The sequence below is a fragment of the Kribbella antibiotica genome, assembly GCF_004349055.1.
Taxonomy (GTDB): domain Bacteria; phylum Actinomycetota; class Actinomycetes; order Propionibacteriales; family Kribbellaceae; genus Kribbella; species Kribbella antibiotica.
Window position 1 is genome coordinate 1 of the sequence record NZ_SMKX01000042.1, and the last position, 56,207, is coordinate 56,207.

General features: G+C 66.6%; 52 protein-coding genes. 15 read left to right on the top strand and 37 right to left on the bottom strand.

Annotated features, from left to right (window positions below):
- Positions 1–144: 144 nt before the first annotated feature.
- The gene (locus E1263_RS16795; RefSeq protein ID WP_238161289.1) at positions 145–522 is read right to left on the bottom strand and encodes a hypothetical protein; all 378 of its coding nucleotides are present in this window, start codon (positions 520–522) and stop codon (positions 145–147) included.
- 157 nt (positions 523–679) lie between these two features.
- On the opposite strand from E1263_RS16795, the gene E1263_RS16800 reads away from it, so the two are divergent.
- The 3 genes from E1263_RS16800 (at position 680) to E1263_RS16810 (ending at position 3,508) form a co-directional block, all read left to right on the top strand.
- Positions 680–1,729, top strand: coding sequence for a carbohydrate kinase family protein (locus E1263_RS16800; RefSeq protein WP_238161290.1), 1,050 nt, complete (start codon positions 680–682; stop codon positions 1,727–1,729).
- Positions 1,730–1,796: 67 nt separating this feature from the next.
- On the top strand, positions 1,797–3,068 hold the full coding sequence (locus E1263_RS16805; protein WP_132168346.1) for an ABC transporter substrate-binding protein: 1,272 nt from the start codon (positions 1,797–1,799) through the stop codon (positions 3,066–3,068).
- Positions 3,068–3,508, top strand: coding sequence for a cytidine/deoxycytidylate deaminase family protein (locus E1263_RS16810; protein ID WP_202868916.1), 441 nt, complete (start codon positions 3,068–3,070; stop codon positions 3,506–3,508). The genes E1263_RS16805 and E1263_RS16810 overlap by 1 nt, the downstream gene beginning before the upstream one ends.
- A gap of 15 nt (positions 3,509–3,523) precedes the next feature.
- Here E1263_RS16810 and E1263_RS16815 read toward each other — a convergent pair whose 3' ends face one another.
- The 10 genes from E1263_RS16815 to E1263_RS16860 all read right to left on the bottom strand — a co-directional run bounded on the left by E1263_RS16815 (position 3,524) and on the right by E1263_RS16860 (position 19,351).
- Entirely contained in the window at positions 3,524–3,856 is a 333-nt protein-coding gene (locus E1263_RS16815) for a YciI family protein (protein WP_132168348.1), read from the bottom strand.
- Positions 3,853–4,851, bottom strand: coding sequence for a TIGR03842 family LLM class F420-dependent oxidoreductase (locus E1263_RS16820; protein WP_132168350.1), 999 nt, complete (start codon positions 4,849–4,851; stop codon positions 3,853–3,855). Before E1263_RS16820 ends, E1263_RS16815 begins: the two co-directional genes overlap by 4 nt.
- 12 nt (positions 4,852–4,863) lie before the next feature.
- A complete protein-coding gene (hydA, locus tag E1263_RS16825) occupies positions 4,864–6,270 on the bottom strand; it encodes a dihydropyrimidinase (protein ID WP_132168352.1) in 1,407 nt (468 codons plus the stop codon).
- A 14-nt stretch (positions 6,271–6,284) separates the two neighbouring features.
- Positions 6,285–7,127, bottom strand: coding sequence for a nitrilase-related carbon-nitrogen hydrolase (locus E1263_RS16830; RefSeq protein WP_202868917.1), 843 nt, complete (start codon positions 7,125–7,127; stop codon positions 6,285–6,287).
- A gap of 122 nt (positions 7,128–7,249) precedes the next feature.
- Positions 7,250–7,459 (bottom strand): hypothetical protein, encoded by a 210-nt coding sequence (locus E1263_RS16835; RefSeq protein ID WP_132168356.1) that lies wholly within the window; start codon positions 7,457–7,459, stop codon positions 7,250–7,252.
- A gap of 167 nt (positions 7,460–7,626) precedes the next feature.
- Positions 7,627–8,022, bottom strand: a complete 396-nt coding sequence (locus E1263_RS16840) for an Imm50 family immunity protein (protein ID WP_165956638.1) — start codon at positions 8,020–8,022, stop codon at positions 7,627–7,629.
- Between the two features lie 11 nt (positions 8,023–8,033).
- A complete protein-coding gene (locus E1263_RS16845) occupies positions 8,034–14,780 on the bottom strand; it encodes an HNH/endonuclease VII fold putative polymorphic toxin (protein WP_132168360.1) in 6,747 nt (2,248 codons plus the stop codon).
- Positions 14,780–18,250, bottom strand: coding sequence for a LamG-like jellyroll fold domain-containing protein (locus E1263_RS16850; protein WP_132168362.1), 3,471 nt, complete (start codon positions 18,248–18,250; stop codon positions 14,780–14,782). Before E1263_RS16850 ends, E1263_RS16845 begins: the two co-directional genes overlap by 1 nt.
- Before the next feature lie 233 nt (positions 18,251–18,483).
- The gene (locus E1263_RS16855; protein WP_132168364.1) at positions 18,484–19,161 is read right to left on the bottom strand and encodes a PhzF family phenazine biosynthesis protein; all 678 of its coding nucleotides are present in this window, start codon (positions 19,159–19,161) and stop codon (positions 18,484–18,486) included.
- 4 nt (positions 19,162–19,165) lie between these two features.
- Complete coding sequence (locus tag E1263_RS16860) at positions 19,166–19,351, bottom strand: hypothetical protein (RefSeq protein WP_132168366.1); 186 nt, start codon at positions 19,349–19,351, stop codon at positions 19,166–19,168.
- A gap of 77 nt (positions 19,352–19,428) precedes the next feature.
- Between E1263_RS16860 and E1263_RS16865 the strand changes: the two genes are divergently transcribed.
- On the top strand, positions 19,429–19,845 hold the full coding sequence (locus E1263_RS16865) for an SRPBCC family protein (protein ID WP_132168368.1): 417 nt from the start codon (positions 19,429–19,431) through the stop codon (positions 19,843–19,845).
- Positions 19,842–20,381, top strand: coding sequence for a TetR/AcrR family transcriptional regulator (locus E1263_RS16870; RefSeq protein ID WP_132168370.1), 540 nt, complete (start codon positions 19,842–19,844; stop codon positions 20,379–20,381). Before E1263_RS16865 ends, E1263_RS16870 begins: the two co-directional genes overlap by 4 nt.
- Here E1263_RS16870 and E1263_RS16875 read toward each other — a convergent pair.
- Complete coding sequence (locus E1263_RS16875; RefSeq protein WP_132168372.1) at positions 20,365–21,504, bottom strand: serpin family protein; 1,140 nt, start codon at positions 21,502–21,504, stop codon at positions 20,365–20,367. The genes E1263_RS16870 and E1263_RS16875 overlap by 17 nt on opposite strands.
- Positions 21,505–21,687: 183 nt before the next feature.
- On the opposite strand from E1263_RS16875, the gene E1263_RS16880 reads away from it, so the two are divergent.
- The 3 genes from E1263_RS16880 to E1263_RS16890 are packed head-to-tail and all read left to right on the top strand — an operon-like array spanning position 21,688 to position 24,087.
- The gene (locus E1263_RS16880; RefSeq protein ID WP_132168374.1) at positions 21,688–22,698 is read left to right on the top strand and encodes a permease; all 1,011 of its coding nucleotides are present in this window, start codon (positions 21,688–21,690) and stop codon (positions 22,696–22,698) included.
- The gene (locus E1263_RS16885) at positions 22,695–23,420 is read left to right on the top strand and encodes a TIGR03943 family putative permease subunit (RefSeq protein WP_238161291.1); all 726 of its coding nucleotides are present in this window, start codon (positions 22,695–22,697) and stop codon (positions 23,418–23,420) included. Before E1263_RS16880 ends, E1263_RS16885 begins: the two co-directional genes overlap by 4 nt.
- 37 nt (positions 23,421–23,457) lie before the next feature.
- Positions 23,458–24,087, top strand: coding sequence for a flavin reductase family protein (locus tag E1263_RS16890; protein WP_132168378.1), 630 nt, complete (start codon positions 23,458–23,460; stop codon positions 24,085–24,087).
- On the opposite strand, the gene E1263_RS16895 is transcribed toward E1263_RS16890, so the two are convergent.
- Positions 24,002–24,940, bottom strand: a complete 939-nt coding sequence (locus E1263_RS16895; RefSeq protein WP_132168380.1) for an EamA family transporter — start codon at positions 24,938–24,940, stop codon at positions 24,002–24,004. The genes E1263_RS16890 and E1263_RS16895 overlap by 86 nt on opposite strands.
- A 73-nt stretch (positions 24,941–25,013) precedes the next feature.
- Between E1263_RS16895 and E1263_RS16900 the strand changes: the two genes are divergently transcribed.
- Together E1263_RS16900 and E1263_RS16905 are read left to right on the top strand one after the other, a co-directional pair.
- A complete protein-coding gene (locus E1263_RS16900) occupies positions 25,014–25,922 on the top strand; it encodes a LysR family transcriptional regulator (protein ID WP_132168382.1) in 909 nt (302 codons plus the stop codon).
- A 130-nt stretch (positions 25,923–26,052) separates the two neighbouring features.
- Entirely contained in the window at positions 26,053–27,105 is a 1,053-nt protein-coding gene (locus E1263_RS16905) for a glycoside hydrolase family 5 protein (protein WP_132168384.1), read from the top strand.
- A gap of 1 nt (position 27,106) precedes the next feature.
- On the opposite strand, the gene E1263_RS43250 is transcribed toward E1263_RS16905, so the two are convergent.
- Positions 27,107–27,694 (bottom strand): MmyB family transcriptional regulator, encoded by a 588-nt coding sequence (locus tag E1263_RS43250; RefSeq protein ID WP_202868918.1) that lies wholly within the window; start codon positions 27,692–27,694, stop codon positions 27,107–27,109.
- Positions 27,642–28,028, bottom strand: coding sequence for a helix-turn-helix domain-containing protein (locus E1263_RS43255; RefSeq protein WP_202868919.1), 387 nt, complete (start codon positions 28,026–28,028; stop codon positions 27,642–27,644). Before E1263_RS43255 ends, E1263_RS43250 begins: the two co-directional genes overlap by 53 nt.
- Before the next feature lie 102 nt (positions 28,029–28,130).
- Between E1263_RS43255 and E1263_RS16915 the strand changes: the two genes are divergently transcribed.
- Together E1263_RS16915 and E1263_RS16920 are read left to right on the top strand one after the other, a co-directional pair.
- Positions 28,131–29,549, top strand: coding sequence for an MFS transporter (locus E1263_RS16915; RefSeq protein WP_132168386.1), 1,419 nt, complete (start codon positions 28,131–28,133; stop codon positions 29,547–29,549).
- Between the two features lie 275 nt (positions 29,550–29,824).
- Positions 29,825–30,283 (top strand): hypothetical protein, encoded by a 459-nt coding sequence (locus E1263_RS16920; protein ID WP_132168388.1) that lies wholly within the window; start codon positions 29,825–29,827, stop codon positions 30,281–30,283.
- Here E1263_RS16920 and E1263_RS16925 read toward each other — a convergent pair.
- From E1263_RS16925 to E1263_RS16935, 3 genes are read right to left on the bottom strand one after another with little or no spacing between them, the layout of a single operon-like run.
- Positions 30,261–31,043 (bottom strand): pentapeptide repeat-containing protein, encoded by a 783-nt coding sequence (locus E1263_RS16925; RefSeq protein WP_132168390.1) that lies wholly within the window; start codon positions 31,041–31,043, stop codon positions 30,261–30,263. The genes E1263_RS16920 and E1263_RS16925 overlap by 23 nt on opposite strands.
- Positions 31,027–32,148, bottom strand: a complete 1,122-nt coding sequence (gene prfB, locus E1263_RS16930) for a peptide chain release factor 2 (RefSeq protein WP_132168392.1) — start codon at positions 32,146–32,148, stop codon at positions 31,027–31,029. The genes E1263_RS16925 and prfB overlap by 17 nt, the downstream gene beginning before the upstream one ends.
- Before the next feature lie 18 nt (positions 32,149–32,166).
- Positions 32,167–32,781 (bottom strand): TetR/AcrR family transcriptional regulator, encoded by a 615-nt coding sequence (locus E1263_RS16935; RefSeq protein WP_132168394.1) that lies wholly within the window; start codon positions 32,779–32,781, stop codon positions 32,167–32,169.
- 70 nt (positions 32,782–32,851) lie between these two features.
- Between E1263_RS16935 and E1263_RS16940 the strand changes: the two genes are divergently transcribed.
- Positions 32,852–33,652: an SDR family oxidoreductase gene (locus tag E1263_RS16940; RefSeq protein WP_132168396.1), complete on the top strand. Its 801-nt coding sequence runs from the start codon at positions 32,852–32,854 to the stop codon at positions 33,650–33,652.
- On the opposite strand, the gene E1263_RS16945 is transcribed toward E1263_RS16940, so the two are convergent.
- Positions 33,649–34,923, bottom strand: a complete 1,275-nt coding sequence (locus E1263_RS16945; RefSeq protein WP_132168398.1) for a carbohydrate-binding protein — start codon at positions 34,921–34,923, stop codon at positions 33,649–33,651. The genes E1263_RS16940 and E1263_RS16945 overlap by 4 nt on opposite strands.
- Positions 34,924–35,019: 96 nt before the next feature.
- Positions 35,020–35,814: an SDR family NAD(P)-dependent oxidoreductase gene (locus E1263_RS16950; protein WP_132168400.1), complete on the bottom strand. Its 795-nt coding sequence runs from the start codon at positions 35,812–35,814 to the stop codon at positions 35,020–35,022.
- An 82-nt stretch (positions 35,815–35,896) separates the two neighbouring features.
- Between E1263_RS16950 and E1263_RS16955 the strand changes: the two genes are divergently transcribed.
- Positions 35,897–37,348, top strand: a complete 1,452-nt coding sequence (locus tag E1263_RS16955) for an MFS transporter (protein WP_132168402.1) — start codon at positions 35,897–35,899, stop codon at positions 37,346–37,348.
- Here the strand turns inward: E1263_RS16955 and E1263_RS16960 are convergent.
- The 8 genes from E1263_RS16960 to E1263_RS16995 all read right to left on the bottom strand — a co-directional run bounded on the left by E1263_RS16960 (position 37,345) and on the right by E1263_RS16995 (position 42,816).
- A complete protein-coding gene (locus tag E1263_RS16960) occupies positions 37,345–37,773 on the bottom strand; it encodes a pilus assembly protein TadG-related protein (protein WP_238161292.1) in 429 nt (142 codons plus the stop codon). The two genes, E1263_RS16955 and E1263_RS16960, sit on opposite strands and share 4 nt — an antisense overlap.
- A complete protein-coding gene (locus E1263_RS16965; RefSeq protein WP_132168404.1) occupies positions 37,770–38,213 on the bottom strand; it encodes a hypothetical protein in 444 nt (147 codons plus the stop codon). The genes E1263_RS16960 and E1263_RS16965 overlap by 4 nt, the downstream gene beginning before the upstream one ends.
- The gene (locus E1263_RS16970; protein WP_238161293.1) at positions 38,210–38,560 is read right to left on the bottom strand and encodes a TadE family protein; all 351 of its coding nucleotides are present in this window, start codon (positions 38,558–38,560) and stop codon (positions 38,210–38,212) included. Before E1263_RS16970 ends, E1263_RS16965 begins: the two co-directional genes overlap by 4 nt.
- Before the next feature lie 41 nt (positions 38,561–38,601).
- Positions 38,602–38,796 (bottom strand): hypothetical protein, encoded by a 195-nt coding sequence (locus tag E1263_RS16975; protein WP_132168406.1) that lies wholly within the window; start codon positions 38,794–38,796, stop codon positions 38,602–38,604.
- A 14-nt stretch (positions 38,797–38,810) separates the two neighbouring features.
- Entirely contained in the window at positions 38,811–39,749 is a 939-nt protein-coding gene (locus tag E1263_RS16980; RefSeq protein WP_132168408.1) for a type II secretion system F family protein, read from the bottom strand.
- The gene (locus E1263_RS16985) at positions 39,746–40,606 is read right to left on the bottom strand and encodes a type II secretion system F family protein (protein ID WP_132168410.1); all 861 of its coding nucleotides are present in this window, start codon (positions 40,604–40,606) and stop codon (positions 39,746–39,748) included. The genes E1263_RS16980 and E1263_RS16985 overlap by 4 nt, the downstream gene beginning before the upstream one ends.
- Positions 40,606–41,883, bottom strand: coding sequence for a TadA family conjugal transfer-associated ATPase (locus tag E1263_RS16990; protein ID WP_132168412.1), 1,278 nt, complete (start codon positions 41,881–41,883; stop codon positions 40,606–40,608). Before E1263_RS16990 ends, E1263_RS16985 begins: the two co-directional genes overlap by 1 nt.
- Before the next feature lie 189 nt (positions 41,884–42,072).
- Positions 42,073–42,816 (bottom strand): GntR family transcriptional regulator, encoded by a 744-nt coding sequence (locus E1263_RS16995; RefSeq protein WP_132168414.1) that lies wholly within the window; start codon positions 42,814–42,816, stop codon positions 42,073–42,075.
- Between the two features lie 247 nt (positions 42,817–43,063).
- On the opposite strand from E1263_RS16995, the gene E1263_RS17000 reads away from it, so the two are divergent.
- Complete coding sequence (locus E1263_RS17000) at positions 43,064–44,065, top strand: Gfo/Idh/MocA family protein (RefSeq protein WP_132168416.1); 1,002 nt, start codon at positions 43,064–43,066, stop codon at positions 44,063–44,065.
- On the opposite strand, the gene E1263_RS17005 is transcribed toward E1263_RS17000, so the two are convergent.
- The 9 genes from E1263_RS17005 to E1263_RS17045 all read right to left on the bottom strand — a co-directional run bounded on the left by E1263_RS17005 (position 44,058) and on the right by E1263_RS17045 (position 55,475).
- Positions 44,058–46,091, bottom strand: coding sequence for a family 43 glycosylhydrolase (locus E1263_RS17005; RefSeq protein WP_132168418.1), 2,034 nt, complete (start codon positions 46,089–46,091; stop codon positions 44,058–44,060). The two genes, E1263_RS17000 and E1263_RS17005, sit on opposite strands and share 8 nt — an antisense overlap.
- A 97-nt stretch (positions 46,092–46,188) precedes the next feature.
- Positions 46,189–47,691, bottom strand: coding sequence for a CoA-acylating methylmalonate-semialdehyde dehydrogenase (locus E1263_RS17010; RefSeq protein WP_132168420.1), 1,503 nt, complete (start codon positions 47,689–47,691; stop codon positions 46,189–46,191).
- A 36-nt stretch (positions 47,692–47,727) separates the two neighbouring features.
- Entirely contained in the window at positions 47,728–48,747 is a 1,020-nt protein-coding gene (locus tag E1263_RS17015) for a Gfo/Idh/MocA family protein (RefSeq protein WP_132168422.1), read from the bottom strand.
- On the bottom strand, positions 48,747–49,613 hold the full coding sequence (locus tag E1263_RS17020; protein WP_132168424.1) for an ATP-binding cassette domain-containing protein: 867 nt from the start codon (positions 49,611–49,613) through the stop codon (positions 48,747–48,749). Before E1263_RS17020 ends, E1263_RS17015 begins: the two co-directional genes overlap by 1 nt.
- Positions 49,610–50,656, bottom strand: coding sequence for an ABC transporter permease (locus E1263_RS17025; RefSeq protein ID WP_132168426.1), 1,047 nt, complete (start codon positions 50,654–50,656; stop codon positions 49,610–49,612). Before E1263_RS17025 ends, E1263_RS17020 begins: the two co-directional genes overlap by 4 nt.
- 9 nt (positions 50,657–50,665) lie before the next feature.
- The gene (locus tag E1263_RS17030; protein WP_132168428.1) at positions 50,666–51,661 is read right to left on the bottom strand and encodes a substrate-binding domain-containing protein; all 996 of its coding nucleotides are present in this window, start codon (positions 51,659–51,661) and stop codon (positions 50,666–50,668) included.
- 132 nt (positions 51,662–51,793) lie between these two features.
- Entirely contained in the window at positions 51,794–53,704 is a 1,911-nt protein-coding gene (iolD, locus tag E1263_RS17035) for a 3D-(3,5/4)-trihydroxycyclohexane-1,2-dione acylhydrolase (decyclizing) (protein ID WP_132168429.1), read from the bottom strand.
- Positions 53,701–54,594 carry a 5-deoxy-glucuronate isomerase gene (gene iolB / locus E1263_RS17040; protein ID WP_132168431.1) on the bottom strand — a complete coding sequence of 298 codons (894 nt, stop codon included), beginning with the start codon at positions 54,592–54,594 and terminating at the stop codon, positions 53,701–53,703. The genes iolD and iolB overlap by 4 nt, the downstream gene beginning before the upstream one ends.
- Positions 54,591–55,475, bottom strand: coding sequence for a Cgl0159 family (beta/alpha)8-fold protein (locus tag E1263_RS17045; RefSeq protein WP_238161294.1), 885 nt, complete (start codon positions 55,473–55,475; stop codon positions 54,591–54,593). The genes iolB and E1263_RS17045 overlap by 4 nt, the downstream gene beginning before the upstream one ends.
- Between the last annotated feature and the right edge of the window lie 732 nt (positions 55,476–56,207).

The window sequence follows — 56,207 nt, forward strand, 5'->3', positions numbered from 1 at the left end:
GGAGCGGGGTTGGTGCCGGGGGCCGGGCGGGCGGTGGCTATGCGCGCTACGGCGGCGTCGGGTTTGCGGCCGGCTCGGCGGGCGGCTTCGACGTGGAGGCGGGCCAGCTCTACTGCTTGGCGGGAGACCCTTACGGTCTTCTTCTCAGCCATGCTCACCGTCTCCCTCGACGACCTCGATCTCGGCGTCTGCAATCTCAGCGTACGCGGCCGCGCCGACGCGGTCGATCGCTACAGCCGCGGTGAGGGCTGCGACCAGGTCATAGTCCTCCGGTTGTAACAGCTCGGAGCGCATCAGTGAGCGGAGCGTGACGACACCGGCATCTGTGCCGGCTTCGTCGTCGTCGAGGATCTGCTCGACGGCCCAGCGGACCATACGCATCGTCTCCTCGCGGTGCCGCCAGGTGTCGAGCTCGCGGTCGGACTTGCGGGTCAGGTAGGCACCCAGGGCGACGCCGCCGAGCGCCAGCAGCGGCGCACCGACCGTCATCACCACCCCGACCACCACAATCCAGGTCGGCATTACCGACACACCCCCCAAACCATCGATTTCTCCCCTGTTCGGCCCCATTGACCGGTCGATGATGTTACGTAGGAGCATTCCACCCAGCACCGACAGTCCGCGCCCCCGCGATCGGTCCCGGCAAGTCCCGCCCAGAATGACAAGGAACGAGGTCACCGTGAACGAGGAGCCCGAGGCGTACGACGTGTTCGTCCAGGGGACGGTGTTCCTGGACATCGTGCTGACCGGCCTGGAGACCGCACCGACCACAGGGACCGAGATCTTCGCCGAGGGGATGGGATCGTGCCCCGGTGGGGTCGCGAACTTCGCGATCGCCGCCAGCCGGCTCGGCCTGCGCAGCGGTCTGGCCGCGGTCTTCGGTGATGACGTGTACGCCGACTTCTGCTGGCGGACGTTGGCCGACCAGGAAGGTGTCGACCTGTCCCACTCGCGCCGGATCGGCCACTGGCACTCCCCCGTCACGGTGTCGATGTCGATCGACCGTGACCGGGCCATGGTTACGCATGCGCACGAGGCGCCCGGCAACCCGAGCAAACTGGTCGGCCCCGGGCTGAACACCAAGTCCGCGATCGTCCCGGTTGCCGACGACCTGCCGGACTGGGTTCAGCAGGCGAAACAGTCCGGCGCCCTGCTGTTCGGCGACGTCGGCTGGGATCCGACCGACGAGTGGTCTCCGGCAGTGCTCGACGTACTGGATGGTTTCCACGCCTTCACGCCCAACGCGGCCGAGGCGATGGCCTACACCCGCACCGACACCCCGAAGGCCGCGCTCCACAAACTGGCCGAGCGGGTCCCCCTGGCGGTCGTCACGAACGGCGCAGACGGCGTACTGGCTATTGACTCGGCGACCGGGGAAGAGGAGCACATCCCGGCGCTACCGGTTCGCTCTTATGACCCGACCGGTGCAGGCGATGTCTTCCTGGCTTCGCTCGTCCTCGGGACGCTGCGCGGCTGGCCACTGGCGCACCGCCTCGCGTTCGGCAACCTCTGTGCCGGGCTGTCGGTGCAGCACTTCGGTGGCTCGCTGGCCGCGCCCGGCTGGGGCGACATCATCGACTGGGTGCGCGACCACAGCCGGCACCGTCCCGGTGATGTCGACCCGGACATCCTCAAGCACTACACCTTCATCGGCGACGTCCTCCCTGCTGGTCCGGTCCCGATCGTCCGCCGCGCGTCCGCAACCATCGCCCGGCTGTCCGACGCCTGAAAAACACCGCGTTAAGAGCCGTGAGAGTCGTAGTCTCGGGGAACCAAACTGGTCTGGAGGCGGCGTGATGAGTGGGTTCAGCAGGCGACAGGTGCTGGGGCTTGGTGGCGGGCTGGCGGCGGTGGCCGTGGCCGGCTGTGGATCCAACACGGGCCGGCCCAACAGTGGCGGTGACAGCGGCGGCAAGCCCGCGTTGTCGCAGTGGTACCACCAGTACGGCGAAGCCGGCACTCAGCAGGCGGTCGAGCGGTACGCGAAGGAGTACCCGGACGCGACCGTGTCGGTCCAGTGGTCGCCAGGTGATTACGACAAGAAGGTGTCGACCACGCTGCTGACCGACCAGGGTCCGGACGTGTTCGAGTACGGCAACGGCCCCACGATCGACATGATCAAAGGTGGCCAGGTCGTCGACCTGACCGACGTACCGGGGCCTGCTGTTTCCGACTTCACGCCGTCGCTGATCAAGCGGATGTCGTACCAGGGCAAGCTGTACGCGATCCCGCAGGTCGTCGACATGCAGTTCCTCGTGTACCGCAAGAGCCTGCTCAGCGCGGCCGGTGTGCAGCCGCCGCAGACTGTCGACGAGCTGCTCGATGCCGCGAAGAAGCTCACCACCGACAAGGTGAAGGGTCTGTTCGTCGGCAACGACGGCGGCGTCGGCGTGCTCGGCGGGCCTGCCCTGTGGTCGGCCGGCCTCGACTACCTGACCGACGACGGCAAGTTCGGCTTCGACGACCCGCTCGCGGCCGAGTCGCTGAAGAAGCTCCGCGAGCTGTTCACCTCGAAGACCCTGCTGCTCGGCGCACCCGCCGACTGGTCCGATCCGTCAGCCTTCACGCAGGGCCTGACCGCGATGCAGCTGACCGGCCTCTGGACGCTGCCGGCGATCGAGAAGGCCTTCAAGGACGACTTCGGTGTCCTCCCCTGGCCGAAGCTGAACGCAACCACCGGCGCCCCGAGCGTCCCCGTCGGCGCGTACGGCGCCTGTGTCAGCTCGAAGTCGAAGAACGTCGACGCGGCGAAGAAGTTCGTCAAGTGGCTGTGGGTCGACCAGACCGACAAGCAGCTCGACTTCGCCCAGGCCTACGGCTTCCACATCCCGGCCCGCAAGTCGCTCATCGAGAAGGCCGACAAACTGAAGTCCGGCCCCGCCGCCGACGCCGCCAAGTTCGTCAACGACCACGGCCACGCCCAGTCGCCCGTCCTCTGGTCCCCCAAATCCAGTACGGCGTACTCCGACGCCCTGAACCGCGTCATCCGCAGCGGCTCCGACCCGGCCACCGAGATCAAGGCCGTCAAGTCAGTCGTCGAAGCCGAGCTCAAACGGATCGCCGGCTGATGGACCTGAACCCCTTGACCGCCGACGATCATGCGCTGATCGACCTCGCCCGCCGTACCGTCGACGAAAACACCGACGGTCCCGACGGCATCTACACGATGGGCGCCGCAGTCCGCGGCGCCGACGGACACATGTTCGCCGGAATCAACCTCTACCACTTCACCGGCGGCCCCTGCGCCGAACTAGTTGCCCTAGGCCACGCCCGAGCCTCCGGCGCCCGCGACCTGGTGTCGATCGTCGCCGTAGGCAACGAAAACCGAGGCGTCCAAGCCCCTGCGGCCGAGACCGCCAAGTATTGCTGGACTACCACCCAGAAATCCGAGTCATCCTCCCGGGCCCCAACGGCCCGGGCTGGGCCCCCATCACCGACCTACTCCCCGGAGGCTACCGCTGGGAGCCCTGAGGTCTTCCCAGCTGGAACGCATGGACCAATAATATGACTTGTTGGTTATGTCTCAACCAAGTTGGATTTCGCCTTCGCGGAACCACCAGGTGAGGGGTTCGGCGATCAGGATGCCGGCCTGTACGGCGGGATCCTGGGCGGCGTACTGGCGGGCTTCTTCGATACCTACGCGGTAGACGCAGAGGCCGCGGAGGGTTTGGTCGTCCTGATCACGGAACGGGCCTGCTGCGCCCATCACGCCGTTCGCCCGTTGCTGGTCCAGGAAGGCCAGATGGGCCTCCTGGATGGCGTCCGACTCGGCTTCGGGCAGGTCCGGTGGGTTGTCCGGACGGCTCAGGAGGATGAGGGTCAACGACTCCATCCCCGGGCGGGGCGGCGTACTCACGCGAAGACCGGGATGATGTCTTTGCCGTAGGCGGCGAGGGTTTCCTCTTTGGCGTCGTGCTGGAGGTAGACGGCGAACTGGTCGACGCCTAGTGCCTTGAGCTCCTCCAGCCTGGCGAGGTGGTTTTCGACTGGGCCCAGGAGACAGAAGCGGTCGACTACCTCGTCGGGGACGAAGGCGGTGTGGGTGTTGCCGGCGCGGCCGTGCTGGGTGTAGTCGTAGCCTTTGCGGCCCTCGATGTAGTCGGTCAAAGCCTTCGGTACGCCGCTCCCAGCCGCGCCGTACCGCTCGACGATGTCGGCCACGTGGTTGCCGACCATGCCACCGAACCAGCGGGTCTGCTCACGTTGATGCGCGAGATCGTCACCGACATACGCCGGCGCGGCCACGCAGAACTTGATCGCCTCCGGATCGCGACCCGCCTCCTCAGCAGATCGCCGTACGGCGCCGATCATCCAATCGGCGATGTCGGGATCGGCCAGCTGCAGGATGTAGCCGTCGCCGACCTGCCCGGTCGCGGCCAGCGCCTTGGGCCCGTACGCCGCCACCCAGACCTCGAGCGCGCCGTTCTCGACCCAGCCGAGCCTCAGCTCCTGGCCGCGATGCGTCACGGTCTCGCCGCGGGCCAACGATCGGATCACCTCGACCGACCGCTTCATCTCGGCGATCGTGCCGGGTTGCGCGCCCAGCGTCCGCAAGGCCGAGTCACCGCGGCCGATCCCGCAGACCGTGCGGTTGCCGAACATCTCGTTCAGCGTGGCGAACTGGGACGCGATCACAGTCCAGTCGCGCGTGCCCGGGTTCGTCACCATCGGGCCGACGATCACGCGTCGCGTCGCCGCCAGGATCTGGCTGTAGATGACGAACGGCTCCTGCCACAGCAGGTGCGAATCGAACGTCCACACGTAGTCGAACCCGGCGTCTTCTGCCTTGACCGACAGCTCCACCACCGCGGACGCCGGCGGATCGCACTGAAACACCACTCCGAAGTCCACAGTCCGTTCCCCCTAGACCAAGTACGACGACAGGCCGCGCTTCAGGTACCGGCCGCGACCCTTCCGGCCATGGTAGTTGCCGTCAGCCACGATCACCTCGCCGCGCGAGATGACGGTGCCCACCCGGCCCTGGATCTCGACCCCTTCGTACGCCGAATAGTCCATGTTCATGTGATGCGTCTCGACGCCGATCCGCGTCGTACCGTTCGGGTCGTAGACGACGAGGTCGGCATCCGATCCCGGCGCCACGATCCCCTTCTGCGGATACAGCCCGAACATCCGGGCCGGCGTGGTCGCGATCGTCTCGACCCAACGCTCCAACGACAACTGCCCGTCGACGACACCTTGGTAGATCAGGTCGACCCGATGCTCCACCCCGCCGATCCCGTTCGGAATCTTCGAGAAGTCACCTCGACCAAGCTCCTTCTGGTCCTTCATGCAGAACGGGCAGTGGTCGGTCGACACGATCGCCAGGTCGTTGCTCCGCAGCCCCTTCCACAAGTCCTTCGCGTGCGACTCATGCTTGCTGCGCAGCGGAGTTGAACAGACCCACTTCGCGCCCTCGAATCCAGGCGCACCGAGCTGATCCTCCAGCGTCAGATAGAGATACTGCGGGCAGGTCTCGGCGAAAACGTTGCGGCCGGCATCTCTCGCCTGCGCAACAGCCTCCAGCGCCCCACTCGCACTCAGATGCACGATGTAGAGCGGGCAATCCTTGGCAACCTCAGCCAACGCGATCGCACGACTCGTTGCCTCGGTCTCCAACGCAGGCGGCCGCGTGATCCCGTGGTAGATCGGGTCGCTCTCACCGCGTGCCAGCGCCTGCTGCACCAGTACGTCGATGGCGATGCCGTTCTCCGCATGCATCATGATCATCGCGCCGTTCTCCCGCGCGGTCTGCATCGCGCGCAGGATCTGGCCGTCATCGGAGTAGAACACCCCGGGATAGGCCATGAACAGCTTGAAACTCGTAATCCCCTCGTCCCTGACGAGCGAATCCATAGCCTTCAACGAATCGCCGTCGACCCCGCCCAGAATCATGTGGAACGCGTAGTCGACATGGCAGTTGCCCTCAGCCTTGGCATGCCACGCAGCCAGACCATCCTGTACGACGTCGCCAGTCTTCTGCACGGCGAAGTCGATGATCGTGGTGGTGCCACCCCAGGCAGCAGCCCGAGTCCCCGTGTCGAAGGTGTCACTGGCCGCCGTACCGCCGAAGGGCAGCTCCATATGCGTGTGAGCGTCGATCCCGCCCGGGATCACATACTTGCCGGTGGCATCGATCACCTCGTCCGGCGCGATCGTTGCGCTGAACAACGGATCCAGCAGGGCAACGATCTTCTCCCCCTGCACCAGCACATCGGCTTTTTGTGACCCGGTCGGCCCGATGACCGTCCCACCCTTGACCAGCAACGTCATTGTCGCTCCCTCGTCTACGGCTTGGTCAGATCCCCGTAAGCATCCGGCCGGCGATCCCGGTAGAACTGCCACCGATCCCGCACCGTGTCGAGAAGATTCAGATCCAGGTCCCTGATGATCAGCTCGGGGTCATGGTCGTGCCCGACCTCCCCCACGAACTTCCCCTCCGGGTCCACGAAGTACGACGTACCGTAGAAGTCGTTGTCCCCGTACTCGGACTCGATCCCCACCCGGTTGATCGCCCCGATGAAGTATTCGTTGGCCACCGCGCTCGCCGGCTGCTCCAGCTGCCACAAGTACGCCGACAACCCGCGGCTCGTGGCCGACGGATTGAACACGATCTTCGCGCCAGCGAGGCCGAGCGCCCGCCACCCCTCCGGGAAGTGCCGGTCATAACAGATGTAGACGCCGATCCGCCCCACCGCAGTGTCGAACACCGGATACCCCAGGTTCCCCGGCCGGAAGTAGAACTTCTCCCAGAACCCCTTCACCTGCGGAATATGGTTCTTCCGGTACTTCCCCAAGTACTTGCCGTCAGCATCGATCACCGCAGCCGTGTTGTACAACACCCCCGGCTGCTCCTGCTCATACATCGGCAGCACCATCACCAGGCCAAGCTCTTTGGCGAGCGCCTGGAACCGCTCCGTAGTAGGCCCAGGCACACTCTCGGCGTACTCGTAGAACTTGGGATCCTGCAGCTGGCAGAAGTAGGGCCCATAAAACAGCTCCTGAAAACAGATGACCTTGGCTCCCGCCTCAGCCGCCTGCCGCGCATACTCCTCATGCGCCTTGATCATGGACTCTTTGTCACCGGTCCAAGACGTCTGCACCAGCGCAGCCCGCACAACCTCCGCCACCAAAACCTCCCGAAGTCGCCGAGCACTCATCCTCCATCCGCACCCCCACAGAGTCAACGGATGTCTCCGGCCGGTCTACCCGCAGGCGGTACCCCGCACATACGCGGAGATCCGCAGGGGCATCACGAACTCCGCACCCCCTGCAAAGACACCGAGCCGGAGTGCCCCGCAACCGCGTCGCTGTAGTAGACATGCCGCCGCTCTTCCTCAAGCACCAGGCAGTACGACTCATTGGCATCCACCCCGATGCTGTACGCCGTCGCAGGCACACCCTTCGCCCGCAACCGCGTCAGCGCCTTCCGCGGACGCCGCGCCGCATCGCGATTGCCCATCGGCCGCAACTCGTCGTACTCAGCCTCAGTGAGGTGAATCGGGAAAGTGACATCGACGCCGGGGCCGGCCAGGCCGTCAAGTCAGGTGGTGAGGGGGCGACCGGCTCGCCGGCGGCGAGTCGGGTCATGCGTCGCCTGGAGCCCCACGGAGCCCCAGGCGACGCATTTCAGAAAGAGCCCATCGCGTAAGCAGAAACTCGCAGGATCGTTGCCGTGTCCGCTAGGCCATGCAGTTTGACTGAGTCGGACTCGCCGGAGAATCTGACCGGTCCGTCCTTCCGGACCGTGAGGTCGCAGATCGAGTCCACGGTCAGCTCGTTGATCGAGATAGCCTGCAGGCCACCGAAGGCGAGCTCGATCTGAACCACCTCCAGGCCGTCGCGCCGCCATTTCGCCGGTGGGTCGGCCGGAAACTCCGCCAGATCGAAGCGGAGGCGCAGGGTCGGCCCGTTCACGCTCAGGACGAGCTCTTCGATCCGCACCTTGTCCAGCGCAGGCAACTTGTTCCCGTAGATCGCCAGGACCGGTTGCGGATTGCTGAGAGCCTCAATCCACTCCATCATCGAAACTCCCATCAATACTCGTAGTGCTGGGCCGTGCCCGGCACCTTACCGGTTCTTGGAGTGTCGAACGGGCGCACATTCAGGTGCGCGCCTTGGTCGCCTACCCCGCCCTCGCCGTAGAAGTGGCCGGCCGAGTGGTCCTGGATGATCACTCGATCACCCCCAGAGCGCGTGAACACATATTCCCTGGTCATGATGGGGCGTCCATATGGATTCATGAGCTGATGCCCCGACCTGTCGGTCATCGCCGTCATCCTCAGCTCGTCGGCTTGCTGAGCGTTCGGAATTCCGAGGTCACGCTTCGCCGCCCGGAAAGCCGCGTTCCGGCTCGGAAGCACCCGAGTGGACGGCGTGCAGTTGGTGTTGTGAACAAGAACTGATGTGTCACCCGCCAGCACGTAGTACGTGTGGATTTCCGCGACGCTCAAGTTGTACGCGAGCGCCTGGTGGGCGGTTCGCGGCACCAGACCGAAAGCGCGTACCTTACGGCCGTCCGCGCTGAGGATTTCCTCGCCGGGGGCCAACTCGTCGGCACGTTCGAAGCGGTGGTCGGTCACCGACCAGAAGGGGTGATCCTCGGTCGTCGTGACTTTGCCGCCGGCAACGACAAGGTCGGTCAGCGTGTCGTCGTGCACCCAGAGCCGCTGGACTATCTTTGCGGCTTGTTCGCCTGACTCCGGATCCTTGGCCAGGACCTTGTCACCTGGCTTGATGTCTTGAATGGGTTTGGTGGTGCCGTCTGCCATCAGAACCGCGGTCGCACCGGCAAAGCTGCACAGGCCCCCGACCTCATCGGCAGCATCGTCGACAACCCCAGTGGCAAGATCATCGGCTTCCTTGCCGGCCGCCTTGCTGGCGGCTCGCGCCTCCTCTATGGCCTTTTCGAGCTTTCGGCCCTTCCTGATGCCCACCAACGCGTCTCCGAAGGCCGGAACTGCGCCTACAGCACTGAAACCAGCTTCGCCCCAATGGCCTCCTCCGGCGTACCAAAAGCCGTTGCCGACATCACACGCCGGACCGATCGGGCCGGCGAAGCCGCACATGTCCAAGACAAAGTGTCCTGCCTGCGAGTCACTGATCTCTGGCATCTGAGGCATGGCTGCCAGTGGTTGGACAGCCTTCATGATTGCTGGCGTGATGCCGTGCTGGGCGTAGCGGATTGCCTTGGCGGTTTGGTCGTCGGTGCTGTTCGTGCCGCCGCTCTTCTTGCCACTGCCGCCATTGCCGTTGCCCTTGCCACCGCCCTTGCCTCCGCTTTTCTTGCCGGTGCCCTCGGTGCCGGTGCCTTGGGAGGGAGTACCGGCAGGGGTTCGGCCGCCGCCGTCGTCCTGGTTCTTCAGGCCGGTGGGGTCGGAGCCGGAGACCGGGTTGTCGTTGGCATAGGTGTAGCCGAGCATCTGCTGGGGGTCGTTGGGATCCAGCAGCGGGTCGGCGCTGATGAAGCGGCCGATGGTCGGGTCGTACTCGCGGGCTCCGAGCGTGGTCAGACCCGTCAGCTTGTCCTCTGGCTTACCCAGGAAGCCGTGGTTGTCGGGCCAGGCGGTTGGCGCTGCGCCTCGGGGGTCGCCGAAGGGTTTGGCGTAGCGCTTGGTTGCTACTTGGGTGCCAGCGTCTACTGCCACCTGGGAAGTGCCGTGGTAGTCCGGGACCAGCCAGGACATGTCCGACGTCGCAGTGCCGTTCGCGGAGCGGACGCCGATCGTCTGGCCGGCAAAAGTGTACTGACGCTTGCCGAGGACCTTGCGGGTTGCCTTATCGAGGGTGAGCTCGAGCTCGCCCAGGAACAGTGTCGTTTCGGTCGGGCTCCGGCGGATCAGCAGTGCACCGTCGGCGTCGTAGACGTAGTTGGTGTCTCCGCTGGCTCCGGAGAGCCTGGTCAGCTTGCCTTGGGGGCTCCAGAGGAGCGTCTGCCCGGGGCGAACGGTGGTGTTGCCGCGGGTGTCGTAGTCATAGGCCTTCGTCGGACCGGCACCGGTGCCGGTCTGGGTGACGTTGGCCAGCGTGTGCGGCTGGTCGGTGTTGTAGTTGAAGGTGCTGGTCAGGTTGCCGGCAGTGGAGTGGTCGACCTGCGTCTTGCGCAGACCGATCGGGGTGTAGGTCCAGGACTGCCAGTACGGCGCTACTCCGCCCAGACCCGTGGTACTCGGGGCAGGCGCACAGTCGGCGCTGGCCGGCGTCCAGGCTTCGGTGACCCGACGCTGACCGTCGTAGTCGAAGCATTGAGTGTCGCCCCCGTCTACAAGATTCTGGTCCTTGAGGACGTTGCCGGTCGGGTCGTAGCTGTAGAGGTGGTCGGAGAAGACATTGGCCTTGCCCGCCGTAGTGCGAGCCAGACGGCGGGTGCCGTCCTCGTAGATGTTGTTGATTTCCATGTCGAACGCCGAGCCGAGCATGATCTTCGTGATGTCACCGAGCGGGTTGTACTCCGTCCCGTTCACATAGGTCCGGGCACTGTGCATCTTGGTCGGCAACCCGGCGGCGTTGTACTCGTACTCGACGTCCTCGCCACTGAACCCGCCCCCGTTGGAGTAGGAGTCCTTCCAGGGCGTCGTACCGTCCGGCTTGTAGGTGTAGTTGGTCCAGTAACTGCCGTCGACCTCGATCCCCTCGGCGGACGGGATCACCCGGGTAATCTGGGTCGGCAGGTACGACACGTTCCGCGTGTTGATCATCGTCCGGTACGCCGGACCCGACTTGCCCGCGGTATAGGTGGCAGACTCCGCGACCTGTCCCAACAGATCGGTCTTGTCGTATCTCCAGTCGGCCAACAGGTTGTCGGCCAGGACGCTCGTCTTGTACAGCCCCGTCTTACGATCCAACGCGTCGTATGTCGTGATCAGGGTGTTGCCGGACGAGTCCGTGGTCGACACCAGCCGGTCGCTCTCGTCGTACGCCGACGTCGACTTGCCCGCATCCGGATCCGTACTTTCGATCTTCCGGCCACGCAGGTCGTACTTGTTCGTCCACACTCCGCCCGCGCCGTCCATCCGGGTCAGCCGGCCGGCGATGTCGTACGTGTACTTCGTGTTGTCCGGCGTACCAGTGGCGGTGTTGCCCTTGAACTCGCGCCGCTCGATAATCCGCCCATATGCGTCGCTCACGGTTGCCGTCGCCGGACTTCCGGCCGGTGGCAGCACAGTCGTGATGTCACCGCCGTAGACGGTGCTGGTCGCCCACTTGGCCTGCAGCATGCTCATGAACGTCGACTTCACGTTCCGGCCGGAACCGTCGTACTCGTTCAAGGTCTGCGTCGGAACCGACGCGTTCGGAATCGCGACCAACGTTCCAGCCGGCGCCGACTCGTTCCAGATGCCCGAGTTCTCGTACTTCGCGAGACCGCGTGAGTCATAGCGCGTCTCGCTGATCACCCGCCCACCGTCGGCTCCCGGGGATTGCGACTGCCGTGCCCGCAACATCGAGTCGAACAACTGGTACGAAGTGTTGTACCCGTTCGCCTCGACATTGAGTGAATCCGTGCGGACCGTCGACGCCGCGGTGTTCGAAATTGTGTAGGTGTACTTGGTGTTCGCGGGCTTCGACGCGGCCGGCGCCTGGCTCGGCAACCACACACTGGTCAGCCGGCCAAGAGCGTCGTACGCCAGTTCGGTGACCCTGTCGTTCGCGTCCACCGTCTTCGCCGGCACGCTCCACTCGGGCCGGTACGTCGTGGCCGTGGTGAAGTTGACCGGAGCCCCGCTGTAGTCGTTGACCGTCGGCTGTTTGACCACGGTCTGCGTCAACGGACCGGTCGCCGCCGGAGTGAAGGCGGTGGTGGTCACACGCCCGAGAGCATCACTCGACGAGGTTGCGCGGCCGAGAGCGTCGTACGACTTCGTCCCGATGTTCTGGTAGACGGGCTGACCCGCCGTGTAGTGGTGGAGCCGCTGAGCCGTCGTTGCATCGCCCAGCGTCGCGACTCCGTACGCCTTGCCGTCGTAGAACGTCCGCACATCCGAGAGAACACGGTTCTCCGGCGGATTGGGCGATTCGGCGTCGCAGGCACCAGATGAGGTAACGATGCGGATCGGGCGAGCGAGCAGCCAAGTGTCCGTGTTCTTCAGGTAGTTGGTGATCGTGCAGGTCTCGTCTGCCTTGGTCGCGTCACCGAAGTCCGTGACCTTGACGGGGAGATTGTTGTCCGCGTCGTACTGCGTCGCCGTCGTACTGATCTCGTCCGGACGACCGCCGTCACGAGCTACTCGGCTCTGCGTGGCCGAGACGCCGACGAACGTCGACTTCAGGGTCCCACCCGGCACGGTCTGTGCTGCCTTCTGCGTGACGGCGTAATCGGTGATGACACCTGAGACCTCGTTGTTCGAGGTCGCGTGCTGGTATTCGACCTGCTCACGCACATTTCCGGCCAGTGCCGGCGCATCGGCCCGAACGCTGCCTGAGGTGTCGGTCACGTCGACGTTCTTGACGGCCGTCGTACCTTCGAGTTTGTCGCCGTCCATGCCACGGAAGTACTTCGTGACAGAGCGGCTCCGCGGGGAAGTGGTGTCCGCGGCGTCACCGGTGTAGGTCGTGACCAGGCTGTACCCGCGCCAGTCCGACCAGGTCTTGTCCTCGTCCTTGAGCAGCGGCGACTCCTGGTAGTGCCAAGCACCACCGCTCGAGTACAGGTACTGCGTCATCATCGTGGCGCCGTTGCCCGTCGGATCCGACGTCACGACGTTGTCCAGAACGTATTTGTGGAACCAGTCCAGGCGTTCGACGTCGCGCGGAGGCGTCCATTTCACCGGATAGCAGCGCTTGGTGTTCGTGTCCTTGTCCGGCTTCGCCGCGGATGTGCACTCCTTGCCGGCATAGTTGACCATGACCTTGGCGCCGGTCTCGGTGTTGATCTCGCTGATCCGGAAACGGACCAGTCCGTTCAGGCCATCGGTTCCGGTGTCGACGCGGTTCCCCAGGCCGACAGGCTTGAAGGTCACATCAGGCATGCCTACCGCTGTACCGGCTTTGCCGTCGTGCGCAATGCTGTTCAGCCACATCGGCTTGCCCGTGCTGTTGTCACCGGTCGACGGGAAGGTCAGGTTGGTCTGGTAGGAGTCAACCGCCTGGTACGTCGAACCCTTCAGCACCTGGGTCTGAATCTGCAGCAGGCGCTTGCGCGTGAAGTACGTCGGGGACAGCTTATTGGTGCATGCGGTCGACCCTTCGCAGACTTGGTCGAACGGGACGTCCGGCCAGTTCGCCTTGGTCGTTGCGTTCAGCACCGAACAACTCGTGAGGCAGCGTTCCGCTGTGGTGAACACAACCTGCTGCGGCGCAACCGTCGCATCGGAGAGCGAAGCGTCCCGCAGACCGTAGTCGATCCGGTTGAGGTAGCCAGCCCGGACATACGACGTGCCGGGCGAAGCGACACCGTTCTTCGCGTAGTTGTTGAGCTCCTTGGTGTACCAATACGACATCGCGTTTCCATGCAGATCAACGACGTAGTCCAGATTCCAACGCCACGCCAAGCTGCAGGACGAAGCCGAAAACGTCGATGCATGGCACGGGTCGCCGGCATCGTCGCCGAACACGGGCGCGGTGTAGACCGAGTTCGTGAGCTCTGTCATGCCGGGCTTCAGCTTGTGCTTGCCGAAGAAGTACTGCGTCCCGTCGGTGGTCGTGACCTTCCAGTACTCCTTGCGCGCATCACCGTTATCGTCGGTACCGATGATCTTCTCGACCCGCGACCCGTCGTCATTCTTGAGCTTCCACGTGCTCGCGCCGGTGTCCGCGCCGGTGACGCGAACCAGTTCGTTGGCCCTGCCGTTCAACGCGATCGTGGCGTTGTCGTACTTCCAGCACTGGTCGTACTTGCCGGTGTTCCCGTCCTGATCGCAACTGGTGTACTTGCGCTCGATGTACGACTCCGACAGGTCGAAGCCTTCGCCGACCCAGGAGACCTGATTGTTCGTGGCGGAGGTGCGTCCATCGACCGACTGCGCGGAGTACGAGAACTCCAGGCTCGGTGTCGGACCCGCTGCTGCGGGCGGCATCCGGAGCGGGTACGACCACGTGAAGTCACCGCTGGAGCCCCCACCTGACCAACTCGATGCGGCGGCGAGCCCCGTTGCCGCGTAGTCGCCGGTGCTCGAATCCGATCCGGCCGTGACAGCGAGGACGGACTGCTGCGCTCCGAGCGGAGCGGCCGCAGTGACCGTCTTCTTGGCCGCATCGTTCTGTGTCTTCAGCGGCGTGCTTGTCGAGCACGCCGGGACATTGGGGGTCGTCAGGACACAGGCCGGCAGCGCGACAACCTCTAGGCGCGAGCCCCAGTCAGCCCCGAACGCGTTCTCGTAACCGGCATAGTCGAAAGTCAGCTGTACGTCGGACTTGGCCGCCGTACTCGCCTTGACCAGGACTCCGCCGATTCCGGCGCGCACACTCGCCGCCTGATCGAGGAAGTCGAGGTCGACCGTGGCCGGCGCCGCACGTTTCGCGGATCGTGCGGCAACCAGCCCGGCCGGCTTGTCCGCCGCGGCGTTGACGGCGACGCTCTGGCGCCCTGGCGCAGGCCAGCGCACCGGACGGCTCGCGAACTCGGCGGTCTTCGCGACGGCCGCCTTCAGATCCGCCGATTCGGCCGGCGGCGCGATCGGCGGAACATCCTTGACCTTGACGCTCTTCGCCTTGACCGGCTTCGGCCGGCCCGGGCTATCGGCCTCGGCCGAGCTGGTCGGCCCGACCACCGCCACTGTCGCCGTGAGCGACAGGGCGAGCAGGATCGGAACTGATCGGCTTCGCAACTTACGCAACGTTCGATTCATCAGGAGCACTCCGTCGGGTCGCCGCCGAATTCGATGCAGAGCTGGCGTTGCGGTACGACGCCGCCGTAGAGCCGCAGGTCGTCCACCAAGGCGTTGAGCGGCGCGTACGTCGTGTCGGCATCCGCCTTCCGCGCGACGATCGTCGCGCTGCCCTGGACCGGCGTCTTGTACGACGCCGTACCGCCGTCACCGGATCGATCGGTGATCAGCAAGGTCATCTCGTCGGTGACCGCGTTGTACTCGGCGGCCAGAGCTGTCCACTCCCCCGCCGTGTACCGGTTCGTCGGCAGCGTGGTCTCCACGTACGCAGCGGTGGCGGAGTCGTTCGCGGCTCGGCTGAAGACCCATTCGGCGTCGTCATCCGTGGTGGGCCGGTACTCGATCCGCCAGGCGTCCTTGTTCGCTCCGTTCTGGCGGACGATGACCTGCTTCTTCGTTGGATCCTGGATCTGAACCCAGACTGTCGTCGTGAAGCTTGCCGTCGCGTCGACCAGTGGCCGGTTGGCCAGGAGGATCTCCGAGGCGGTGCCGGTCGTTGCCAGCACGTTGCCACGCTCGAGGTCCTCGACGATCGCGGACGACTGGTCCGGAGCGCCGGCGAAGCCGTTCAGGGTGAGGTTCTGGCCGTACACGCTGTCTGGTGTCGTCCACACCCCGGTCGAGGTGGGGGCGGTGCTGTCGAACGAGTACTTCGCCGCGAGTGAAGCTACCGGCTCGTCGTTCCCGGCCGGACCGGTGCGCGGGTCGGCGAGCAGGTTGGCCTCGGCCGGAGAGACGGTGCGGGGCCAGATCTCCACGTTGTCGACAGAGCCCTGCAGTACGCCGTTCGCCGCGCCGACGGTGTACGAGCCGACCTCGGTCGTGCCGGTCGCCTTCCACGGAGCGTGAGCGAATGTCGTGGTCCCCTGCGGCCGACCGTTGACGTACAGGGTCATCTGCTTGTTCGCCGCGTCGTAGACACCCATCAAGTGCGTCCACACGTTCAGGACCGGCGGGGCCAGCGAATCCACCCGCGCCTGGTCGGCCGTGCTGGAGTCGCTCACGTTCTGGATGAACGCCCAGCGGTTGGTCGCGCGGGTGAAGCGCAGCAATCCGCCGTACGCCTGGGTGCCGGTGAGTGCCACCACCCCGACGTCCTGCAGGACGGTCGGACGGACCCATGCCGCGATGGTGAAGTTCTGGGAAGTGTCGACCACGGGGTCGGCAGCGGTCGCCCGGTTCGGGGCACCGTTGAAGGCGAGCGAACCGGCGACGCGTCCGGCGTCGTCGAACTGAGCCCCGGTCAGGGCCAGCGGGTGGTTCTTACCGGAGGAGTCGGCCGCCGTCGTACCGGAGGTTTCGTCGAAGTCCCAGGCCCCGGACGGTGGCAGGCCCGCGCCGACATTGATCCGGTGGTACGCCGTGGTGCTGGTGTGCGAAGCGGCGTCGTGACTGACCGCGCCCAGTGTCATGAGCGTCCGGCCCGGAGTCAGCAGGTTGACGGTGACCGAGCGGCCGTTGACGCGGGTCATCTTGCCGTTGAAGCCGTAGCTGAGAGCCGCGACATCCACGCTGCTCGAGGAGATCGTGTAGGTCACCTTGGCGCCGAGCGGGACCACCTCGGGGCAGACATCGGGAGTTGTGCTGGTGAGGCAGTCGGTGAGCGTCGTGCCGTTGTACTTCGCCGTGATGACAGGCTTCGGCGGTGGTGTGGTGTCGACCTGGAAGTAGCAGGACGGCGACCATGCCGATACCAGCGTTCCACCGGGTACGGCCAACAGCGTGCGGGCTCGGTAGGTGTATTTGATGCCAGTGGTCAATGCGGTCTTCGGCTTCATCGTGACCAGAACGCCGGATCGGACAGTCCCCGCGTTCTGGAACTCCTGAACCACCTGCGACGGAGTGACGAGCTGGAACTGAACCACGATGGCGGCCGTGTTGTCACTGGCTCCCATCAGGCCCCGCGCGGAGACCTGCGGCAGCAGCGAAGCCACGATGGTGGGATCGGTCGACGGCGCGCAGCCGCTGGCCAGGTCGGTATCCGTAGCCACGCCGAGCCCGTACGCCGGCAGCGGGAAATTGGTGTACTCGATGTCGAGCTTGCCCGTGCTGTCGAACTGCTTCCAGGAGAGATTGTCGGTCTCGCTGGTGCCGCTCAGCCGGAAGGTCGCGATCTTGCCGTTGCCGGCCGACGTGTACTTGATGGAGCTGGTGACGTTGAACTCGACGGGGCCCGCGGGGCAGGCCGAGCCCCATCCCTTCGCAACGTTCGCGGTGGCGACAACGGCCTGTGCGGCGGGCTGCTTGTTCCACGTCGTGGCCGACCCGATCGCTGCGGTGCGGGAAACCGTCATGGAGCGGGCGGAGCAACTGGCCGAATGGATCTCGTAGGTCCGCAGCGAAGCGGAGACGACGTTCTTGCTGGCGAAGCCTGCGACATCGAACTGGAAGAACGAGCGGACGACCTTGTGCTGCTGATAGTTCTCGGCGCCGACCCCGAGGCTGTGGGTGGTCTTCCACCACGAGGTGGTCGGATAGTTCTCCCAGACCGCACCCCAGCCGTTGCGGTCGCGGGTCACGTTCAGCGTCGGGTCGATGACGACCGGGTACACGGTGCCCGCTCCGGTCAGCAGCTTCTGGTCCGGAATCACCGTCAGGCCCTGCTTGCTGCCGGAGAACGTCATCAGGGCACGCTTCGACTGACCGAACGGTCCGCGCTCGACCGCTGCGGCGGCAGCCGGCTTCGTCTTCATGCTGGTGCCGGCCGAGTCCCACATGAGCGGTTCGCCGACGGTGAGGACCTGGCGGCCGTTCGAGTCGACGTACGACGGGCGGCCGGGCTGCGAGGTGCGCAGGCCGAGGTTCTTGGTCGTGACCGGGAAGGTCAGGCTGCGCAGCGCGGGGTTGGACGCGGCCTCCCGGTTCTGTACGACGAGGTTGTAGCTGAAGGTGCTGTCCGCGGCGTCGACCACCAGGTCCACGCCGGGCAGGACAGCGGCGTACGTCGCCTTGGAGCCGGCGACCGTGGGCGCCGGCAGCGACCAGGGGGCCTTGAGCTCGAAGACACCGCCGTCCTGGGTGAAGCGGGCAAGCGGGCCGTTACCTCCGGCAGAGAAGGCGATATCGGTCGTCGATGCCTTGGGCGCGATCATCCCGTCGGGGCGAGCCGCGAGGTTCGTGTCGATCGCGGTCCAGGCGCCATCCTTCTGGACGCGGACCGGCTCGTTGGACATCTCGGCCTTCAACGTGCCCTGCGGAGTCGCAAGGGTCCGCGTGTACGGCGTCGTCTTCTCCTCCACCTCCACCGAGGTGTTGAACTTGGCCGCCAGCCGCGACGCGTCGACGACGGTCTTCGCCGACGACGGCGCCACCTCCGGCTTGGCCTGCGCGACGACCGGCATCGCAGCCAATCCCGCCGCAAGCACCGATGTGATCGAAACAACGCTGATCGGGCGCACGAACGCACGCAAAGACCACCGGTTGGAAGACATACCTCACCCCTGAAAATCAGAACCACCGAAACCGCGAACCTCCCCCGAGGCGCACCACTCGGAGGACGGCCGAGGGCGCCCTCAGGGTGACCCGGGCAAACCCGCCGGGTCAACGCGATTGCAGGTACTGACAGACCTCGCGAGAGTACCTGGTACTTCTTGCACGAATATGCATTTCCGCAGGTCAGAGCGTGATTCTGGGAATCCGACCCATACAACCTGAGCCGGCGGGGTCAGCGGGCAACCGTGCGAGAGTCCTCTGCCACGACGCGGCCGCCGACGGTGGCGTGGGTCGGGGGCTGGTGGGTCGTGTGCAGGTGCGAGCCGCGGCCTTGGATGATGTGGAGATCCCGCGCGAGCAGGGCTGTCAGCTGGGTGGCGGCGGAGCCGGTGGCTTCGTCTTCGGAGGCGCCCATGGCGGGGGCGAAGGCTCGGGAGCGGAGGAGGCCGGCGGCCTCGTCGATCCAGGACCAGAGGTAGGTGTGGCCGGACCGGTACGACGTGGGGTCGGCGGCCAGGACTTCTTCGGGGGTTGCCAACTCGCGCCAGTCCCAGGTGCTGCCCCAGCTTGAGTCGGCCTGGACTGAGACCAGGTCACCGGAGAAGGTGACGGGGATTTCGCCGGCTGGGCAGTGCAGGACAGGTACCGGGATGCCTTGGGAGCGGAGCCACCAGGCGGTGCCGACGGTGGGGTGGCCGGCGAAGGACATCTCGGTGGTGGGGGTGTAGATGCGGATTGCGCCGGTGGCGGCGTCGTCGACGTACACGGTCTCGCTGTAGCCCAGCTCGGCGGCCAAAGATTGCCGATCGGCGGGGGCTACCAGGGTGCCGTCGACGATGCCCAAGGGGTTGCCGAAGGCGCCGTCGGGGTCGGTGAAGACTCGGACGACGTGGACCGGGAGTGCGGTCAAGGGGTCAGAGGACGGCGATGAGCACGACGACGATGACCAAGATGACGGCTGCGCCGACGATGGCGAGGATGCGGCCGTTGGGCTTGGACTGGGCGGGGGTCTCGCCCTCGTTGACGAAGGCGCGGAACATCTGAGTGTTCGCGCCCGGGTCTTGCTCGTTCTCGTTGCCGGGGACGTTCTGGTCTGCCATGGCTCCTGACCCTACCCGCACAACACCTCTTCCGCGGGCACCAACTCCCCCTGCGAGGTACATGTACCATTTGGTACATGCGATTTGATCACGAGGTCACGATCCAGGCGCCGGCGGAGCGGGTGTGGGCGGTGTTCAGCGATGTCGAGCGGTGGCCGGAGTGGACGCCGACGATCGCGAGTGTGGAGCGGCTCGACGCGGGGCGGATTCACCCAGGGGCACGCACGCGGATCCGGCAGCCGAAGCTTCCGGTGGCGGTGTGGGAGGTGACGGTGCTCGAGGAGGGCACGTACTTCGAGTGGGTTTCGACAGCCCCCGGCATCAAGACGACCGGTGGGCATCGCGTGGTCAGTACGCCGGAGGGGACGGTCGCGACGGCGACGATCATTCAGGAGGGGCCGCTCGGGTGGCTGTTCGGGAAGCTGTACGGCGGCCTGACGCGACGCTATATCGCCACCGAGACGGCGAAGCTGAAGGAGACCGTGGAGCGGTGAGCCGGGACACCCTTCTCAACGACGCGGTCGAGTACTTCGCGAAGAACGGGGTCGGCGACGCGAGCCTGCGCACCATCGCGACGACCATCGGCACGAGTCACCGGATGCTGATCTATCACTTCGGCTCTCGCGAGGGGCTGCTGGCGGAGGTGGTACGGACGGTCGAGCAGCAGCAGCGCGACCTGCTCGCCCAACTGAAGGATTTACCGATCGCCGAGCAGTCGGAGCAGTTCTGGCGAAAGGTGACCGAGGCAACGATGATCTACGGCCCCTTGTTTTTCGAGCTTTCCGCGCATGCGATGCAGGATCGGCCGCATACGGCAGAGCTCAGAAGAGACCTGATCAACGTCTGGCTCCCGCCACTCACCGACCTCTGCATCAAAGCAGGCATCCCGCCCAATGAAGCGCCGAGCTACGCAAGGCTCGGCCTGGCCGCATCGCGCGGACTCCTCTTCGACCTACTCCTGACCGGCGACAACGAGGGTGTCGACGAGGCGTCAAAACTGCTCAACAAGCTGTTCAGCCTGTCTCAGTAGGCGAATCGACCCACCCGGCCACGATCGGCAGCCGCGACTCCCGCAGCACAGCAGCGAAGGCAAAAGGACGGTCCAGTACGACGTCCAGCCGCAGCGCCTGGCGCATCGGCGCAGCCGCCCGCACCATCGCCAGCGACGTCACCGCCGCAGCCTCGAACCCGGTCGCGAAGAACCGCGCAAGCACTTCTTGCTTGGCCTGCCCGATCGCGAGCGGAGACGGGCTGATCGCGCTGAAATGCCCCGCCGAGTCCGAACTCACCGTCGACAACCCGAACAGCTCCGCGGAGTCGAGCAAGTCATGCGACGCCGACACCTCGAACGACGGCAGCGACAACCGCACGTCCGGCCGCAGCGCCGACGTCTTCCCCAGACGCACCCCGGGAGCGACCTCATCGGACGAGCCCTTGATCAGCTCACTACCCGGTACGCCGTCCGCCGGGCGGCCCACCGCGTCGAGCAATCCGCCGACGACATCACCGGAACCAACCCCGAGCAGTACGTCGACATCCGCGTCCCCGCGCACCGTGATCACGGTCAGGGCGCCATACCGGCGTACGGAGTCGAGGTCACCGTCGGTCCGCTCGAGCCAATGCCACGAACCCTCCCAAGCGCCGGCCCCAACATGCTTGACCTGCTCGGTGAACGGCCGAGCCCAGGTGGTCCGCAGGCAGAGCGCGGACGCGAGCACCAGCATCACGTTCGGATCGATGTCCACCGGCATCGAGGGGATCAGTCCGTCAGTGTGCTCAGCCGCCCACGCATCCAATCGAGGCTTGTCGATCGCCGCGTCACCGGTGAGCATCCCCACCACAGGAGCCGGTACGACGTCATCGAACGACTCGGCCAGCTTGAGCTGCGAGCTGATCCAGACGCCCAGCGCCGCATGCAGGTCTGTCGACGACTCGAGCGCTTCGATCAGCTGCACCGCCAGGCGGGAGCCGTCACCCGCGGCAACCTCAGCGGCCGCGGCGAGCTCGGCCCGGCCAGGCTCGTCGGCGGCCGTGGCGAGGATCGCCAGCAGCGGCCACAGGCCGAGCCCGGACACGACGGAGTTGCCGGGCGGCAGGCTGCGCACCCAGCGGCCGGTCAGGTCGTTCACTGCACGCACGGCATCGGCATCCATACGTCCACCCTGCCACGCGGCACAACCGCCAATACACAGGAAAACCCTCACCACGACAGGCAGATCTGATGGGCAGGGAGCCGGGAACCGGGAACGAGTATTTGGCGTAATGACGCTGATTTTCATTTTTCAGGTGCCGTGAGTCCTCGTTCGAACGCGCTGCGTTGTGTCAGGATTCCGCCCATGAGTGCGCCCGCTGACGTCGCCGAAAAGGCCGAGAAGCCGCCGAAAGAACCGGCTGGGACATCGATCGCGTTCACCGCGACCCTGATCCTGCTGGTCGCTCTGGCGTTGTTCGGGCGCCGGATCTTCGCCGGAGCCTTCACCGACGAGGGGGTGCGCACCTGGGCCACCATGTTCGTCGGAGTGACCGTCCAGGCGCTGCCGTTCCTGGTGCTCGGCGTACTGCTGTCGGCGGCGCTGACCGCGTTCGTGCCGGCGTCCTTCTTCGCGAAGGCTCTACCCAAGCACCCGGCCTTCGCCGTACCGGTCGCCGCCGCATCGGGCGTCATCCTGCCGGGCTGTGAGTGCGCTTCGGTGCCGGTGTCGGCCGCGTTGATGGCTCGCGGCGTCACGCCGGCCGCGGCGATCGCGTTCCTGCTGTCGGCGCCCGCGATCAACCCCGTCGTACTGGCGTCGACCGCGGTGGCGTTCCCCGGGCAGCCGAAGGTCGTGATCGCTCGTGCGGTCGCCTCGATCGCGATCTCGATGATCCTCGGCTGGCTGTGGCTGCTGACCGGCAAGGGCAGCGACTGGCTGAAGATTCCGAAGAACCGGCACGCCGAGGGCACCCCCAAGTTCGAGGTGTTCCGCTCGTCGATGCTGCACGACTTCCTGCACGCCGGCGGGTTCCTGGTCGTCGGCGCCGCCGCGGCCGCGACCCTGAACGTCGTCGTACCGCGCGCCTGGCTCGATCACGTGGCCAGCAACCTCCTGCTGTCGGTGCTGGTCCTCGGGCTGCTCGCCGTCCTGCTGGCGATCTGCTCGGAGGCGGATGCGTTCGTGGCCGCCAGCCTGACGCAGTTCTCGCTGACCGCGCGGCTCGCGTTCATGGTGGTCGGCCCGATCGTCGACGTGAAGCTCATCGCTCTCCAGGCCGGCACCTTCGGCCCGAAGTTCGCCGTCCGGTTCGCACCGGCCACGTTCGTCGTCGCCATATTGGCCAGTCTTCTAGTGGGGTGGTGGTTGCTGTGAAGCGCAACGTGGCCGGTCTCGTGATCGTCTTCGTCGGGGCCGCGACGGTTCAGCTCGCGGTCTCGAACACCTATCTGCGGTACGTGAAGCCCGGCATGCGCTGGATGCTGCTGGCGGCCGGGCTCATCCTGATCGCCCTCGCCGTGGCCGACGTACTGATGGACACCCGGAAGAAGAACCCTGAGGAAGAGGGACACGACCACAGCGGCGACGACGGGCACGGGCACAACGGCTTGCCAAAAGCAGCCTGGCTGCTGCTGATCCCGATCTTCGCCCTCCTGGTCGTCGACCCGCCCGCGCTCGGCGCCTCCGCTGCCGCCCGACAGTCCCCCGTGGCCTCGAAGCCGATCCAGCCGAAGAGCAACTCCTGGCTGGCCGACAACCCGCAGGGCGGTCCGGTCAACCTCGCCGTACGGGACTATGCAGTCTGGGCGGTGTGGGAGAAGGAGAGCATGAAGGGCCGCTCCTTCAGCCTCACCGGCTTCGTCACCCCCGCCAAGAACGGCAACTGGTACGTGACCCGGATGGGCCTGACCTGCTGCGTCGCCGACGCCACGGCCTTCATGGTCGAGGCCCGCGGCCAAGCCGCACCGCCGCGCAACCAATGGGTCACCGTCACCGGCGAGTGGGCCGAGCCGAGCAAGCGCGAAGACGGCGACGTCGCCGCCCTCACGATCGACTCGGTCAAGACCGTCACCGCCCCGAACAACCCGTACGAGTAGCCCTCACACATCTGGCTGCCCCAGCGTTCCATGGGGCATGAAGCGCACAGTCGAGCCCAAGGTCCTCTACTTCGGTACGCCGGTAGTCCTGATCAGCACGCGGAATCCGGACGGGTCCACCAACCTGGCCCCGATGTCGTCCGCGTGGTGGCTGGGCTACCACGCCATGCTCGGGATGGGAACGAGCGCACAGACGGTCAAGAACCTCGTCGACCGTCCCGAACTCATCCTCAACCTGGTCGACCCGCCCATGGTCGCCGCCCTCGACCGCATCGCGCTGCTCACCGGCTCCGAAGAGATGTCCGACTCGAAGCGCGCCCGCGGCTACCGCTACGAACCTGACAAGTTCGCCGCCGCCGGACTCACCCGTACGACGGGACCTGTCACCGGCCTGGACGCGGTCGAGGAGAGCCCGATCACCCTGGAAGGCCGAATCGACGCCATCCACCCGATCGGCGGGCCCGAGGAGCACCTGTGTGCACTCGCGATGAAGGTCGAGCAGGTCCAGGTCCGCGAAGAGCTCCTGATGAGCAACGACCGCTACATCGACCCGCTCCGCTGGGACCCGCTGATCATGAAGTTCACGGAGTACTTTGCCGGTGGAACTCCGGCGTACGAGTCGTCGCTGGCTCGAGGCTGGCAGATGCCGCCCCTTCAGATCGGTTAGTACGTCGTCTTATGACCGTGCAGGCCATGCCGCCGATGACTAGGGCGGCTGCGATTGCTTGTTGGGGGCCGACGGCTTCGCCGCGGAGGAGCCAGGCGGCGGCCATGCCGACGATCGGTACGAGGAGCGAGAAGGGTGCCACGGTGCTGGCGTCGTACTGGCGGAGGAGGTAGCCCCAGATGCCGAAGCCGAAGAGGGTGGCGACGGCGGCCAGGTAGGCCAGCGCGCCGATCCCGGTGAGGTCGATGCCGCAGAGTGCATCGAGGTCGGCGCGTGGGCCTTCGGTGAGCAGGGACAGGAGGGTCAGCGGGAGGACGGCGACTGCGCTGACCCAGACCATGAAGCGGAGGGTGTCCGAGGGCTTGGCGTAGCGGGTGATGGTGTTGGAGACGCCCCAGCAGGCGCCGGCCAGGATCACCATGGCGAGCGCGCCGAGGGGTGCGGAGAGCCCGCGGTCGAGCATGATCAGCAGCATGCCGAGGCAGGCGATCGCGATGCCGGCGATCTGGGCCGGGCGGGGGCGTTCGCGGAGCACGGTGATGGCGAAGAGCACGGTGAAGATCACTTGGCTCTGCAGGACCAAGGACGCCAGCCCGGCCGGTACGCCGTGATCCATTGCGACGAACAACAGCCCGAACTTCGCGACGCCAAGCGCGAGTCCGACCCCGATCACGTAGCGCCAGGCGACCCGGGGGCGGCCGAGAAAGAAGATTGCCGGAACGGCGGCGAAAAGGAATCGCAGGGCGGAGAAGAACAACGGCGGGAAATCCTCCAGGCCGACCTCGATCACCACGAAGTTCACGCCCCAGGCAATCACGACGGCGAGGGCGAGGAGCAGGTCACGAGGCTTCATGCAGCCAGTGTGGGTCTGGACTAGAGTTAAGGACCAGCACCGATTGCTACCGCCATCACTGTAGGAGCGCTAAATGATCGATCTCGGCCGCCTGCGCGCCCTGCACGCCGTCGCGCGATACGGGTCGGTCAATCGTGCGGCCGAGGTGCTCGGCTACACACCGTCGGCGGTGTCGCAGCAACTGGCCAAGCTCGAGCGCGAGACCCGGACCACCCTGATCGAGCGGCAGGGCCGTGGGATCGTTCTCACGGATGCCGCTCAGCAGCTCGCCGCGACCGCGGCCCGCATCCTCGAGCTGGTCGAGGATGCCGAGCTGACGCTGGAGGAGCAACGCGGGGAAGCGATCGGGACGCTCCGGATCGCCGCCTTCCCGACGGCGGCCCGCGGTTTGTTGCCGGCGGCATTGAGCCGGTTGATCGATGAGCACCCGGGGCTCGATGTCCGGGTCGACGAGACCGATCCGTTCGAGGCCGTCGCCGCGGTCAATCGGGGCGAGGTGCATATCGCGGTCGTGCACGACTGGGCCAACACTCCGCTGGCCCTGCCCGAGGGACTGGCGCGGGTCAAGCTCGGTTCGGACCCGGCCGACGTACTGGTGCCTGCGTCGCATCGGCTGGCAGGTAAGGAGTTCGTCCGGGCCGAGGACCTGGTCGGCGAGCGCTGGATCTGCCAGATCCCGGGATCGATCTGCCACGAGTGGCTGATGCGGACGATGCGCCGGGCCGGCGTCGAGCCCGATGTCGCCTATTCAGTGGCTGAGTACCAGACTCAGTTGGCGATGCTTGCCCGTGGCATCGGCATCGGCCTGCTTCCACGCCTGGGCAGGGGTCCGGTGCCCGACGGCGTCGTCGCCGTACCGTTGCAGCCGGCCCCGAGCCGCCGGATTTACGCGGTCTGGCGGGAGATTGCGGCCCGCCGGCCGGCGATCGCCGTGACGCTGTCCACCCTCAAGCAGGTGTGGCCCGACCGCAGTACTGCCTGATCGAAACCTGATCACTTGGCGTAAGCCGTTGACAACGCTCAGCGTCGACATTAGGTTCCTGGCAACTATCAGGAAGGTTTCCTAATAGTTGTTCGCTACCTCCCCGCCCCAATGTATTAGGAGGCAGTCAATGATGCGTTCCTTGACGGCCGGCATTCTGCTGGCCGCGGTCGCACTTCTCCCCAACCTTCCGGCGAATGCGGTCAAGATCGACCTCGACGCGAAGGCATCGGTATCCGCCCCGGCGGCGGACACCCCGGTATCGCGCAACGGCCAGCTGCATGTCTGCGGCCTGAAGCTGTGCAACCAGAACAACGTTCCCGTCCAGCTGCGCGGCATGAGCACGCACGGCATCCAGTGGTTCCCCGACTGCCAGAAGAAGCCCGCCCTCGACGCCCTGGCCACCGACTGGAAGGCCGACATCCTCCGCATCTCGATGTACGTCGCCGAGGGTGAGGACGGTTACGAGACCAACCCGCGCAAGTTCACCGACATGGTGCACGGCTACATCGAGGAAGCCACCAAGCGCGGGATGTACGCCCTGGTCGACTGGCACCAGCTCGACCCGGGTGACCCGAACATCTACACGGAGAAGGCCAAGACGTTCTTCGCCGAGATCGCCGAGCGGCACAAGAACAAGAACAACATCCTGTACGACATCGCCAACGAGCCGAACGGCGTCACCTGGGCGAAGGTGAAGTCGTACGCCGAGAAGGTCATCCCGACCATCCGGGCCAAGGACTCCGACAGCGTCATCTTCATCGGCACCCACGCCTGGTCGTCGCTCGGCGTCTCCGACGACCGCACCGAGGCCGATGTCGTCAACAACCAGATCAACGCGACGAACATCATGTACACGTTCCACTTCTACGCGGCCTCGCACCACGAGGACAACTTCAACGCCCTGTCGCGCGCATCCACCAAGATCCCGCTGTTCGTCACCGAGTTCGGTACCCAGAACTACCTCGGTGAGGGTGCCAACGACTTCACCTGGTCGAAGAAGTACCTGGACTTCCTGAAGGCCAAGCAGATCGGCTGGACGAACTGGAACTACTCCGACGACGGGCGCAGCGGTGCCGTCTTCAAGCCCGGCACTTGCGACGGCACGAGCTTCACCGGTACGTCGAAGCTGAAGGAAGCCGGTATCTGGATCCGCGCCCGGATCATCGACCGCAACCTCTGAGTTAGCTGAACACCTGCTCGCGTGGGCTCTGTCCCGGGCTCACGCGAGCTCCCGCCGGCCGCACCGCCCCGCGGCCGGCGGGACTCTTCGCCGGAGTGCCGACGAGCCGGAGGAACTTTGCCTCGGTCTCCTCGTCGGCGGCGGTGTAGACGTTGACCCGGAACTGCCCGGCCTGCGAGAGCCACATGATGGCCGGGTCCACCCGCAGCAGGCCGGCCTCGGGATGGTCGAGCATCTTGACTCGCGAGCTCGGTGAAGCGACGTCGTACCGCTCCCACATCGCGGCGAACTCCGGAGACCGGGCCAGCAGTCCTTGCGTCAGTTCCTGCCAGGACGGCTCGTTGAGGTGGTTGGCCGACGCTGCCCGGTACGCCGCGACCATGTGGTGCCGGACCGACGCCCCGTCGACGAAGGTGCAGTGCCACTCGTCGGAAACGAAATTCAGCCAGAGGATGTTGCGCTCCTCGACGGCCACCTGGTTCAGATCCAGCACCACCCGGCAATAGGCGTCGTTGAACGCCACGACGTCGTACCGCTCATTCATCACGATCGCCGGGTACGGCGAGACCGCGTCGAGCGTCTTCTGCACTGACGGCGGTAGCAGCGTGCACTCCCCCCGGCGCCGGGCCGAACCGCAGACCGGCCAGGGTGTACAGGTGATTGCTCTCCAGCCGGTCCAGCCGTAGTGTCCCGGCGATCGCCTCCAGCACCTGCGCGGAGACGTTGATGTCGCGTCCCTGCTCGAGCCAGGTGTACCAGGTCACCCCGACCCCGGCTAGCAGCGCAACCTCCTCGCGCCGCAGACCCGGCGTACGGCGTCGGAATCCTGGGGCGAACCCGACCTCCTCCGGCTGGATCCGCTCGCGCCGGGTGCGCAGGAAGAGTCCGAGCTCCCGCCTGCGTGCGTCCTGACTCTCGTTCATGTTCTTATGGTGCCCTGCCGCGCAGACTGGTGCCAGGTGCTGTCAGTAATAGGATAATCAGGCTCTCACCACCAGGATCCAGAACGGCGCAACCTGGTACTCATGACTGCCACCCTCACTACGCACCAGCCGCCGGCCACGTCGCTGGCACCGGTTGCGCTGACGTCGCTGCTCTTCGGCTCGCTGTTGCCGATGCTGTCTTTCTTCATGGTCAACGTCTCGCTGCCCGCGATCGGCGCTGATCTCCATGCGAGCGCCGGGTCGCTCCAGCTCGTCGTCGGCGCCTACGGCATCGCGGCCGCGACGCTGCTCGTGGTCGGCGGCCGCCTCGGCGACGGTTTCGGACGTCGGCGGCTCTTGCTGCTCGGTCTGGCTGGGTTCGCAGTGGCGTCGCTGGTGTGCGCTCTTGCGCCCTCGGTGTCGGTCCTGCTGCTCGCCCGGGTCGTCCAGGGTGCGTCGGCTGCCGCCGTCACGCCGCAGGTGCTGGCGTCGATCACCAGTCTGATGACCGGTGAGAACCGCGCGCGTGGGATGGCGCTGTTCGGCGTGGCCAATGGCATCTCCGCTGCGCTGGGTCAGATCCTGGGCGGCGTGCTGACCGACGCCAACCCGCTTGGGCTCGGCTGGCGCGCAGTGTTCGTGGTGCTGGCTCTTGGTGCGCTGGTGGCGCTGGTGGCGGTTGCTGTGACGGTTCCCGACACCAAGGCGGCTGAGGCACATCGCGTCGACCTCGTCGGCGCTGCACTGCTCGCTCTCACGCTGGTACTCCTCCTGCTGCCGCTTACCGAGGGCCGCGCACTCCACTGGCCGCTCTGGACGTGGATCAGCCTGACGGCCGTCGTACCGGCCGTGGGTCTGCTCGCACTGCACCAGCGGCGCTCTGAGCGGTCTGGGCACGCTCCCCTGATCCCACCGTCGGTCCTGAAGCACCGCGCGATGCGGATCGGCCTCCTGATGGCAGTGGGGTTCTTCACCAGCTTCGGCGGCTTCATGTTCGTCTTCGCTATCGCCACCCAGGCGGGCGCCCACATGACCGCGCTAGAAGGCGGTCTGAGCCTCCTGCCGCTGGCCATCGGCTTCCTGATCACCTGCATCTGGGGACCTGCGCTGCAACGCCGGTACGGCGTGGGCATGGTCGTCTGGGGCTGGATCATCAACGCAGGCGGCTACGTGCTGCTCGCCGGCGCCGCACTGATGCTCTGGCCAGACGTGAGCGCCCTCAAGCTCGCCCTGCCCATGCTGATCATCGGCATCGGCGGTGGCCTGGTCATGATCCCGCTGATCGGCGTAGTGGTCAGCCAGGTCCCACCAGCCCAAGCAGGACTGGGCAGCGGCATCCTCCTCACCAGCCAGCAAACCTGCCTAGCTCTCGGCGCCGCCACCGTAGGTACGGTCTTCCTCTCCCTAGCCAGCACCACCTGGGGCTTCCGCGGCGCCCTAGCCGCAGTAGCCCTCGGCCTAGCCGCCATCGCCGTCCTAATGGCCCCCGTCACTCACCAACTCCGCCGCACCCGCGCCTAACCCGCCTCCACTTTGAGAAGCCACCAACCACTTTCCCGGCCCCAGAATGGTTGGTGGCTACCCAAAGATGCCCTTCGCCCCCAAAGGTGAGTCGGCGTGTCTTTGGGCACCCACCAGCCGCCCGAGCGCACTTTGAGTACCCACCAACCATTTTTCTGGGCGGGGAATGGTTGGTGGGTACTCAAAGATGGCGTTCGTGCACAAGGGTGGGTCGGCGTGTCTTTGGCCGCTCGCCGAGGCAGGCTGGGCGGTCCGAGTCGACGTACGATGCGGCGGTGGAAGGTGGAGTTGCCGTCAGGCGTATCGGTCGCACGCTGCTCAGTACGCTCTACCTGCTCTTAGCCGTGTTCGCGGTTGTCATAGTGGTGGTCCAGCTGCCTGGCGCGCTGCGCGCGGCCCGCGACGACGGGACTCCTGGGACCTTCACGGCAATGCGCAAAGAGTGCACTCCGAACGGGCTGAAGAGCCGCGGCTGCAGCATGTACGGCGACTTTGTCAGCCAGGACGGCACGGTACGGCTGAACGATGTTCTGTTCGACGGTGTCGGCGGCCAGGTCGGCGACCAGCACCCTGCTCAGTACGCCGGTGACACGGACCCTGTGGTGGTCTACGCCCCAGGCTCGCGAGCCTGGATCGTCGTCGCCGGGCTCGGGCTCGCGGCTGTTGGCTACCTCGGGTATCGCGGGTGGCGGTTGGTGCGCCCGCGGCGGGCTACCAGTGCGACGGACGAGTGAGAGTTGCTGGGAGCTTCGTTTGAGCGTTGCCTTGGGCGGCGTTGACCTGGGACTGGGTGAGGAAGAGGGCGCCGGTGAGGTCGGCGCCTTCCAAGTTCGTGTCTCGGAGGTCGGCGCCGATGAGGTCGGCTTGGCGGAGATTGGCGTTCGAGAGGTCGGCGGCGATGAGGTAGGCGCCGCGGAGGTTCGCGTTCGAGAGGTCGGTGCCGCGGAGGCGTTTGCCCATCAGGTCGGCGCCTCGGCGTTCCTTCGACTTGGGCTGTTTTCCGCGGACTAGCTTGCTGGTCTGCAAGAGCAGCTCGTTGACCGCCGCCCGCTCCGCCGTCACGTCGACAGCGGCCAGGTCGGCGGTGCGGCTCACGGTCTCGACGCGGGCGAACGCCGTACGGAGGTCTGGGTGGATACTCGCAGACGCCTTGTAGGTAAGGGCTTCTGTCAGGTACCAGAGGAGTTCATGGAGCTGGCGGAGGATGGGGAGGGCGGCGAACATGTCGGCGCCCGGCTGCTCCCGCCAGCTCTTGCCAGCGCGACGAGACAACTCCTGGCCGGCACCGAAACAGTCATAGACCGTGCAGCCCTGGAAGCCTTTCGGGCGCAGCTCAGTGTGAATGCGGCAGCGGAAAGCGTCGTCGAGATTGCGGCACGCCTCACCCGCCGGCTTGTTGATCGCGAAGTCGGCGGACTTACTGAACGTCAGCGCGACGCAGCAAAGGCCGAAGCAGTTGCCGCAGTCAGCGCGAAGGTCAGTTGTTTTCGGCAACCGTCTGGCCGGTGCGGCGCCAGCGGATGGCGGCCTCGACGAAGTCGTCGATCTCGCCGTCGAAGACGCCGGTCGTGTTACCGGACTCGTACAGCGTCCGCAGGTCCTTCACCATCTGGTACGGGTGCAGGACGTAGTTGCGCATCTGGTCGCCCCACGAACCCTGGACGTCGCCGCGCAGGGAGTCGAGGTGGGCGCGCTCCTCGGCCTTCTTCAGGGCGAGCAGCTTGGCCTTCAGGATGACCATCGCGGACGCCTTGTTCTGCAGCTGCGACTTCTCGTTCTGACACGACACCACGGTGCCGGTCGGGATGTGCGTGAGCCGGACCGCGGAGTCGGTCGTGTTGACGCTCTGACCGCCCGGGCCGGACGACCGGTACACGTCGACCCGGATCTCTTCGTCCGGTACGTCGATCTCGTCGGTCTGCTCGAGCACCGGCACGACCTCGACCGCGGCGAACGACGTCTGCCGCCGGCCCTGGTTGTCGAACGGCGAGATGCGGACCAGCCGGTGCGTCCCGGACTCCACGCTCAAGGTGCCATACGCGTACGGCGCCTTGACGGCGAAAGTGGTCGACTTGAGCCCGGCCTCTTCGGCGTACGACGTGTCGTAGACCTCGGTGGCGTGGCCGTGCCGCTCGGCCCAGCGCAGGTACATCCGCTGCAGCATCTCGGCGAAGTCCGCGGCATCGACACCACCGGCGCCGGAGCGGATCGTGACCAGCGCGTCGCGCTCGTCGTACTCACCCGAGAGCAGGGTGCGGACCTCGAGGGACTGGATCAGCTTCGCGACCGAGGCGAGCTCCTTCTCCGCCTCCGCGATGCTGTCGGGATCGTTCTCCTCGCGGGCCAGCTCGATCAGGACGCCGACATCTTCGACCCGGGACCGCAGCCCCGTGACGCGGTCGACATCGGACTCCAGCCTGGACAGCCGTGACGTTACCTTCTGCGCGTTCGCCTGGTCGTCCCACAGGTCGGGCGCGGCGACGGCCTCGCCGAGCTCGGCGATCTCCTTGCGCAGGGAAGGGAGATCGAGCACCTTCTCGATCGAGGTCAGTGTCGCGTCGAGCTGCTTGAGCTCAGCATCAAAATCCAGTCCAGCCACAACAGTGCAGCGTACCCGCTAACCCCTAGGCGCCGTTAAACCGTTTCTGAGCACGGCGAACACCTCGGCGACCACCTTCTCGAGCGCCTGCTGCGCCTCGACCAGCTCGGCGGGCGATGCGTCGTCGGGCAGGATCCGCATCAGCTCGTCCTCGAACAGGTTCTGTGCGGCGGAGTACTGGGCCGCGAGCAGGCGATTGCGCACACGCTCGTCCGACCTCTCATCAAGCGCCTCAGCCAGCGTCCGCACCAACTCATCGGCCTGCAACCGTCGCCGCGCTTGCAACGCCGGGCTGCCCTCGATCGTCGCGACGAACTGCTTCCAGGTCGCCAGATGCCCAACCGCGAGCCGCTCCCGGATCGACGTGAGGTAGTGCGCCTCGAGCGCATCCAGCGGATCACCGGCCTCCCGAACAGCGCGTGCCGGCCCGAGCCACCACCCCTCCTCGTCGAAGAACAGATCCTCCTTCGCCGGGAAGTGATTGAACACAGTCTGTACGGCGACATCCGCCGCGCGGGCGACCTCGGCCACCGTCACCGCGTCGAAGCCGCGCTCGAGGAACAGCAGTGTCGCGACCTCCGAGATCGCCGCCTTCGTCTGCTGTTTCTTCCGTTCGCGCCGACCGAGCTCCATTGGACAACCGTAGAGCATGCTGTTTTACTGAAACCAATCTTGTAGTCACTACATCTTTGGAGTTTATCCAATGACAATTCTCGTCACCGGCGGTCGCGGCGCGATCGCCCGCGCCGTCGCCGCAGGTCTGCTCGACGCCGGCCACGACGTCCGCGTCGGCAGCAGCGACCCGTCCGCCCTCCCGGGCTCCATCGCGTACGACGCCGCCGACCCCGCGCCCGCTCTCGAAGGCGTCAGCCAGGTCTTCCTCTACTCAAACCACTCAGGGTCGCAGGCCTTCGTCGCCGCCGCGGAAGCAGCAGGCGTGAAGCAGGTCGTCCTACTCTCTTCACTGTCCGCACTCGGCGGCCCCGAGGACCCGCATGCGAAGGCCGAGCAGGCGGTCACCGTCGGCTCCTACGCAACCACCCGCCTGCAGCCGGGCGCCTTCATGAGCAACGCCAAGTACTGGTCGTACCAAGTGCGGGCGACCGGCCAGATCCGGCTCCCCTACCTCGATGCCGAGGAAGCGCCGATCCACGAACAAGACATCGCCGACGCCGCCCTGCGGATCCTGCTCGACGGCCCCGGCAACGGCCACGACGGTCGCGGTTACCCACTCACCGGCCCGGTCTCCATGACCCGACGCCACCAAATCGCGCTCGTCACCGAACTGACCGGCGTACCGATCGAAGCTGTTGATCTGACGCCCGACCAAGCGCGCGCCGAGATGCAGATGCGGGACGAAGGTCAGCGCGAGACCCTGCTGGCGTACTGGGCCTCGCGCGTCGGTTTTCCGCAGCCGATCGAGCCCGGTGTAGAGCTCTTGACCGGCCACACCGCTCGAACCTTCGAGACCTGGCTGACAGACCACCCAGGCCTGTTCGGTTAACGGCCCTGCAGTGCCTTGACGTTGTCGCCGAAGGTCCAGTTCTTTGAACCGTCCCAGTTGATCGACCAGGTCATCAGGCCCTTGAGTTGGCCGTTGAAGCTGTTCCAGGACTGGGATACCAGGGACGGCGACATGTATCCGCCGCCGGCGCCGTTCTGGGCGGGCAGGCCGGGGACCTGCTTGTCGTAGGGGACGCGGATGGTGACGCCCTGGATGACGAGGCCGTTGTTCAGACAGGTGGTTTGGGCGACGAAGCCTTGGACGGTGCCGGCGGAGTACGAGTCACCGGAGCAGCCGTACATGCTGCCGTTGTAGTACTGCATGTTCAGCCACCACAGCCGGCCGTTGTCGGCGTACTTCTTGATGATCGGCAGGTACGAGCCCCAGATCGAGCCGTAGGTGACGCTGCCACCGGTGACGTAGGCCGTTTCCGGGGCCATCGTCAGTCCGAAGTTCGACGGCATCTGCGCCAGTACGCCGTCGATGATCCGGATCAGGTTCGCCTGCGAGGCGGAGAGCTGGTTGATGTTGCCGCTACCGGTCAGCCCGGTCTCTACGTCAATGTCGATGCCGTCGAAGTTGTACTGCTTCAGAATCGGTACGACGGTTGCCACGAACCGGTCGGCGACAGTCGACGAACTGAGGTCGATCCCGGCGGTCGCGCCACCGATCGACAACAGGATGGTCTGGCCGGCCGCCTTCGCCGCGCACATCTCGGCCGGAGTGGCGACCTTCACGGTCGCGTCCATGCCGTCCTCCCACTTCACGGTGCCGTCGGAGAGGATCACCGGGAAGGCTGCGTTGATCACGTTGTAGCCGTGCTGACCGATCCTGCTATCCGTGATCGGCGTCCAACCGAAGGGCGGGTGCACGCCGTTCGAGGAGCCGTCCCAGTTCTCCCAGTAGCCGTGCAGCACCTTGCCGGCCGGGCGCGACTTCACCGCACAGGTCGCTTGGCCGGGCGGCGGGGTGGTCGGCGGGTCGGTCGGCGGCGTGCTGTCACAGGCGCCGAGATCGAGCCAGAGCGAAGGCGCGGCGACCGGGTTCCAGCCAGATCCGGGCGGCGCGGTGTGCGCTGAGCGGGCTTGGTAGGTCCGGCTCTGATAACTCACCTTGGCGCCGGTCGCGTACGCAACACCCTCGGCCCAGGCGGGCGCCGTACAGGCTGCTTGTACGGCGGACCCGCCGGCCTGGGCGACCAGACCGGCGGACGCAAAGAGGAGTCCGGCTGCGATGGCACTCGCAAGAACAACGCCGACCCGTCGTTTCATGGCCACTCCCCTTTAACGTAGGAACCGTTCGTTTGTTCACGTTAGGGGTTGCACGCCGCGGGGAGCTACGACATGTCGGAAACCCGCCATGGAGGTTTAAGGCAGGATGGAATCGACGTAACCGCCATCGACGCGGACCGCTCCGCCGGTGGTCGCCGAGGCGAGGTCGGAGCTGAGGTAGACGACCAGGTTGCCGATCTCCGGCGGCTCGATCAGGCGCTGGATCAGCGAGTACGGGCGATGTTCGCGCATGAACTGGCGTTGCGCGTCATCCCATTCCTGGTCGTCGCCGACCAGCTCGTGCACGAAGTCCTCGACGCCTGGTGTGTGAGTCGGGCCGGCGATCACCGAGTTCACCGTGACGCCGGTCCCCGCCGCGGCCTTCGCGTAGCCGCGGGTCACGGCGAGCAGGGCCGTCTTGGTGACGCCGTAGTGCACCATCTCGACCGGCGTCACGATGGCCGAGTCGCTGGCGATGTTGAGCACGCGGCCGCGGCCGCGCTCGGTCATTCCGGGCAGGTACATCCGGATCAGCCGGATCGCGGACAGCACGTTCACCTCGAAGTAGTGCCGCCACTCGTCGTCGTCCACCTCCAGCACCGGCTTCGCCCCGAAGATCCCGAGGTTGTTGACCAGGATGTCGAGATCCGGAACCTCGGCCTGCAACTGCTCAGCCCCTTCACTCGACGCCAGATCCGCCGCGACCGCAGTCACCTCAGCGCCCGGTACGTCGTTCCGCACCTGCGCAGCCGCGGTTTCGGTCTTGTCGGCCGTCCGCCCGTTGACCACCACCGCCGCCCCGGCGCGAGCCAGCTGAGTCGCAATCGCAAGCCCGATCCCCTGGCTCGATCCGGAAACCAGGGCCTTCCGTCCGCTCAAATCGATCTGCATGTCCTCACAGTGCCCCAACCCATGTCAAAAATCGGGTACCTGATCCGACGCATGAGTGAAGACCCACCGAGAGGAACTCCTCATGACCACCCTGACCACTCCCCGCCGGCGCAGTCCGCGGCTCGCGCTGGTCCTCCTGGCGCTGCCCTCGCTGCTGATCGCGATCGACATCAGCGTGCTCGGCGTCGCGCTACCGCGGATGGCGGCCGACCTGCGGCCGTCGCCGACCGAACTGCTGTGGATGAACGACATCTACGGGTTCATGGTCGGCGGCACGATGATCACGATGGGCGCGATCGGTGACCGGATCGGGCGGCGCCGGCTGATCGTCATCTGCGCGACTGTGTTCGCGATCGCGTCGGCTGTGGCCGCATTCTCGACCGCTCCCTGGATGATCATCGCGACGCGCGCGGTGATGGGCCTGGCCGGTGCCGCGATCATGCCGGCCTCGATGGCTCTCATCGGCCAGCTCTTCCCGGACCCGAAGGCTCGAATCTCAGCCATGGGCGCCTATATGACCTGCTTCCTCGTCGGGATGGCGGTCGCTCCGCTCATCGGTGGCGTGATGTTGCAGTACTGGTGGTGGGGCTCGGTGTTCCTGCTCGGCGTTCCGGTGATGGTGCTGACTCTGCTCGCCGCGCCGCGGCTACTCCCGGAATCACCGGCGCAGCTGCACACACCGCTGGATCTCCGCAGCTCCGCGCTCTGCCTCGCCTCGATCCTCTCCCTGGTGGCCGCGCTCAAGTGGGCCGTCAACGGCACCCCGGTATGGGAGTGCGTCGGCCTCGGCGTGATCGGACTCGTCCTTGGTGCGGTGTTCGTCCGTCGGCAGCACACACTTGAGCACCCGCTGGTCGACCTGTCGCTGCTCCGGCAGCCCGGCGTGAGTCGTGCGATGTGGGTGCTGTTCCTGACCGCCTTGCTAATGGGCGGTACGTCGATCTTCGCGGGCTTCTACCTGCAGTCGGTGCACGGCCTGTCCCCGCTAGCGGCGGCCGTGTGGATGATCCCGTCGATGATCGCGATGATCATCGCCTCGAACCTCGGTCCATGGCTCGGCCGCCGGTTCGCGCCGTCGCGAGTCGTCCTGGGCGGTCTGCTGCTGATGATCGTGGGCTTCATCCCGTTCGCGCTGCTCCCGAGCGGCCGCATCGGTCTGGTGGCGGTGGCGTCCGGCGCTGTCCTGACGACGGCCGGGATCGGCGGCGCCCTCCCGTTCCTGATGAACGACATCATTTCCCACGCGCCGCAGGAGCGAGCCGGTTCGGCAGCGTCACTGGCGCAGACAGCCAACGAGATCGGGATCGCCACCGGGCTGGTACTGCTCGGCAGCCTCGCCACCGTCGTCTACCGCGCCCGCCTCTCGGTGACCGGCGGCTCCTGGGTCGACGGATTCGAGAGCACCGACCAGGTCGTGCTGGCGAAGGTCAAAGACGCTTTCGTCGACGGCTACCACGCGGTCGGGATCGCCGCGGTCGTGACGATGCTGATCATCCTCGTCCTGTACGTCGTCCCCTCGCGGCGCACGGCCTAACGGATCGGTACGACGGCCGACGCCTCGGTACCGATATCCGCGGTACCGGGGAATCCGGGCGGCTGGAACGGCAGCTCGACAGTCGAGGTCAGCTGCACAGTGACCGTCGTACCGGTGACGTCGGCGGACCAGTCCAGGCCGTCGAAACGGTTGCTCGCGGCAACTTGATCCAGATACTCGGCGGTCAGCCGGCGGGCCTGGTCGGGATCGAGCTCGGCGTTGCCGTCGGCGGCGGGCTGAGCGTAGATCGCGGCCAGCCCGTTCGCGGCGGCCAGGACGGCGCCGTCGGCGGTGGAATCCAGATCGCGGCGGACCAGGAACACCTTGGAGATGTCGGTCACCACCACGATCATCAGCAGGATGACGAAGGTGAAACCGATGATCAGGACGGTCATCTGGCCGCGTTCGTCGCGGGGGCGGCTCATCCGTCGCCCTTGGCTTCGCGGTAGTCGCCGTACGGCTCGGTGTGGGACGAGCTGATCTGGATCGCGGGCGGCTCGCCGCCGAGCGCGTCGGGGATCAACGGCAGCGCAACGCTGGTGTTGAGCGTGACCGTCACCGTTGAACCGGGCTGCAGACAGGCGGGGTTGCAGCTGATCGTGAGTTGGCCCGGCGAAAGCTCCATGCCCTGGTCCTTCATCGCCAGGCGGGCGGCCTCGAAGGCACGGTCGCGGGCCTCGTCCTCCGACAAGCCGGACGGCACGATGATGAACGCCCGCCCGGCCGCGCGGGTCGCGGCAGTCGCGCCGTACGAGGCCCTTTGGACGTCGAAGACGCCGAGCATCACGTAGACCAGCGGGACCATCAGCAGCAAGGCGAGCCAGGAGAACTCGACGACCGCGCTGCCACGCTCGTCCTTCGTCATTCGCCGGTCTCCTTCACCGCATGTCCGGCGACGCTGAAGTCGACCGAAGGCCCCCACAAACCGAGCGACGGCATGTGGGCCGTGACGATCACCTCGACACCCGGCTGACCGTCGATATCGGTCGCGCTCGCCTCGACGGAATCGACCAGGCGATCGTTCACCACGCCGCTGATCAGCTCCCGCGTCCGGGCCTGGCCGTCGGCCGGCGACCGGTTCAGGACGGCGGCGTAATGGGCACCTTCGGAGGCAGCAGCGGTCACCGTGTTGCGCACATACAGGTAAAGACCGACCTGAAGGATGCCGAGGAACAACGGCACCACCAGCATCGCGACCAGCACGAAGTCCACGACCGCGGATCCACGGTCGCTCCTCCGCCTGAGTCGTTGAGTCACTTGTTGGAGACGGAGTCCAGCGCGTTCTGAAGCATCTGGGCCAACTGCTTGCCTGCGAGGCCCCAGATCGCAACGACCAAGCCGGCCGTCATCACTGTGATCAGCACCCAGCCCGGAACGTCGCCACGCTCCTTCCGCGCCGGCCGCGACGTCAACAGCGCCACGTACATTCTCGTCATCAGTTGGGACATGACTTCTCCTCGTTTCATCCGGCGATCAGCCGGATTCCGACAGCGCCTGGGTAGAAGGCGAACGCGATGGTGACCGGCAGGATCAAGAAGATCACCGGCACCATCATGGCGACCTCACGACGGGCCCCCGACTCGATCAGCTCCCGCCGACCGGCCTCACGAATATCGCCGGCCTGTGCCCGCAGTACGTCGGCCAGCGGCGTACCGCGCTCGAGCGCGACCGCCAGTCCGTCGGCGAACCGGGACAGGGCCAGCAGGCCGGTGCGCTCGGCCAGCGCGTCCAATGCGCGAACCAGTGTGTCGCCGGCCCGAGTCTCGGCCAGCACTTGTTTCAGCTCATCCGCGAGGTCACCGCGGCAGGACCGCGCGACCCGGTCGAGGGCGGCGGCCGGACCTTCGCCTGCGGCGACGGACAAGGCCAGCAACTCGGCAACCGTGGGTAGCTCGGTGAGCAACCTACGCTCGCGGTTCCGGACCTGCGTACCGAGATAGGTGTCTCTGGCAAGCACTCCGAGCACCCCGAGCAGCCCGCAGAAGACCAGCATGGCAACCGGGTTGCCGATTCCGGCGGCGACTGCGATCAGTGAGGCGACCAGGCCGGCACCGAACGCGGCGGTCCCCCACAGCAACTGCTCGATCCGGAACTCTTCGACGGTCCGCTCGATCCCGGCGCGGGCGAGCCGCCGGCGAATCGAGTTCGCACCGCCGAGAACCCGCTCCAGCCGGCGGGCGCCGGAACGCAGCGAGGGGCCGAACAACCGCAGGATCGCGTAGAAAGGTGAGTTCGACGCGGCGGCTCCGAGGAACACCTCGGTCCCGTCGAGATCTCGCAGGTACGGCGCGATCCGGTCGTCGGTCGACGGTTTGCGCAGGAACGGCATCCGCCGTACGACGATGAGCAGACCGGCACCGAATGTCGCGCCGAGCACACCGCCTAGCAGCAAGGGGCTCATCGCAGCACCCGCTCAGGCTCGGGCAGCCGGCCGATCCGCAGCATCAACCGGTAGGCGAAGACGCAGATGACCGCGCCGACGCCGATGACGATCGCGCCGACCGGTGAGTTGTACCGCTGGATCACGTCACCCTGGAAGGACAGCATCGCCAGGACCAGCCACGGTGCGGCGACCGCGACGCGAGCGCCGTTGACCGACCACGACTGCCGCGATTCGAGCTCGGACCTGGTCCGGGCGTCGTCGCGCAGGAAGGCCGACAACGACCGCAGCAGCCGGCCGAGATCACCGCCGCCGACCTCGCGCGCGATCCGCAGCGCCTCGATGACCCGGTCGCCGACGGGATCCGCGAGCCGGGCCTTCAAGCGGTCCAGCGATTCCGCGAACCGGCCGGTCGACGAGTAGTCGGCGCCGAAGCGGCGGAACGGCTCGCGCAACGGCAGCGGACCGCGTTCACCCACCTGGGCCAAGGCTTCCGACAGCGACAACCCGGCCCGGACCGCGGAGGCGATGTTGTCGACGACATCCGGCCAGAGCTCACGGAACTCGGCCAGCCGCTTCCGGGCGCGACTCCGCACCAACGCAATCGGCGCAAAGCCGGCCATCAGACCGAAGACGAAGCCCACCGGCCAGGCACCGGACACGGCGAACATCACCACGAAACCGATCAGGCCCGTGATCAGGCACGCTCCGATGAAGGCCGCCGGTGTCACCCCTTCGACCCCGGCAGCGGCCAGCAGGTCGCGGCTGCGCGTGATCAGGCGACCGTCCGTCGCCGCGCGGGCCTCGGCCGGCGCCACGAACGTCGCGATGATCAGCAGCACGCCGACCCCGAAGAACAATCCGAGAATGAGCCCCATCAGCCTTGACCTCGCGGCAGCTCGGTCAGCAGGCCGGACACGTTGTAGCCGGCCAGCTGGAAGCGCTCGGGATGCGGCAGGTGTCCCTCGGCCCGCCGCAGCAACCCGTCGACGGTGCCGAAGAGAGTCTCGGTCTCGATGACCTGGTCCTCGATTCGTCCGCTCACCGCCAGGATCTCCCGCACCCGGCGCTTCCCATCGGCCGCGATCCCCAGGTGCACAACGAGGTCGACACAGCCGGCCACCGTCGGCAGCACGAACCGGGAGCCGATGTTCTCGCCGGCCAGCAGCGGCAGCGTGCACATCTTCGTCAGCGCTTCGCGCGCCGAGTTCGCGTGGATCGTGCACATGCCGGGGAGGCCTGAGTTCAAAGCCAGCAACAGATCCAGGCACTCCTCGCCACGGACCTCGCCGACGATCACGCGGGACGGCCGCATCCGCAGCGACTCCTTGACCAGGTCCCGCAGCCGAACCTCGCCGGTGCCCTCCAGCCCGGCCTGCCGGGTCTGCATCGACACCCAGTCGGGAATCGGGAGCTTGATCTCGAAGACCTCTTCACAGCTGATCACGCGTTCGCTGCCGGGGATCGAGCCGGACAGCGCGTTCAGCATCGTGGTCTTACCTGCTTGCGTTCCACCCGAGACCAGGATGTTGAGCCCACAGACGACCGCTGCATCCAGCACCGCCGCAGCGTGCGGAGTCAGCGAGCCGAGCTGGACAAGGTCTCCCAGCCGGGTCGCGCCGACCGTGAACTTTCTGATGTTGATGGCCGCGTACCGCTGCGTGATCCCGCCGAGGACGATGTGCACGCGGCTGCCGTCGGGCAACCGGGCGTCGGTGAAGGGCTGCGACACGTCGACGCGGCGACCGGTGGTCTTCAGCATCCGCTCGACGAGATCGCTGACCTCTTCCTCCGTCAGCACGGTCGTGGTCAGCTCGTGCCGGCCCTCGCGGGCGATGAACACCCGGCTCGGCTCGTTGATCCAGATCTCCTCGACCGTCGGATCGTCCAGATACCGCTGCAGCGGGCCGAACCCGGCCACCCGGTCATGGACCTCGCGACTGACCGCCTCGATATCGCCGATCGGCGGAACCACGCCGGTCAGGCTGCGCTCGTCGTACTCCCGGACGACGGTGGCGACGATCGTGCTCACGGCACCCGGGTCGCGGAGCGGGTCGATGCCCTCGCGACGGACGACGTCGCGGACCTGAGCGTCGATGAGCTCGACCGCGTCGTCCCAGCCCGACCGGCGCGCGGCAAGTCTGTCGGCTGTCATCGCTCTCCCCGTTGCGTCCCGTCTGGCGACCTGAAGGTCACCCTGCGCGACCATCCTTTCAAGGAACCTGCGCGCGGCGCCACTCGCTCATCGCGGCCTGTGGATAACCGTCCCATGCCAAAGGCTCACCGAGCGTATCCGCGCCGCATCAGCCGGTCCACAAAGTTGCACGTTGTTGCAAGGTGCAGGTCAGCGGTGGATCAGGGTGTGTTCGAAGGAGTAGCGGCTGGCGCGGTAGAGGTGGGAGCCGAACTCGACCGGCTGGCCGTGGTCGTCGTAGGTGATCCGGGTCGTGGCCAGCAGCGGGTGCCCGGGCTCCTCAGCCAGCAGCCGAGCCTGCTCCGGAGACGCCGGTACGGCGGAAATGGTCTGGTGGGCCACTTTCAGCCGCACGCCCTCTGCGCGCAGCAACTGGTAGAGCCCTCGCTCGGCCAGAGTCGTCGGATCGGTCTGCAGGAGGTCCGGCGGGAGCCAGTTGCGCATCAGCGCCAGCGGCTCACCATCTGCTCGACGCAGTCGCTCCAGGCGGAGTACACGGTCGCCAACCTCACACTGCAGCGCAGTAGCGACATCCGCGGTGGCCGGCGCGATTCCGAGCCGCAGCACCTCGGTCTCCGGCTTACGGTGCGCTGCGGCCAGGTCGTCGTACAGGCTGGTGAGCTCGAGGGAACGGCGCACCTGGCCGGAGTTGCCGACCACCTGCGTCCCGACACCGCGCTTGCGGACCAGCAGTCCCTGGTCGACCAGGCGGGCGATCGCCTGCCGCACCGTGGGCCGGCTCAGCCCGTACGCCTCCGCAAGGTCCACCTCGTTGCTCAGCCGCGACCCGACCGGGAGTTCTCCCCCCTGGATCGCTGCCTCGAGCTGCTGTGCCAGCTGCACATGCAACGGTGTTCGACTGCTCCGATCAACCTGGACCTGCACGGTACTCATGGGCACATCCTGAGGGTTCCACCCTGATCAGTCGACCCACCACGGTGATTTGATCAGATCCCTGCCGATCACCCAATGTTCAACTATCGCGACACACGGCGATATGAACGCAGAGTGAACGTGCCCGTTTTCGGGTCCGGATGGCGGTCCGGGGATATCTGTCCGAGCGTTCGTAGGCGAGGATGACGCCTTCTGGATCACCACCGGCCCACTCGGGGGCTGTGTTGGCTATTGGCAGAGGAGATGTATGGAACCGCTGCGTATTGGGATCCTTGGTGCGGCCCGGATCGCGGGCCGCGCGATCGCTGAACCGGCCCGGCTGACCGGTGCCCGGCTGGTCGCCGTCGCTGCCCGGGACCGCGACCGCGCCGTTGCCTTCGCGGCGGAACACGGGGTCGAGCGCGTCCATGCGTCGTACGACGATGTGCTCGCCGACCCTGAGGTCGAGGTGATCTACAACCCGCTGGCGAACGCGCTGCACGGCCCGTGGAACCTCAAAGCCATTGCCGCAGGCAAGCACGTGCTGACGGAGAAGCCGTCGGCCAGCAACGCCATCGAGGCAGCGTCGGTGCGCGACGCTGCCGCGGAGCGCGGTGTGGCCGTCATGGAGGGCTTCCACTACCTCTTCCACCCAGTGACTCGGCGGCTGCACGAGTTGCTCGCCAAGGGCGAGCTGGGTGAGCTCCAGCACGTAGAGACCACCATGGTGATGCCTCCGCCTGCTGAGGATGACCCCCGCTGGTCCCTGGCGCTTGCAGGCGGCGCTCTGATGGATGTCGGCTGCTACGCCCTCCACGCCCAGCGCTCCGTAGCCCCCTGGGCCGGCGGCGCACCCCGTCTGGTCAGTGCCCGCGCCGGCGAGCGCAAGCGCGTCCCCGGCGTCGATGAGTGGCTGAACGCCGACCTGGAGTTCCCCAATGGCGCAACGGGAGCGGTGCGCACCAGCATGGGCGCCGAGACCCTCGACTTCAGCATGAAGATCATCGGCAGCCGCGGCGAGGCCTTCGCTCCCAGCTTCGTCCTTCCCCACAACGACGACCGCGTCATCGTCACCACCAAAGAGGATCACTGGGTCGAACACCTCGGCCGCAAGTCGTCGTACGCGTATCAACTGGAGGCCTTCGCGGCCCACCTGCGCACCGGCGCACCGCTCCTCACAGACGCCGATGACGCGGTGATCACCATGCAACTCATCGACGAGGCCTACGTCGCAGCAGGCCTGTCACCACGTCCTACGCTCGCTAGTTGACCCGCAGGTCTCTGGACGACTCAGCGCGCCAGGTGGCGCCGCTGTTGTCGCTGTAGAGGGCTGTTCCGGCTGCGTACGGGTTGGCGTCGTTGTAGGCGAGGCCGTAGCAGCCAGAGGTCGCAGTGCTCTTCACGACTACGGCGAACCGCTCGCCCTGGGCGTTGACCGGCAGGGTGATGCGGGACGGCGACCAGCTCACCTCAGACGGCTGTACGACGCGGCTGGCGACCACCTCGCCGGGGAGTCCGGCTGAGGTGAGTCGGGTGACTTCCAGCGTGAGGGGTGCGTTGGGGTGGCCGGACTGGAAGGTTGTGTAGCTGACGGACTTGAGCGCGCCGGTGAGGGTTTGGGCGCGGGCGATAGAGCCGGCGATGTCGCAGTAGGTGTGGAAGCCCTCGTCCCCAGTTGAGACGGCGCGACGCTTGGGCACGGTCAGGTCGTAACGCTTGCCGCACTCCAGGGGTTCTATGGAGCCGTCCGCGCGGAAGCGCAGGGGTTCCCAGTGGTGCTTGGCCAGGGCTTCGTTGGCGGCGCCGCTGTTCCACAGGTCGCTTTGGTAGAGGTAGGTGCCACCCGGGAGAGCAGCTACATCGGCTGGCTGGCCACCGCAGGAGTTGGTGCTGATCTTCTCGCCGCGCGGTGTGGTCGGCGGGGTGGCCCAGGCCGACAGGTCGCCGCTGAAATCGTCGGCAAGCAGTACGGCGCCATCCGGCGCAGTCACCCGCACATCGTCGAACAGCGCACCCTCACCGTCGTTCTCGCGGAAACCAATCCGGCCGGTCGGGTAGGTCGTATCAGTCGTGGTGTCGACCAGTACGCCGTCCACCCAGGTGCGAATCGTGGAGCCGCTGACCTGCGTGCGGACCTGATACGACTGACCGCTCACGATCGGCATCGGGGTCTTCACAGTCTCCAGCCGCTGGATCGAGCCATCGCGATACACGACCTTTGTCAGGTTGCCACCCTCAGCACCTGGATGCGGGTAGTTGCCGAGCAGCCACACATAGCCGGTGGTGGTGCTTGTGGCGCGGAAGGTCCAGCCAGCCTGTCCATAGCTACCGGTCTGGACTGGCGTCGCGCGGAACGATAGGTCGTAGTCCTGCCAGCCGGCACCCGTCTTGCTCAGGCCGACTCCTCCCCCGTTGACCGCCAGCGCCTGGTTCTGCAGTCGCCAGGGCGCGTCCGCGGTGCTGCCCTGCCACGGACCGAGAGGACTCGTCGCCCGGAAGTACGACGTACCGGTGGTGCAGTAGCCGCAGTTCGGGTCGGAAAGGGTCAGGTAGTAGCTGCCGTCGCGTTTGAACATCGACGGCGCTTCGGTGGACCGCACCCCGAGCCGCACATGCTGCCCGGTACCAGTCCGGTACGACGCGTCGAGCTTCTCCACGATGATGTCGCCACCGGCACGCCAGTCCGTGTACGCCAAGTACGCCGTACCGTCGTCGTCGCGGAACAGGTCATGGTCACCGTTGTTCACGCCCGGCGGAATATCGTTGTTGACGGCAAGCTTCGGCACCGCCTGCTCGGTGAACGGCCCGGTCGGGCTCGAAGCGGTGAAGACGTGATAGCCGACACCCACGTCGTACGAGTTGATCCAGAGCACGTACTTGCCGGTGGCCGCGTTGTGGAGAACGTGCGGGCGATAACACCCGTACGTCGAACCGTTGCAGCGCTGCTGCCAAGCCGCGGTGGTTCCGTCAAAGAGGAAGCCGTCGTCGGTCCAGTTCCGCAGATCGGTCGAGCTGTACGACTTGAACCCGCAGAACGGGGTGCCCGGTCGGTTCCACTCGTAGCCGCAGCCGTAGCTCGTCCCGTAGAGGTAGTAGCGCGAACCGAACTTCTGAATCTCGCCGTCATGAGCGTCCACGGCGTCACCGCCGGGGACGAACCGAACGGTCGGACCGCTCGCATCCCCGTTGATGATCGTGGTGGTTCCGCCGGGCCGAGCCGAAGCGGCGCTCGGCAGGGCACCCGCAGCGAGCACGCCGATGACTGCCACCAGGGCGAAGATCCGTCGTCGATTCACCCGACCGACGGTGGGCCCCGTGGCGTGCTGGGGTCAACGTCCCTGACCGGCATCGGCCAGGGACGTGTTTGGCTACCGAATCAGTCGCCGGTCGGGCTCAGTCTCCAGTAGGGAAGCCTAGGTTGATCCCACCGTGGCTCGGGTCGAGCCAGCGCGAGGTGACGACCTTGGTGCGGGTGAAGAAGTGCACCCCGTCCATCCCATGCGCGTGGGTGTCGCCGAACAGCGAGTTCTTCCAGCCGCCGAACGAGTAGTAGGCCATCGGAACCGGGATCGGGACGTTGATCCCGACCATGCCGACCTCGACCTCGTTCTGGAACCGGCGGGCCGCCCCACCGTCGTTGGTGAAGATCGCCGTGCCGTTGCCGTACGGGTTCGAGTTCACCAGCTCGAGCGCTGCGTCGTACGACGGGAGCCGGAGCACCGACAGCACCGGGCCGAAGATCTCGTCGGTGTAGATCGACATCTCCGGAGTCACCTTGTCGAACAGGGTCGGACCAAGCCAGAAGCCGTCGGAACCACCGTCGAACTCACCGGCGCGACCGTCGACCACCAGCTCCGCCCCCTCCTCGACACCGGCCGCCACGTACCCGGAGACCTTGTCGCGGTGCAGGCCGGTCACCAGCGGACCCATGTCGGCGGCGCGCGTGCCGTCGCCGGTCTTGAGCTTCGCCATCCGCTCGGTGATCTTCGCGATCAGCTCGTCGGCGATCGGCTCGACCGCAACCAGCGCCGAGATCGCCATACAGCGCTCGCCGGCCGAGCCGAAGCCGGCGTTCACCGCGGCGTCGGCGGCCAGGTCGAGATCCGCGTCGGGCAGCACGATCATGTGGTTCTTCGCGCCGCCGAGGGCCTGCACCCGCTTGCCGTTCTTGGTGCCGTTCTCGTAGACATACTTGGCGATCGGCGTCGAACCGACGAACGAGACCGACTTGATGTCCGGGTGCTCGAGCAGCCGGTCGACGGCCTCCTTGTCACCGTGCAGCACGTTCACGACGCCGTCCGGCAGACCGGCCTCTTTCCAGAGCTCGGCCATCGCGTTCGCCGCCGACGGGTCCTTCTCGGACGGCTTGATCACCACGCTGTTGCCGCAGGCGACCGCGAGCGGCACGAACCACATCGGCACCATGGCCGGGAAGTTGAACGGCGAGATGACCGCGCTGACGCCGAGCGGCTGGCGGATCGAGTACACGTCGACCTTGGTCGAGACGCCCTCGCTGAAGCCGCCCTTGAGCAGATGCGGGATGCCACACGCGAACTCGACCACCTCAAGACCGCGGGTGACCTCGCCCAGGGCGTCGGACAGCACCTTGCCGTGCTCGGCCGTGATGAGCGCAGCGATCTCTTCCTTGCGCTCGTTCACCAGCTGGCGGTACGCGAACAGGACCTGGGTGCGCTTGGTCAGCGAGGTCTGCGCCCACGCCTTCGACGCATCGTGGGCGACCTTCACCACCTCGTCGACGGTCGCGGCCGAGGCCAGGTCGAGCTCGCCGCTGACCTCGCCGGTGGCCGGGTTGTAGACCTTGCTGGTCCGCTCGGCGACACCGGTCCACGAGCTGCCGCCGACCAGATGGGTGATGCGCTTGATCTCAGTACTCACAACGATTCCTTTCAAGCTTCAGCTTGGGCTTCGGCCTCAGCCGAGGACTGCCTGACGGTCGGCAAGGTCGACGGTGACGGGCCGGCCGGTGCTCAGCGAAGCGACCCCGGCCTCACAGACAGCAGCTGCGGCATAGCCGTCCCACGCGCTCGGGCCGTCGATCTCACCGCGGCCCACGGCCTCGACCCAGCGCTGCACCTCGATGTCGTACGCCCGGTCGAACCGGATCCGGAAGTCGGCCGGCATCGCACCACCCCAGTGTCCGGCAGCGCGCGTGAGCACGCCCGAGCCGAGACCGATGGTCGCGCTCCCGCGCTCCGCGACGGCTTCACAACGCACTTCGTAACCGACCTGGAAGTTCACGAACACCTCGACGTCGGCCATCGAACCGTTCGCCATCTCGAACACCGCGAACTGCGGATCGAGCACGCCCTCCGGTACGGCGCTGGTCGGCTTCGGCGCATGCACCGTGATGGTGCTGATCTCGGAGTCGAGCAACCAGCGCGCGACGTCGACCTCGTGCACCATCGAGTCCCGCACGATCATCTCGCTGCGGAACCCCGGGCCGTTGGCCTTGTTGCGGTGCACGTTGTGCAGCAACAGTGGCCGGCCGAGCTCCCCTGAGTCGAGCAGCTCCTTGAGAGCGGCGTACTCAGGATCGAAACGACGCATGAAGCCGACCTGGATGAGCTGCTTGCCGAGCTTGTGCTCGGCCTCGACGACCTGCAGCGAAGACGCCGCATCCATCGTCAACGGCTTCTCGCACAGCACCGGTTTGCCGTGCTCCAGGCAGGCGAACAACTGGTCGGCGTGTGCGAACCCCGGTGACGCAAGGATCACCGCATCCACGTCCCGCGCGCCGATCAGCGCCAGCGGATCCGCGACCACCTGCACGGGGCCGGCCGCCGACAAGCGGGTGGCCAGCTCCTCGGCGCGGGCGGTGTCGGGGTCCGACACCGCCACCAGCCGGGCACCGGAGATGTGCCGCACGATCCGCTCGGCGTGGTCGGCGCCCATCGCGCCCACCCCGACGATGCCGATCCGCAGATCGCTCATTACTGCTCCTTCTCCTGTACGACGTCCTGTTTCGGCTTCTGCACCGCGTCCGGGGCGAGGTCGCGGAGCTCGTGGGTGAGCGCCTCCAGCTCGGACCCACCGGCCATCTCGGTGGTCAGCTGCTCCAGCGTGATGTCGGCCCGGTGCGTGTCGAGCGCGACCCGGCCGAGCTTGAGCACCACGAAGTGGTTGCCCACCAGATAGGCGTGATGCGGGTTGTGGGTGATGAAGATGACGCCGATCCCGGCGTCGCGGGCCTTCACGACGTACTTGAGGACCACACCGGACTGGTTGACGCCCAGTGCCGCGGTCGGCTCGTCCAGGATCAGCACCTTGGCGCCGAAGTGGATGGCGCGCGCGATCGCGACACACTGCTTCTGACCGCCCGACAGCTTGCCGACCGGCTGTTCCAGGTTCGGGATCGAGATCCCCATCTTGGTCAGTTCCTGCTGCGCGATCCGCTTCATCGCGCGCTCGTCGAGCCGACCGAGCGGGCCCTTGGTGAGCTCGTTACCGAGGAAGAAGTTGCGCCATACCGACATCAGTGGGGCGAGCGCGAGGTCCTGGTAGACGGTCGCGATCCCACTGTCCAGCGACTCCCGCGGGGAGGAGAAGTGCCGTTCCTCGCCGTTCACCGACATCGTGCCGGTGGTGTAGTCGTGGAGACCGGCGATGATCTTGATCAGCGTCGACTTGCCGGCGCCGTTGTCGCCGAGCACACAGGTGATCTCACCCTGGCGCACCGACAGCGAAACCCCTCGCAACGCGTGGACGTTGCCGTAGCTCTTACCGACGTCCTCGAGGTGGACGATCGGGGTCGTCGGGCTGTTGGCAGCCTCGGACGCGAAGCTCTCCGTCGTGGTCATCGTGCCTCCGCCCGGTTCTTCACCATCAGGTTGACGATCGTGGCCAGCAGCAACATCGTCCCGAGGAACGCCTTGAACCAGTCCGGATTCCAGCCGGCGTACACGACGCCGAGCTGCACCATGCCGAAGATCAAGGCACCGACCGCGCCCCCGACCACCGAGCCGTAGCCACCGGTGAGCAGGCAGCCGCCGACCACCGCGGCGATGATGAAGACGAACTCCTTGCCGACACCTTCGCCGGACTGCACCACGCCGTTCTGCACGAACAGCAGCTGCATCCCGGCGAACCAGGCAAAGAACCCGACCGCCATGAAGAGGCCGATCTTCACCTTCTTCACCGGCACGCCGACCGCACGGGCCGCCGCGGCGTCACCGCCGACCGCGAAGATCCAGTTACCGATCTGCGTCTTCAGCAGCACCCAGGCGGCGATCGCGACGAACAGGATCCACCACAGGATGATGATCTTGATCGTCACCCCGCCGAGGTGGATCTCCGATGCGAAGATCCATTGCGCGGTGCGGAATCCGTCCATGTCGCTGATCGAGTTCGAGGCGACGGCACCCGAGGTCAAGCGGGTGACGGCGATGTTCAGTCCCTGCAGGATGAAGAAGGTGCCCAGCGTCACCAGGAAGCTGGGCAAACCGGTCCGCATCAGGAGCCAGCCGTTGAACGCACCGACCGCCAGCGAGACGACCAGCGCCAGCAGGATGCCGACCCAGACGTTCACGCTGAGCTGATAGGCGAACAGGCCGGCGGTCAGGCCGGAGGTCGTCACCGCGACTCCGGCCGACAGGTCGAACTCGCCGCCGATCATCAGCAGCGCGACCGGCACCGCCATCACTCCGACCAACGCGGCTTGGTACAAGATCGTGCCGGTGTTGTTGATGTCGCGGAACGGCGGCGCCGCGATCAGGAAGAACACCAGGATGACCGCTGCGCCGACCAGCGATCCGATCTCGGGCCGGCTGAGCAGCCGCGCCCCGACCGACCGGGCCGCGACCCGGTCGTCGGCCGTGGTGGGTGAAGTGATGCTCGATGCCATAGCGCTACCTCAGCGGGTCCCGGCCGCGGCGTACTTGGCGACGGCCTCGATGTTCGTCTTGTCGATGAAGGCCGGGCCGGTCAGGGTGGCCTCGCCACCGCCGATGGTGTCGCCGTTGGTCTTGTTCAGCCAGATCGCGTCCACCGCGAGGTAGCCCTGCAGGTACGGCTGCTGGTCGACGGCGAACTGGACGGAGCCGTCCTGGACGGCCTTGGCCATCTCCTTGCTCATGTCGAAGCTGCCGATCTTGGCTGCGGAACCGGCGGTCTTGGCTGCCTTCGCCGCGGTCAGTGCGATCCCGGCGTTCAGCGCGACCACGTAGTCGGCCGTCTTGTCCTGCTGCAGCTTCGCGGTCAGCGTCGCCTCGGTCCCCGGCTGGTCGGTGCCGTTGACGTTGACGTTCTCGACGTTGCCGAACTTGTCCTTGATGCCCTGGCAGCGGCCCTCGAGGCTGACGTTGCCCTGCTCGTGGATGACGCAGAGGACCTTCTTCGCGCCGAGTTGCTTGAGCTTCTCGCCGGTCGCCTCGCCGGCAATCTTCTCGTCCTGGCCGAAGTACCCGATCGCGCCGGTCGACTTCCAGGTGTCCAGACCACCGTTCAGGATCGTCACCGGGATACCGGCGGCGATGGCCTTCTTGACGTTCGGGATCACCGCGTCAGGCTTGTTCAGCGTGACGGCGATCCCGTCGACCTTGGCGTCGATCGCGGTCTGCACCAGGTTGGCCTGAGCGGCGCCGTCGGGGTCGGAGGAGTACTGCAGTTCGATGTTGTCCTTCTGGGCGGCCGCCTCGGCACCCCGCCGGACGATGTCCCAGAAGGTGTCACCGGGCCCCGAGTGGGTGATCAGTGCGACCTTCATCCGCGGCGTGTTCGCGACGTTGCCACTGCCGCCGCTCGTCTTCTGCTCCTCCTGTTTGCCCCCGGAGGAACTGCACGCGGCGAGCGCCGCGACGAGCACGAACGCCGCGCCCGCGGCCACTGCCTTCTTGTGCCACCGAACCATGACTCCAACCAGCCTTTCAGATGTTCCGCGGTCGACCCGCGGAGAGTTGCGTTGGGACCAGCGAGTTTCACACTCTGCTGGCCATCACACCGATACGCCACCCCCGTGGGATCTCAGATCGGCCGCGATGTGTCAGTTGCCTTCAACCGGTGCCAGGTAAGTGTGCTGAGCCTTCTTGCTCTCCTCGTACGCCGCAGCGGCGGCCTGTGTCGACTGCAGCTCGGAGACCTCGCTCACCGGCACGTCCCACCAGGCCTCGCTGTCCGGCGCACCGATCAGCGGGTCGGTGGTGACGTGGATCGCGATCGGTCCGGTCGCCGCCTTCGCGGTGTGGATCGCCTTCTCCAGCTCGTCCCGGCTGTGCACGTCGAGCACCTCGATCCCGAAGCTGCGCACATTCGCCGCGAGATCGACCGGAACGTAGCCGCCGTCGAGGCGGCCGTCACTACTGCGCTTGCGATACGACGTCCCGAACCGTTGCGAACCGAGTGATTCCGACAGCGCGCCGATCGAGGCGAAGCCGTGGTTCTGCACCAGGACCACGATGATCTTGAGGTCTTCCTGGACCGCGGTGGCCAGCTCGCTCGACATCATCAGATACGACCCGTCGCCGACCATGACGAAGACATCGCGCTCGGGCGCACCGAGGCGAACACCCAGACCACCGGCGATCTCGTAACCCATGCAGGAGAAGCCATATTCGACGTGGTATCCCTTCGGGTCGCGAGTCCGCCAGAGTTTGTGCAGGTCGCCCGGCATCGAACCGGCTGCACACACGACTACATCAGATGGCGCCGACAATTCGTTGACGGCACCGAGAACCTGGCCCTGGGTGAGCACGCCTTCGGCCAGCTTCCCGGTCACCTCGGCCGGGGGGTTGTAATGTGCCGAGACAGTTCCGTCCCAGTTCCTTGTGAGTTCCGTGGCCTTGGCTGTGTACTTGGTGTCCACGGACCAGTCACCGAGCGCGGAGCCCAAGGAAACAAGGGCCTCCCGTGCATCCGCGACGAGAGGAAGGCCGGCATGTTTACCACTGTCGAAGCGCGCCACGTTGATGTTCAGGAACCGCACGGCCGGGTTGGCGAAGGCGGTCCGGGAGGCGGTGGTGAAGTCGCTGTAGCGTGTGCCGATCCCGATCACCAGGTCGGCTTCGCGGGCCAGCGCGTTCGCTGCCGTCGTGCCGGTCGAGCCGACCGCACCCATCGACTGCGGGTGATCGTAGGTCAGCGATCCCTTACCTGCCTGGGTTTCTGCCACCGGGATTCCGGTCGCCTCGGCGAAGGCGCGCAGCGCGTCCTCGGCGCCGGAGTAGTGCACGCCGCCACCAGCGACGATCAGCGGCCGCTGCGCGGACCGTAGGAGATCTACCGCCTTGTCGACAATTGATGCTTCCGGCAACGGGCGCGCGACGTACCAGGTGCGCTCGGCGAAGAGCTCCTCCGGCCAGTCGTAGGCCTCGGCCTGGACATCCTGCGGCAGGGCGAGTGTCACCGCGCCGGTCTCGACCGGATCGGTGAGCACGCGCATCGCGTTCATTAGTGCCGACGGCAACTGCTCGGGTCGCCAGACGCGATCGAAGTACTTGGAGACCGGGCGGAAGGCATCGTTGACGGAGACGTCACCGGCGCCAAAGCTCTCCAGCTCCTGCAGCACGGGGGTCGCCACCCGGGTTGCGAACACATCCGAAGGGAGGATCAGGACCGGGAGCCGATTGATCGTCGCGAGGGCCGCGCCGGTCACCATGTTGGTCGAGCCCGGACCCACGCTCGCCGTGCAGGCGTAGGTCTGCAGCCGATCCCGGGTGCGAGCAAACGCAGTTGCCGTGTGCACCATGGCCTGCTCGTTGCGGGACAGGATGTAGGGCAGCGCCGTCGGGTCCTCGAGCTCGGCCTGCAGCAGTGCCTGGCCGATGCCGGCAACGTTCCCGTGCCCGAAGATGCCCAGAGTGCCGGCGATCAGCCGCTGCCGAACGCCGTCGCGCTCCGAGTACTGGACGCTCAGGAATCGCACCAGCGCCTGCGCGACCGTGAGACGCACCGTCATGACTCTTCTCCTCCGAAAGGCAGCCGTGGATCAATCTGCTGGTTCGCCCACAGCTCGCGAACCCAACCGTGCTGGGGATCGTCGGTGATCAGCCACTCGCGCTCCACGCCCGGGCCGGCCATCACGTTCAGGTAGTACATGTCATAGCCAGGAGGCGCCATCGCAGGACCATGCCACCCATGAGGCACCAGGACCAGATCGCCGTTGCGGACCTCGGCAAGCACGTCGATCGGCCGGTCCTCCGTGCCGTAGACCCGCTGATAACCGATCGGGTCGTTGCCCTTGGCACCTAGTGGGGCGGCGTCGGAGAGCTGGAGCTCGAAGTAGTAGATCTCCTCGAGGACGCTTTCCTTGCCAGGCTTGTGCTCGTCGTGCTTGTGCGGCGGGTACGACGACCAGTTCCCGGCCGGGGTCAGCACCTCACAGGCGATGATCGAGTCGGCGTCGAGGACACCCGGCGTGCCGAAGTTGCGGACCTGACGGGAGGAGACACCCGCACCGCGGAGTTCGGACTCGACCTGCTCGGTGCCGATCCGGCGGAACGGATAGTCGTTCGCGGCCTTCGCGTGCGGGAAAGCGATGCGTGCTCCCCCGGCGCTCTGGACCGCGACGGTGGTTCCGCGCGGGACATAGGCGAGGTCGGTCGGTCCGGCGAAGACGTCGGCCCGGCCGCCGAGCGGGATCGTTTCGCCATCGACAACGACCTCGGCTGATCCGCTGAGCGGAAGCACGAGGTATTCGCAGTCGTTGGTGTCGAACTCGACCGATTGCCCGGGGCGGAGCGTGGCGACGTACAGACCGCTGTACTCCCAGTCCTTGTCGCCGGGGGTCACGGCCACGTCGAAGCCATCGCGTGCGGTGCTACCGGCCGGCTTGAACCACTCCGTCATGCGACGCCCCCGTGAACCAGCGAAGCCGCCTGGTCGACCGCATACGCGACGTTGCCATCGGGTGGGAAGAGCAGCGCTCGTCCGACAACCAGACCTCGAGCGGAAGGGAGAGATAGTGCTTTACCCCAGCGTGCATAGGTTTCTTCGGGCGCGACCGTCGGGTCGCCGCCGAGGAGGAGCGTCGGCAAAGTGGTCGCATCCATGACGCGGTCCAGGTTGTCGACGACCGGGAGCTTGAGCCACGTGTAGGCGCTGGTGGCACCGAGACCGGCGGCGATGTGGACGGACTTGATCACCGAGTCGGCATCGAGAACGTTCGTGACGCGGCCTTCTTTACGGGTCGACCAGAACGGTTCGACCATCGCCATCAGCTTGTGCTCGGCAAGCTCGGTGACGGCCTTCGCGCTGGCCTCCAGCGTGGCCACCGTGCCGGGATCGGCGAGGTCGATCCGGGTCAGCATCTTACCGCCGTCGAGCCGGCGCGACGCGAGATCCGCGGCCGAACCGTAAGCAGTGAAGCGATCGTCGAGCTCGAAGGAGGAGCCTTGCAGACCACCACGGTTCATCGAACCGATGACGACCTTGCCCTCAAGGGCGCCGAGCAACAGGAGATCTTCGAGGATGTCAGGAGTCGCCAGGACGCCGTCAACGCCGGGGCGCTCAAGCGCTGTCACGAGCCGCTCGATCAACCCGGGCCTGCTGCCCATGGCGAACTGGTCATCACGAACGCCGAGCGCGCCCCGAGCCGGGTGATCAGCCGCGACAATCAGCAGTCGCCCGTCCGCACCCACCAACTCGCGAGTCCGCCGACGCTGCCAAGCCTCAGCAATCCGCTCCGGCTGCCGCACGCGGATCTCCGTCAACTCGTTCAACCGAGCCAGGAGATCGTCGCGCCCGGCGCGGTCCGAGGCTGCCTCGGACCGCCCAGCCGGCTCCGCAGCCGGACGGGGCCGCCCACCTTCCGTCGCCGGATGCCAAGAATCCACCGCAGGCACCACTGGCGCGGCACCAGTCGGGTCACCAACCGGTACGGCGCCCTGTGGGTCACCAGCGCTCGCAGTAACCTTCACGTCGTCCGCGCCGGGGTAAGCAACACCAGGCGCAGCCGCCACCACACTTGGCGGTGGGGGTGATGCCGGGGCAGCATCAGCAGCGGACTGCGGTGAGTGCGGCTGAGGCGTCGGTACCACCGCGGTCGGATCATCAGCACTCGCGTGCACGCCAGACTCAGTGGTCGGGACGACGGTGGTTGGGTCGTCGGCGCCCACGTACGTGGAGCCGGCGGCGTTCGCCGGGACGATCATGGTCGGGTCGTTGGCGGCGACCACCATCGTCGGCTCACCGGCCTGGTGCGACGGGACCACGGTGGTCGGGTCATTGGCGCCGGGTTGTTCGACTCGCGCGACGATCGTGGGGTCGTTCGGCATGCCTGCCTGCCGCCGAGCCCGGGCCGCTTGCACCGACTGCACCGCCGTCGGATCCGTCGAACTCACCGCACCCGTCGGCGCAGAGGGACGCCGCTGCACCACGGTGGGATCGGTCGGACTCACCTCGCCCGCCTGCACGCCGTTCGGCTGGGCGGGGGTGGGGGCCGCGGGGCGACGCTGGACGAC

Coding starts and splice junctions, on each gene's coding strand:
- E1263_RS16875 (WP_132168372.1), bottom strand. CDS start 21,504: ATGGATGCCGATGCCGTGCGTGCAGTGAACGACCTGACCGGCCGCTGG.
- E1263_RS16955 (WP_132168402.1), top strand. CDS start 35,897: ATGACCACCCTGACCACTCCCCGCCGGCGCAGTCCGCGGCTCGCGCTG.
- E1263_RS16840 (WP_165956638.1), bottom strand. CDS start 8,022: ATGATGGAGTGGATTGAGGCTCTCAGCAATCCGCAACCGGTCCTGGCG.
- E1263_RS17030 (WP_132168428.1), bottom strand. CDS start 51,661: ATGGTTCGGTGGCACAAGAAGGCAGTGGCCGCGGGCGCGGCGTTCGTG.
- E1263_RS16945 (WP_132168398.1), bottom strand. CDS start 34,923: ATGAAACGACGGGTCGGCGTTGTTCTTGCGAGTGCCATCGCAGCCGGA.
- hydA (WP_132168352.1), bottom strand. CDS start 6,270: ATGACGTTGCTGGTCAAGGGTGGGACGGTCATCGGGCCGACCGGGTCA.
- E1263_RS16965 (WP_132168404.1), bottom strand. CDS start 38,213: ATGACGAAGGACGAGCGTGGCAGCGCGGTCGTCGAGTTCTCCTGGCTC.
- E1263_RS16865 (WP_132168368.1), top strand. CDS start 19,429: ATGCGATTTGATCACGAGGTCACGATCCAGGCGCCGGCGGAGCGGGTG.
- E1263_RS16905 (WP_132168384.1), top strand. CDS start 26,053: ATGATGCGTTCCTTGACGGCCGGCATTCTGCTGGCCGCGGTCGCACTT.
- E1263_RS16990 (WP_132168412.1), bottom strand. CDS start 41,883: ATGACAGCCGACAGACTTGCCGCGCGCCGGTCGGGCTGGGACGACGCG.
- E1263_RS16915 (WP_132168386.1), top strand. CDS start 28,131: ATGACTGCCACCCTCACTACGCACCAGCCGCCGGCCACGTCGCTGGCA.
- E1263_RS16935 (WP_132168394.1), bottom strand. CDS start 32,781: ATGGAGCTCGGTCGGCGCGAACGGAAGAAACAGCAGACGAAGGCGGCG.
- E1263_RS17020 (WP_132168424.1), bottom strand. CDS start 49,613: ATGACCACGACGGAGAGCTTCGCGTCCGAGGCTGCCAACAGCCCGACG.
- iolD (WP_132168429.1), bottom strand. CDS start 53,704: ATGACGGTGCGTCTCACGGTCGCGCAGGCGCTGGTGCGATTCCTGAGC.
- E1263_RS16995 (WP_132168414.1), bottom strand. CDS start 42,816: ATGAGTACCGTGCAGGTCCAGGTTGATCGGAGCAGTCGAACACCGTTG.
- E1263_RS16810 (WP_202868916.1), top strand. CDS start 3,068: ATGGACCTGAACCCCTTGACCGCCGACGATCATGCGCTGATCGACCTC.
- E1263_RS16860 (WP_132168366.1), bottom strand. CDS start 19,351: ATGGCAGACCAGAACGTCCCCGGCAACGAGAACGAGCAAGACCCGGGC.
- E1263_RS16940 (WP_132168396.1), top strand. CDS start 32,852: ATGACAATTCTCGTCACCGGCGGTCGCGGCGCGATCGCCCGCGCCGTC.
- E1263_RS16850 (WP_132168362.1), bottom strand. CDS start 18,250: ATGTCTTCCAACCGGTGGTCTTTGCGTGCGTTCGTGCGCCCGATCAGC.
- E1263_RS16845 (WP_132168360.1), bottom strand. CDS start 14,780: ATGAATCGAACGTTGCGTAAGTTGCGAAGCCGATCAGTTCCGATCCTG.
- E1263_RS43255 (WP_202868919.1), bottom strand. CDS start 28,028: ATGAACGAGAGTCAGGACGCACGCAGGCGGGAGCTCGGACTCTTCCTG.
- E1263_RS17025 (WP_132168426.1), bottom strand. CDS start 50,656: ATGGCATCGAGCATCACTTCACCCACCACGGCCGACGACCGGGTCGCG.
- E1263_RS16805 (WP_132168346.1), top strand. CDS start 1,797: ATGAGTGGGTTCAGCAGGCGACAGGTGCTGGGGCTTGGTGGCGGGCTG.
- E1263_RS17000 (WP_132168416.1), top strand. CDS start 43,064: ATGGAACCGCTGCGTATTGGGATCCTTGGTGCGGCCCGGATCGCGGGC.
- E1263_RS16985 (WP_132168410.1), bottom strand. CDS start 40,606: ATGGGGCTCATTCTCGGATTGTTCTTCGGGGTCGGCGTGCTGCTGATC.
- E1263_RS16975 (WP_132168406.1), bottom strand. CDS start 38,796: ATGTCCCAACTGATGACGAGAATGTACGTGGCGCTGTTGACGTCGCGG.
- E1263_RS16980 (WP_132168408.1), bottom strand. CDS start 39,749: ATGAGCCCCTTGCTGCTAGGCGGTGTGCTCGGCGCGACATTCGGTGCC.
- E1263_RS17015 (WP_132168422.1), bottom strand. CDS start 48,747: ATGAGCGATCTGCGGATCGGCATCGTCGGGGTGGGCGCGATGGGCGCC.
- E1263_RS16835 (WP_132168356.1), bottom strand. CDS start 7,459: ATGGGCAATCGCGATGCGGCGCGGCGTCCGCGGAAGGCGCTGACGCGG.
- E1263_RS16960 (WP_238161292.1), bottom strand. CDS start 37,773: ATGAGCCGCCCCCGCGACGAACGCGGCCAGATGACCGTCCTGATCATC.
- E1263_RS16890 (WP_132168378.1), top strand. CDS start 23,458: ATGAAGCGCACAGTCGAGCCCAAGGTCCTCTACTTCGGTACGCCGGTA.
- E1263_RS16895 (WP_132168380.1), bottom strand. CDS start 24,940: ATGAAGCCTCGTGACCTGCTCCTCGCCCTCGCCGTCGTGATTGCCTGG.
- iolB (WP_132168431.1), bottom strand. CDS start 54,594: ATGACGGAGTGGTTCAAGCCGGCCGGTAGCACCGCACGCGATGGCTTC.
- E1263_RS16950 (WP_132168400.1), bottom strand. CDS start 35,814: ATGCAGATCGATTTGAGCGGACGGAAGGCCCTGGTTTCCGGATCGAGC.
- E1263_RS16880 (WP_132168374.1), top strand. CDS start 21,688: ATGAGTGCGCCCGCTGACGTCGCCGAAAAGGCCGAGAAGCCGCCGAAA.
- E1263_RS16795 (WP_238161289.1), bottom strand. CDS start 522: ATGCCGACCTGGATTGTGGTGGTCGGGGTGGTGATGACGGTCGGTGCG.
- E1263_RS16900 (WP_132168382.1), top strand. CDS start 25,014: ATGATCGATCTCGGCCGCCTGCGCGCCCTGCACGCCGTCGCGCGATAC.